Raw genomic sequence first — 54,627 nt, forward strand, 5'->3', positions numbered from 1 at the left:
TTCTGGTTGCGGGTGGCGAGAATCAGACGGGTGGACATGAACCCACCCTAACCGGACGTCAGCCGGTGCAGACCTGGGTGAGGTTGCCGGCGGCGTCGCCGAGCGGCTTGAGGTCGGGGACCTGCTTGTTGTTGACGGCCTGCTGGACCTTGTCGACCTGGGTGTTGAGGTCGGTGATGGCCTTCGACACGTCGGTGTTCTTGGAGTTCTTGCCGAGGTCGTCGAGGTCGTTCTTCAACTTCTGCAGGGCCTGGCCGGCGGCGGCCGAGTCGTTGCTCGCGTTGTTGAAGGCGGTGGTGACGTCGCTGATGTCGCCGGTGATGCGGACCGCGGTGTTGCCGCAGTCGAGCGCCTTCTGGGCGGCCGAGCAACTGACCGCGCTGAGCGGGAGGATGGCGATCAGGCCGGCCACGGCGAGGGTGGCGGGGCGGGCGATGCTCTGGGGCATCCGGTCCTCCTGGGTGCGCGGGTTCCGGAACAGGAGGACGCGCGCCGAGGGGTGCGCGGTTCCCGCAACGGGGGTGCTGCGGGAACCGTAAGGGCTCCGGGCCCGGCCTGTACAGCGGCGGCGCCGCGGTTCGGCCGTGCGCGGAGCCCTTCGGGCACCGACGGGGGGATCAGCCCTCCAGGGCCTTGCGCTGGATCTCGTCCAGCTCGGCGCAGCCGAGGGTGCCGAGGTCGAGGAGCTGGTCGAGCAGGGCGCGGTCGAAGGGGGCGCCTTCGGCGGTGCCCTGGACCTCGACGAAGCGGCCGTCGGAGGTGCAGACGATGTTCATGTCGGTCTCGGCGCGGACGTCCTCCTCGTAGCGGAGGTCGAGCATGGGGACGCCGTCGATGATGCCGACGCTGACGGCGCTGACGCCGCCGGTGATGGGCTGGCCCTTGGCGCGGAGGATCTTCTTCTCGCGGGCCCAGGCGACGGCGTCGACGAGGGCGACGTAGGCGCCGGTGATGGCGGCGGTGCGGGTGCCGCCGTCGGCCTGGAGGACGTCGCAGTCGAGGACGATGGTGTTCTCGGCGAGGGCGCGGTGGTCGATGACGGCGCGCAGCGAGCGGCCGATGAGGCGGCTGATCTCGTGGGTGCGCCCGCCGATGCGGCCCTTGACGGCCTCGCGGTCGCCGCGGGTGTTGGTGGCGCGGGGGAGCATGGAGTACTCGGCGGTGACCCAGCCTTCGCCGCTGCCCTTGCGCCAGCGCGGGACGCCTTCGGTGACGCTGGCGGTGCAGAGCACCTTGGTGTCGCCGTAGGAGATGAGGACGGAGCCTTCGGCGTGCTTGCTCCAGCCCCGCTCGATGGTGATGGGGCGGAGCTGGTCGGGGGTGCGGCCGTCGATGCGTGACATAGGCACCGAGCGTAGTCGGTTCGGTGGGGTGGTCCCGGTAGGCCCCGGCGGGTGTGCGGGGTGCGTGCGGTGGGTCGGTGGGTCTGCCCGGTCGGTCGCGTGCGGTGCCCGAAGGGGCGGGGTGGTGGGGTGGAACGGCGCCGGCCCGCCGTCCCGTGTGACGGGTCGGCGGGCCGGGCGGTGGTGGGCCTGGTGGGCTCAGCTCACATCATGTCTTCGATGTCGGCGGCGATCGGGTCGGCGTCGGTGCCGATGACGACCTGGATCGCGGTGCCCATCTTGACGACGCCGTGGGCGCCGGCGGCCTTCAGCGCGGCCTCGTCGACGAGGGAGGCGTCCTTGACCTCGGTGCGCAGGCGGGTGATGCAGCCTTCGACCTCTTCGATGTTGTCGATGCCGCCCAGACCGGCGACGATCTTCTCAGCCTTGCTGGCCATCTGTTCTCTCCCTCTGTCTCGGCCCGTCGGCTGCTCTGCCGGGTGCCGTCCTGCGCTGTGCCGGGTCCCCCGGCCGTCGGGCCGGGGAGGTCGGTGTCGGTGCTGACGCGGATTCAGTTGACGTCGTGCTGCGCGGCAGCGCGACCAGCATCACCCGGGTAGGACCGATCTGCCACGTTAGTCCACTTTTGGCCCATTCCGGCGCGCATGGTCTGGATCTTCGTCCGAGGATGACGATCAGCGGGGTCTCCGCCCCGGTGCGCGCGGCCTGCCTTCCAAAGTGGTCTACACCAATATATGTGTACTCCGATGAACGCAGGAAGCGCCCCGGGTGTTCCTGAGCCCCGTCCGAGGGTCCCGCAGGGGACCACCGGCCGGCAACTGCTCTCGGAGGGCGAAGGATGAGTTCGGCAGGCGCCACAGCCCCGCAGACCACGTGGTGGCACACCTTCTACGGCGGGCTCCAGAAGATGGGCCGCTCGCTCCAGCTGCCGGTCGCGGTGCTGCCGGCGGCGGGCATCCTCAACCGGCTCGGGCAGCCCGACGTGTTCGGCAAGGACGGGCTCGGCTGGGACGACGTCGCCAAGGTGTTCGCGGCGGCGGGCGGCGCACTGCTGGACTCCTCGCTGGGCCTGCCGATGCTGTTCTGCATCGGCGTCGCGATCGGCATGGCCAAGAAGGCGGACGGCTCCACGGCCCTGGCGGCCGTGGTGGGCTTCCTGGTCTTCTACGCCGTCCTGCACGCCTTCCCGGAGGACTGCAAGCTGCCGACCGTCCTGGTCGGCTCCCAGTGCGTGGACTTCACCTCGGCCAAGTCGGCCGCCGCGACCTACCAGAACCCGGGCGTGCTGGGGGGCATCCTGATCGGCCTGCTGTCGGCCTGGCTCTGGGTGCGCTTCCACCGCACCCGGCTGGTCGACTGGCTGGGCTTCTTCAACGGCCGCCGCCTGGTCCCGATGATCACCGCCGTGGTGGGCATGCTCCTGGCGGTCCTGGCGGTCTGGGCCTGGCCGCCGATCGGCCGGGCCTTCAACGACGTGAGCCAGCAGCTGGCCGACCTGGGCGCGGCCGGCGCCGGCATCTTCGGCGTCGCCAACCGCGTGCTGCTGCTGATCGGCATGCACCAGCTGCTGAACACCTTCGTCTGGTTCCAGTTCGGCGACTACACCAAGGCGGACGGCGTCGTCGTGCACGGCGACATCCCGCGCTTCCTGGCCGGCGACCCGACGGCGGGCCAGTTCACCTCCGGCTTCTTCCCGATCATGATGTTCGCGCTGCCCGCCGCCGCGCTGGCGATGGCGCACGCGGCCAAGCCGCACCGCCGCAAGGAGATCTACGGCCTGATGCTCTCGGTCGGCCTGACGTCCTTCGTGACCGGCGTCACCGAGCCGATCGAGTACTCCTTCGCCTACGTCGCCCCCGCGCTGTACGCGGTGCACGCGCTGCTGACCGGTGCGTCGATGGCGATCACCTGGGCGCTCGGGGTGCACGACGGCTTCAGCTTCTCGGCCGGCCTGATCGACTACGCGATCAACTGGAGCCTGGCCACCAAGCCCTGGATGATCATCCCGATCGGGCTCTGCTTCGCCGCCGTGTACTACGCGCTCTTCCGGTTCATCATCGTGAAATTCGACATGAAAACCCCCGGACGCGAGGACGACGACGAGGTCGAGGACGTGACCAAGGCATAAACCGAGCGTCACCGGACGCGCTCCGAAAAAGGCCCTCGGACCATTGGTCCGAGGGCTTTCGGCATATCCGCAACGGGACGATGGTCCCGATCGGAAATCACTTTCCCCGACCGGTCCGGGAAATTCGGCGGCCGGTCCGCCGGCTGCCCGGCTGCCGGGCCGGCGCCCGGGCCCCGGCGGCCGGGAGCCCTGCCAGGACAGGGCTGCGGCGGTCCGCGCCGCCCACCCGGCCCGGCGGACGGCGTCGAAGGCGGCACCCCGGGCGGGGGGAAGATCACCACCGCCGCGCGGCGCACGGTCCGACAATCCGCCGCCGCGGTCGCGCACCGGTTTCTCCGGGCGGACGGCAGCATCCGTCGAGTCCGGGCGCAATGCGCCGATGAATACCCGGCACCCGATCAGGGGGGTCCGGAACATCACGTCGGCCCGCCGCCGCGATCTCCGCGACCGCCGGGCGGCCCCGGCCGGGCACCCGTGACGGCCGGCGGCGCACCCGGGGCGGCGGCGCCGGGCCGCGCCCCGCACCCCGCCGACCGACCACCGGCCGCCCGCCGGCCGGGGTCGCCACCGACCGGCCGCCGACCCCCGACCGAGCGCCCACTGACCACTCGCCGACGCCCGCCCGGGGGCCGCCGGCCCCGCCGTCGGGCGCCCGGGCCTTTTTGTTGCGCAAATAGCCAAAATCCCAATCACGGCGGGTAATCATGATCGTCGATCCGCAAGTAGGTTTCGATTTCATAGCGCTTCTCACCAGCGGCGCTTTCAGGGGTTCCCCCCCTTCTCCACCCGTGCTACAAAACTGGTCTACACCACGTGTGGTGTAGACCAGTTCGCGGTTCGGCCCCTCTGTGCACCTACCCCCCGACCGACCCGCCCTGCCGTTAGGAACCCACCCCCATGAGTCAGTCTGCGCAGGCACCGGCGCCCGCTGCGGCTCCGGCCACGCCAAGCCCCACCAAGAAGTTCGGCCAGAACCTGCTGCAGGGTCTGCAGAAGATCGGCCGCAGCCTCCAGCTGCCCATCGCCGTTCTCCCGGCCGCCGGTCTGCTGCTGCGCCTCGGCCAGGACGATGTGTTCGGCAAGGACGGCCTCGGCTGGGACAAGGTCGCCGCGGTGTTCAACACCGCCGGCGGCGCCGTCTTCGACAACCTGCCGCTGCTGTTCGCGGTGGGCATCGCGATCGGCTTCGCCAAGAAGGCCGACGGCTCCACCGCGCTCGCGGCCCTCGTCGGCTTCCTGGTGTACAAGAACGTGCTGACCGCCTTCCCGGTCACCGACGCCGTCGTCGCCGACGGCAAGTACACCGCCGCCACCTACCAGAACCCGGGCGTGCTCGGCGGCATCGTGATCGGCCTGCTCTCCGCGGTGCTGTGGCAGAAGTACCACCGCACCCGGCTGGTCGACTGGCTCGGCTTCTTCAACGGCCGCCGCCTCGTCCCGATCATCATGGCCTTCGTCGGCACCGCCGTCGGTGTCGTCTTCGCCCTGACCTGGGGCCCGATCGGCGACGCCATCAAGAGCCTGAACGACACCCTGATCGGCGCGGGCGCGGTCGGCGCGGGCGCGTTCGGCCTGGTCAACCGTGGTCTGCTGCCGGTCGGCATGCACCAGTTCGTGAACTCCTACGCCTGGTTCCAGACCGGTGACTTCACCAAGCCCGACGGCACCGTCGTGCACGGCGACCTGACCCGCTTCTTCGCCGGCGACCCGACCGCCGGACAGTTCATGTCGGGCTTCTTCCCGATCATGATGTTCGCGCTGCCGGCCGCCGCGTTCGCCATCGCCCACACCGCCAAGCCGCACCGCCGCAAGGCCGTCACCGGCATGATGCTGTCGCTGGCGCTGACCTCCTTCGTCACCGGCGTGACCGAGCCGATCGAGTTCTCCTTCGTCTTCATCGCCCCGCTGCTGTACGTCATCCACGCACTGCTGACCGCCGTCTCGATGGCCCTCACCTGGGCCCTCGGCGTGCACGACGGATTCACGTTCTCCGGTGGTCTGATCGACTACCTGCTGGCGTGGAACAAGGCCACCGACCCGTGGATGATCATCCCGCTGGGTCTCGCCTTCGCCGCGCTGTACTACTTCCTCTTCCGCTTCGCGATCGTCAAGTTCGACCTCAAGACCCCCGGTCGCGAGGACGACGAGGAGATCGAGGACGTCACCAAGGCCTGACGCCGAGGTACGACCCCGCAGCACCCCCGGCCCCGCCCCGCCGCCCGCTCCCCCGAGCGGCGGGGCGGGGCCGTCGTGCGTCCCGGCGCGGTCCGCGATCATGGACCGCCCGCTGGGACGACGGTTGACGAACCGACGACATCGCTGGTCAACTGAAGCGGTGAACGCGCCGCGCATCCTGGTCAGCCGCTGCCACATCGACTTCGGTCGTGTGTGGTCGGCCGCGTGTTGCGCCTGAACCGTCCGTTCCCCCCGCCGCCGCCCGGCTGACCTCCCGCCGCGCCCCGGCCCCCGCTTCCCCGCCTCTCGTGTCAGCCCGCACCCGGGCCACCGCCACGTATCCAGCTGCGTTCCGCGCGCAGAACAGCCAAGAAAGCGCGCGCGCACGAGGAAAGTCAAGGCCACGCCATGCCGCGCCAGTTGCACCTGTCCGCCGCCCTCGACAGCCCCGGCCGTTTCGACGCCGGGCACTTCACCGCCCTCGCCCGCCTCGCCGAGCGGGCCTCGCTCGACTTCGTCACCCTCGACGACTCCTTCGCACCCGAGCCGCGCCGGCTCGACGCCCTCGCCACCTTCGCCCGGCTCGCGCCGCAGACCCGGGGGCTCGGCCTGGTCCCGACCGTCACCACCACGCACACCGAGCCGTTCCACACCTCGATCTCGGTCAACTCCCTGGACTGGGTGAGCGAGGGCAGGGCCGGCTGGCTGGTCGGCATCTCCGACACCGAGGCGCAGGCCCGGGCCTTCGGCCGCAAGGGCGTCGCCCCGGCCGACGAGCTCTGGGCCGAGGCCGCCGACGCCGCCGAGGTCGCCGCGCGGCTCTGGGACAGCTGGGAGGACGACGCGGAGATCCGCGACGTGGCCACCGGCCGGTTCATCGACCGGGACAAGCTCCACTACATCGACTTCGAGGGCCCGCACTTCTCGGTGCGCGGCCCCTCCATCACCCCGCGCCCACCGCAGGGCCGGCCGGTCGTCGCGGTGCCGGTCGCCGCCGCGGACCTCGCCCCGGACGCCCCCGCCGGCAGCCGGGCCCGGGTGGAGACGGCCGCCCGGTACGCGGACGTCGTCCTGCTGGACGCCCCCGGCCCGGCGGCCCGGCTGACCGCCGCCACCGCGCTGCGGCTGCGCGCGGGCGAGAGCCTGCGGATCCTCGCCCGGCTCACCGCGGACCTCCCCGACCGCGCCGCGATCACCGCGCTGACCACGGAGATCACCGAGGGCGGGGGCGGCGTCGACGGCTTCCACCTGGTGCCCGCCGACCCGGCCCGGGACCTCGCCGCGGTGGCCGACCACGTCGTCCCGGCGCTGCGCGAGCGCGGTCTGTTCCGCACCGGCTACACCGGCGCCACGCTGCGCGACCACCTCGGCCTGGCCCGCCCGGCCAACCGCTACACCCTCGCCGCCGCCACCACCGCCGGCCCCGGCGCCACCACCGCCGTTCCCGCCGCTCCCGCCGCCCACGCCGAGGTGACCCGATGACGGACCGACCGCTGAAGCAGATCCACCTCGCCGCGCACTTCCCGGGCGTCAACAACACCACGGTCTGGACCGACCCGGCCTCCCGCAGCCAGGTCGAGTTCGCCTCCTTCCGCCACCTCGCGGAAACCGCCGAACGCGGCCGGTTCGACTTCTTCTTCCTCGCCGAGGGCCTGCGGCTGCGCGAGGTCAACGGCCTGATCCACGACCTGGACGTGGTCGGCCGGCCCGAGTCGATCACCGTGCTCGGCGCACTGGCCGCCGTCACCACCCACCTCGGGCTGGCCGCCACCGTCAACGCCACCTTCAACGAACCGTACGAGCTGGCCCGGCGGTTCGCGTCGCTCGACCACCTCTCCGGCGGCCGGTCGGCCTGGAACGTGGTCACCTCCTCGGACGCCTTCACCGGCGAGAACTTCCGCCGCGGCGGCTACCTCGACCGCGCCGACCGGTACACCCGCGCCGCCGAATTCGTCCAGCTGGCCCGGGAGTTCTGGGACGGCGAGCACGTCCGGCACAGCGGCCCGCAGTTCGACGTCGAGGGCCGGCTCTCGCTGCCGCGACCGCCGCAGGGCCACCCGGTGGTGATCCAGGCCGGGGACTCCGACGAGGGCCGGGAGTTCGCCGCCGCCACCGCCGACATCATCTTCAGCCGGCACTCGACCCTCGCCGCCGGCCAGACCTTCCACGCCGACGTCAAGCGCCGGCTGGCCGCGTACGGGCGCAAGCCGGACGAGCTGAAGATCATGCCGGGCGTCACCTACGTGCTGGGCGACACCGAGGACGAGGCGATCGAGCGCGCCGCGGAGATCCGCCGCGCCCAGGTCGGACCGCAGACCACCATCGCCTTCCTGGAGCAGATCTGGGGCATCGACCTGTCCGACCACGACCCGGACGGTCCGCTGCCCACCGTCGACCCGGTGGTCGACAGCACCCTCGTGCAGGGCCGGACCAGGCTCGGGGATCCGCTGGAGATCGCCGCCCGGTGGCGCGCGGTGGCCGCCGAGAAGCAGCTCAGCAGCCGCGAACTGGTGATCGAGGCGACCGGCCGGCAGTCCTTCATCGGCACTCCGGCGACGATCGCCGCGCAGCTCGACGCGTACGTGCAGAACGACGCCGCGGACGGGTTCATCCTCGTCCCGCACCTCACCCCGGGCGGCCTGGACGACTTCGTCGACCAGGTGGTGCCGCTGCTCCAGGAGCGCGGGGTGTTCCGCACCGAGTACACCGGGACGACGCTGCGCGACCACCTCGGCCTGCCCGTCCCCGGGCGGCGCTGAGCCCCGTACCGGGCGGCGCCGCGCCGTACCGACCGGCCCCGGGCGGCCCGCCCGGGGCCGGTGTCAGATCCGGCCGAGGCGGGCCGCGTGGACGCCGGCCTGGAAGCGGCTCTCCGCGCCCAGGTCGGCGGTCAGCTCGGCGACCAGCCGGCGCACCGTCCGCTCGGAGACCTCCAGCTTCCGGGCGATCGCCGCATCGGTCAGCCCGGCCGCGAGCAGCCGCAGCACGACGATGTGACGATCCGTCATCGCCTCTGTGCCGGCGAGGAGTTCCGGGGGCGTCCAGGCCGCCGACCAGAAGTACTCGAACAGCTCCGCCACCAGGGCGACCAGGGCCGGCTCACGAATCACCACCGCCGCGTCGGCGACCGGGGCGTCCCCGCCGGGGCCGGCGCCCGGGGCGGGCAGGATCGCCAGCCGGGCGTCGACCACGATCAGCCAGAGCGGCAGCGAGTGCGCGGCCCTGATCCGGGCACCGGCCCCGGTCAGTTCGCGGACGTGCGCGAGCACGGCGGGGCGGCGCAGCGCGGCGGCCGGGTAGATGGTGCGCAGGGTGGCGCCGTGGGCGAGGGCGAGCCGTTCGCGGGCGAGCTTGCCGGCCAGGGCGGGGCCGGAGAGGTCCTGGCCGGGCCGCAGGGAGAGGGCTTCGGTGCGGGCGCCGCGGGCGGCGTCCTCCAGCAGGGCGGCGATCCGGTCGGCGCCGCGGACGAGTTCGAGCGCGGTGCCGCTGTGGTGGCGGTGCTGGATCGGCAGGTAGCCGGTGTGCAGGCGGTCGACGGTGTCGCGGGCGCGTTCCAGGGCGGCGACGAGGTCGGTGACGTGGGTGTCCGTGTCGAGCAGGAGTTGGCGGACGGCGGTGTCGACGGAGACGGCGGCGTGCCCGCCGGCCCGGGCGGCGGTGGGCTGGAGCAGGCCGAGGGTGCGGAGTTCGGCGGTGGCGGCGGCCAGGCGGCGCTCGTCCCAGTCGGGGCCGAGGGCGGCGGGCGGGTGCCCGGGTTCGGCGAGCAGGCGGGCGTAGAGGCGGGTGGCGTCGCTCTCGGCGGGGCTCCCCGCGTTCTCGGTGGGCTCCATCGGCGCAGCGTAGTGAGGCCGGGCGCGGGCGGGGCGGGGTTTCCGAGGAGCGAGACGGCCGTTCGGTTCCGGTCCCGGTCATGTCCGGTTCCGGCCGGGCCGGGGTGGCTGACCTGCGGCGCGGCGGTGGTCAGGATGGGCCGCATGGCTCTTCCCGAGGCTTCGACGATCTGGTTGGACGGCGCGCTGGTGCCCTGGCAGCAGGCGCGGACGCATGTGCTGACGCACGGCCTGCACTACGGCACGGGGGTGTTGGAGGGTACCCGGGTGTTCGCGACGGCGGACGGCCCGGCGGTGTTCCGGCTGCCCGAGCACCTGCGCCGGCTGGAGCGCAGTGCGCGCATGCTGCGGATGGAACTCCCGTACGGTGTGGAGGATCTGGCCAGGGCGACGGTCGAGCTGGTGCGGGTGAACGGGCACCGGTCGTGCTATCTGCGGCACTTCGCGTTCCTGGGGTACGGCTCGATGGGCCTGGACATGCGCTCCTCCCCCACCACGACGGCGATCGCGAGTTGGGAGTGGCACTCGCAGCTGCCGGACGGGGGTGGCGGGATCAGGGTGAAGACGAGCAGTTGGCGGCGGAACGACCCGAACGCGGTGCCGCCGGCGGCGAAGGCGACGGGGCCGTACCTGAACTCGGTGCTGGCCCGCCGGGAGGCGACCGACGCCGGGTACGACGAGGCGCTGCTGCTGGGGTCGGACGGTTCGGTGAGCGAGTGCACCGGCGAGAACGTGTTCGTGGTGCGCGACGGGGTGCTGCGGACGCCGCCGGCGAGTGCGGGGGCGCTGGAGGGGATCACCCAGGACACGGTGCTGGAGCTGGCCGCCGGGCTGGGGGTGCCGGCCCGGGTGGAGGGTCTGCTGCGCTCGGACCTGTACGCGGCGGACGAGGTGTTCCTGTGCGGGACGGCGGCCGGGGTGGTGCCGGTGCGCTCGCTGGACGACCGGGAGCTGCCCGCCGCGCCCGGTCCGGTCACCGGGCGGTTGCGGGCGGCGTACGAGGCGGCGGTCTCGGGTGCCGATCCGCGCTACCGGCACTGGCTGACGCCGGTGGGCTGAGCGTTCAGAGCTCGTAGACGGCGCCGGCCCGGGCGACGTCGACGGGGCCGGTGAAGGCGGCGGCGGCGTCCCGGCGGTTGTGTTCGGCGTCGGTCCACGGCGGGATGTGGGTGAGGACGAGGCGGCGGGCGCGGGCGGCGGTGGCGTGTTCGCCGGCCTCGCGGCCGTTGAGGTGGACGGCCCGGTAGGTGTCGCGGCCGTCGATGTAGGCGGCTTCGCAGAGGAAGAGGTCGCTGTCGCGGGCGAGTTCGACGAGTGCGGCGCTCTCCCCGGTGTCGCCGGAGTAGACGAGGCTGCGGCCGGCGTGTTCGAGCCGGAAGGCGAAGGCATCGACGGGGTGGTTGACCTGGGCGACCTCGATCCGGAACGGGCCGAGGTCGAAGGCTCCGGGGGTGAGGGTGCGGAAGTCGAAGACCTCCTTCATGCCGGGGTTCTCGGGCATGTCGTAGGCGCGGGCCATCCGCTCGGCGGTGCCGGCCGGTCCGTAGACGGGCATCGGGTCGGGGCAGCCCTCGGCCCGGTAGTTGCGGGCGACCCAGTAGGCGCAGAGGTCGACGCAGTGGTCGGCGTGCAGGTGGCTGAGCAGGACGGCGTCGACCTCGTAGAGGCTGACGTACTTCTGCAGGGCGCCGAGGGCGCCGTTGCCGAGGTCGAGCACCACGCGGTAGCCGTCGGCCTCCACGAGGTAGCTGGAGCACGGCGAGTCGGCGGACGGGAAGCTCCCCGAGCACCCCACCACGGTCAGTTTCATCCGAGCCCCTCCGCCCCGACACGTCCTGGCTGCTGCTGGTCAATGGCAGTACCCGCCGGTGAACCGGCGGGTAGCACTGCGTTCGCGTGTCGAGAGTAAGGGCGGAGGGGCACTTTGCCCCCGTCTCCGTGCCGCGCTGTGGCTGGAATCACCAGAACGCCGGGGGGCGGGGGCGGTGCGGTGGTTCAGCGGTGGCCGGGGCGCCGGCGGGCCCAGGCCTTGATCGTGTCGGGGTGCCAGCGGGGGTGTCCGCCGCCGTCGATGACGTCGGGGTCGGGGAGCAGGCCGTGTCGGCGGTAGTTGCGGACGGTCTCCGGCTGGACGTTGATGTGGCGGGCGATCTCGGCGTAGGACCACAGGTCGGTGCTGCGGCTCACGGGTCACCTCCGGATGCAGGGGGACGTGCGTGATCAGCTTTCCGGGCGCGGGGGCGGGCTCGAGCGCAGAACGGACTCCGTGGTCATTCCGTGACGAACCGGGAGCAGGGAACGGACAAATGCCCGACTGTCACAGCCGTCACGGTGGTGGGGGCGGGCGCGTGCCGGGTACGGTCTGGCGCATGACTGGCTTCTGGGTGCTCCTGGCCGTGGCGGGTGTCGCCGTCCTGGCCTTCGTCGTGTCGGTGCTGGTCCGGCGGGCGCGCGGCGCGTCGGCTCCGGCCCGGCCGGAGCCGGGGCGGCGTCCGGCGAAGGGCCGCCCGGGCCCGGCGCCGCAGGAGATCTGGTGGGCCGAGGTGCCGTTCGAGGACGGCCCCGGGGCGAAGGACCGCCCCTGCCTGGTGCTGCGGGTGAGCGGGCGTACCGCGACCGTCGCGAAGATCACCAGCAAGCACCACGCGGAGCGGCCGGGCGTGCTGCCGCTGCCGCCCGGCTCGGTGGGCGACCGTCAGGGGCGGACCAGCTGGCTGGAGACCGACGAGCTGCGCGAGGTGCCGCTCTCGGCGTTCCGCCGCCGGGCCGGCGTGGTGGACCGGCAGATCTGGGCCCGCGCGCAGCGCGCCCTCTCCTCCTGAGCGGCCGGGGCCGTCAGGCCCAGAGCTGGCCCTGGAGCGCCTCGACCGCGGCCTCGGTCGACTCGGCGGTGTAGATGCCGGTGGAGAGGTACTTCCAGCCTCCGTCGGCGACGACGAAGACGATGTCGGCCCGCTCGGCGGCCAGGGCGGCCTTGCGGCCGACGCCGATGGCGGCGTGCAGGATGGCGCCGGTGGAGACGCCGGCGAAGATGCCCTCCTGCTGGAGGAGTTCGCGGGTGCGGCGGACGGCGTCGGCGGAGCCGACCGAGAAGCGGGTGGTGAGCACCTCGGCGTCGTACAGCTCGGGGACGAAGCCCTCGTCGAGGTTGCGCAGGCCGTAGACCAGGTCGTCGTAGCGGGGTTCGGCGGCGACGATCCGCACGCCGGGCACCTTCTCGCGCAGGAACCGGCCGACGCCCATCAGGGTGCCGGTGGTGCCGAGGCCGGCCACGAAGTGGGTGACGGAGGGCAGGTCGGCGAGGATCTCGGGGCCGGTGGTGGTGTAGTGGGCGCCGGCGTTGTCGGGGTTGCCGTACTGGTAGAGCATCACCCAGTCGGGGTGCTCGGCGGCGATCTCCTTGGCGATCCGCACCGCGGTGTTGGAGCCGCCGGCGGCCGGTGAGGGGATGATCTCGGCGCCCCACATGCGCAGCAGTTCGCGGCGTTCCTCGCTGGTGTTCTCGGGCATCACGCAGACCATCCGGTAGCCCTTGAGCTTGGCGGCCATGGCGAGCGAGATGCCGGTGTTGCCGCTGGTGGGCTCCAGGATGGTGCAGCCGGGGGTGAGCAGCCCGGCGGCCTCGGCGCGCTCGATCATGTGCAGCGCCGGGCGGTCCTTGATGGAGCCGGTGGGGTTGCGGTCCTCCAGCTTGGCCCAGAGGGTGACCAGGCCGTCGGTGTTGCCGGGGACGGCGGCGGAGAGTCGGGGCAGGCGGACCAGCGGGGTGTTGCCGACGGCTTCGAGCGGGCTGTCGTAACGCAAGGGGTGCCTCCGGCAACGGCGGTGAGGGTCGGGTGCGGCGGCCCTCCCGCCCGCGCGGCCGGCGGGCGGGAGGGCCGGAGGTCAGCGGGCGCCGCCGGCCACGGCGGGCAGGATGGTGACGCTGTCGCCGTCGGCGAGGGCGGTGGAGATGCCCTCCAGGAAGCGGACGTCCTCGTCGTTGAGGTAGACGTTGACGAAGCGGCGCAGCTCGCCGCCGTCCAGCAGGCGGGCGGCGATGCCCGGGTGGCGGGCGTCGAGGTCCTGGAAGAGTTCCCCGAGGTTGCTGCCGGTGCCCTCGACGGCCTTGGCGCCGTCGGTGTAGGTGCGGAGGATGGTCGGGATGCGGACCTCGATGGCCATGGGTGCGCTCCTGTGCGGGTCGTGAGGTGGGTGGGCCGCAGCGGTCGCGGCAGGGCGGGTCGGGCCCGGTGCGCAGGGCGTGCGGCGGGCCCGGTCGGGCGGCTCAGCGCGAGCGCGCCGGCGTGCCGGGACAGATCGCACTGGCGAGCCGGCACAGGTCGACGTGCAGGCGCGCCACGAGGCGGGTGCCCGGGGCCTGGGTGCTCACATCGACGGAACGCATGGGCTCATCGTATAGATTCCCGGGCTCGCTCCGACATGCCCGTCTCGGGATCCGGATGTTTCCGTTTCTGCTGCTGAGACGACACGGGCCCGCCGCCGTCTCCCGGACGGTGGCGGGCCGCGCCCAGGGGGGTGCGGGTCAGGGCTGGTAGGCCTCGACGACCTGGACGTCTTCTTCTGTGATCGCGCCGTCCACGATGCGGAACGAGCGGAACTGGTACGGGTCGTCCGGGCCGTTGCCGTCGGCGGTGGAGACCAGGACGTAGTGGGCGAACGGCTCGGAGGCGTAGCTCACGTCGGTGCGCGACGGGTAGGCCTCGGTCGCGGTGTGCGAGTGGTAGACGATCACGGGCTCCTCGTCCCGGTCGTCCATCTCGCGGTAGAGCTTCAGCAGGTCGCCCGAGTCGAACTCGTAGAAGGTGGGCGAGCGGGCGGCGTTGAGCATCGGGACGAACCGCTCGGGCCGTCCGCTGCCGGCCGGTCCGGCGACCACGCCACAGGCCTCGTCCGGGTGGTCGGCGCGGGCGTGGGCGACGATGGCGTCGCGCAGTTCTCGGGTGATGGTCAGCATGCGGTCAGGATAGCCACGCCCCGGCGGGTGTCCGCCGGGGCGTCCACGGCGCGGCCGGCGGGCGTCTCAGTGGGTGTCGCCCGCGCCGTTGCGGGCGTGCAGGTGGTCGTGGGCGACGGCGTGGACGGCCTGCGGGCTGCGGCGCTTGAGCACCTGGTAGCCGACGACGAGCAGGACGGCCCAGCCGGGGAAGACGTACAGCGAGATCCGGCTGTCCTTGTCGATCGCGATCAGCACGACCACCAGGGCGAGGAAGGCGAGCGCGGCCCAGCTGCTCCAGAGGCCGCCGGGGGCCTTGAAGCTCGGCGGCGGCAGGTGCCCGCCCCTCCAGGCCTTCCGGTAGCGGATCTGGCAGATCAGGATCATCGCCCAGGTCCAGAGGCCGCAGACGGTGGCCACCGAGGTGATGTACTCGAACGCCTTGGCCGGGACGAGGTAGTTGAGCACCACGCCGACGCCCATCAGCATGCTGGAGAGGGTGATCGCGACGGCGGGGCTGCGGTGGGAGTTGAGCTTGGTGAGCCGCCCGGGGGCCTGACCGCGCAGGGCGAGGTCGCGCAGCATCCGGCCGGTGGAGTACATGCCGGAGTTGCAGGAGGAGAGCGCGGCGGTGAGCACCACGAAGTTGATGATGCCGGCCGCGGCGGGGATGCCGATCTTGCCGAAGGCGGCGACGAACGGGCTGACGCCGGGCTGGAATTCGGTCCACGGCACGAGCGAGAGGATGATCACCAGGGCGCCGATGTAGAAGAGCGCGATCCGCCAGGGCAGCGTGTTGATGGCGCGCGGCAGGGTCTTCTGCGGGTTCTCGCTCTCGCCGGCGGTGACGCCGACCAGTTCGACGCCGAGGTAGGCGAACATGACGATCTGCAGCGTCATCACGGTGGCGCCGATCCCCTTGGGGAAGAAGCCGCCGTCGTCCCACAGGTTGGTGATCGACGCGGTGTCACCGGCGTCGCTGAAGCCGAGGGTGAGCACGCCGATGCCGATCAGGATCATGCCGATGATGGCGGTGACCTTGACCATCGAGAACCAGAACTCGATCTCGCCGAACAGCTTCACCGAGATCAGGTTGGCCCCGTAGAGGATGACCAGGAAGGTGAGCGCGCTGAGCCACTGCGGGATGTCGGGCGCCCAGAACTTCACGTAGACGGCCGCGGCGGTGGTCTCCGCCATGCCGGTGACCACCCAGAACAGCCAGTACGTCCAGCCGGTCACGAAGCCGGCGAAGGGGCCGAGGAACTCCCGGGCGTACTCGGCGAAGCTGCCGGAGACCGGGCGGTAGGTGAGCAGTTCGCCGAGGGCCCGCATGATCACGAAGATCGCCACGCCGGCGACGGCGTAGGAGAGGATCAGGCTCGGTCCGGACTTGGAGATCGCGGTGCCGGCGCCGAGGAAGAGCCCGGTGCCGATGGCGCCGCCGATGGCGATCATCTGGATCTGTCGACTGCCCAGACCCCGCTCGTAGCCCTCCTCGTCCGGTTTGGTGTCGACCACTTCGTCGTAGATCTGCTCGGCCATGGTGCACCGTCCTGGGTGGGTCTCGTGGGGTGGAGCAGTCGTACCACGCAGGTTCCGGATAGCGGTGTTCATCTGAGCGATATTTGAGCATGTCCTCATATGATTTCGCCCGTTTTGAACGGAAAAGCCGTGACCCCCCGTCCGCATGCTGGACGGGGGGTCACGGCGGCCCGGGAGCGGGGCAGGATTCAGTCCGCGATCGCCTCCAGCAGCGACTCCTGCAGGGCGCCCAGCCACAGGTAGGCCATCACCAGCGGCTTGCGCTCGTCGGTGTCCGGCAGGTCGTACAGGCCCTGCTCGTCCTCCTCCGCGACCTCCAGCCGCACGCCCAGGGTCAGCCGCAGGTCGTTGAGCGCGCCCAGCCAGCGCAGGCCGTCGGCGGCGGCCAGCTTGAGCACGCCGCCCTCGCCGCCGAGCCCGTCCAGCGCGCGGACCACCTGCAGCGCGTCCTCGCGCTTGCGGGCGCGCAGGTCCAGCTCGGTGTAGCGGCGGAACTCCCGGGCGGCCTCCCTGGTCTCGGCGTCGTCCGGCTTCTCCGGGTCGCCGTAGGCATCGGGGAAGAGCCGGGCCAGCGCCGGGTCGGCGGGGGCCTCGCTCGGGCCCTCGGCGAACAGCGCGGCGAGCGGGTCGCTCGTGTCCCCGCCCGGGCCCGGTCCGATCAGCTCCAGCATCTGCACCTCCAGGGAGCGCAGGATGGAGGCCTCCAGCTCGTCCAGCGCGATCGCCGCGCTCCCGCCGCCGGCACTCTCGAACAACCCAGCCATCTGTATCGGTCAGCCCGTCTTCGTCGTCTTCGGTGGGGTGCGGGGCGCGGTTCGCGGGTCAGTCGTGCTGCAGCGTGGCCCAGAGGCCGTAGCCGTGCATCGCCTGCACATCGCGCTCCATCTCCTCGCGGGATCCGCTGGAGACCACCGCCCGGCCCTTGCTGTGCACCTCCATCATGAGCTTCCGGGCCTTGTCCTTCGGGTAGCCGAAGTAGGCCTGGAACACGTACTGGACGTAGCTCATCAGGTTGACCGGGTCGTTGTGCACGATGGTCACCCAGGGCGTGTCCGGCTCCGCCACCGGTAGGCCTTCGACCTCCGGGCGCTCGATCTCCACGGGCGCGACACTCAACGCTGGGTCCTCCTCGCCGTTCTTCCCGCACATACCCCTTCAGCCCCCATGCTGCCATCCGGGGGACCTCCGGGCGATTCCGGCCCGGGGCGCCGCGACGCCTCCGACGAGAAATCGTCAAACTGACGCTAAGTGGTAGTAGCATCATCCCCATGGACGCCACTTCAGTGCGCGCGGCCGGTTCGACCGCGCTCCTCACCGACCGCTACGAGCTCACCATGTTGCAGGCCGCCCTGCGCAGCGGAGCCGCGCACCGCCGCTCCGTCTTCGAGGTGTTCACCCGCCGCCTGCCGAGCGGCCGCCGCTACGGCGTGATGGCCGGCACCGGGCGGGTCCTGGACGCCGTCGAGAACTTCCGCTTCACCAGCGCGCAGCTCGACTGGCTGGCCGGCCAGGGCGTGGTCGAGGACGACACCCTGCGCTTCCTGGCCGACTACCGGTTCACCGGCGACATCCACGGCTACCCGGAGGGCGAGGTCTACTTCCCCGGTTCGCCGCTGCTCACCGTCGAGGGCAGCTTCGCCGAGGGGGTGATCCTGGAGACGGTGATCCTCTCGATCCTCAACCACGACTCGGCGATCGCCGCCGCCGCCTCCCGGATGACCGCCGCCGCCGGCGGGCGCCCGTGCATCGAGATGGGCGCCCGGCGCGCCCACGAGCAGGCCGCCGTGGCCGCCGCCCGCGCCGCGTACGTGGCCGGCTTCGCCGCCACCTCCGACCTGGAGGCCGGCTTCACCTACGACATCCCGACCACCGGCACCGCCGCCCACGCCTTCACCCTGGTGCACGACAGCGAGCGGGACGCGTTCCAGGCGCAGATCGCCTCGATGGGCCGGGGCACCACCCTGCTGGTCGACACCTTCGACCTGCGCGAGGCCGTCCGCACCGCTGTCGAGGTGGCCGGCCCCGAGCTCGGCGCGGTGCGGATCGACTCCGGCGACCTCACGCTGCTGGCCCACCGGGTCCGCCGCCAGCTGGACGAGCTCGGCGCCCACAAGACAAGGATCATCGTCACCTCGGACCTGGACGAGTACGCGATCGCCGCGCTGGCCGCCGCCCCGGTGGACGGCTACGGCGTCGGCACCAGTCTGGTCACCGGCAGCGGCCACCCGACCTGCGCGATGGTCTACAAGCTGGTCGCCCGCGCCGAGGTGCCGCAGGGCCCGCTGGTGCCGGTCGCCAAGCGCGCGGCGGGCGGCAAGACCAGCGTCGGCGGCCGCAAGTGGGCGGCCCGCCGGCCCGACCAGGACGGCGTCGCGGAGGCCGAGGTGGTCGGCACCGGGCCGATCCCGGCCGAGCTGGAGCCGCACCTCCTGCACGTGCCGCTGGTGCGGGCCGGCGAGGTGGTCGGCCGGGAGCCGCTGACCGCGGCGCGCGAGCGGCACGTCCGGGCCCGGGCGGGGCTGCCGCTGTCGGCCACCCAACTGTCCAAGGGCGACCCGGTCCTGCCGACCGAACTGATCGTCTGACCGCCGGAGGCGGGGGCCCGCCGGGCCGGGGGCGCGGGGCCCGGGTGCTCCCCGGGCCTTCCGCCCCCGGGTGCCACTGCCTACAGTCGACCGTAGAGTTCCCAACGGACGCGCGGAGAACCAGCGCACCGCCCCCACCACACAACCGAGGATGCAAGCCATGCACCGGGCACTGATCGTCGTCGACGTGCAGAACGACTTCTGCGAGGGCGGCAGCCTGGCCGTCGCCGGCGGGGCCGAGGTGGCCGCCGCGATCACCGACCTGATCGCCGAGTCACCCGCCGGCTACCAGCACGTGCTCGCCACCCGCGACAACCACATCGATCCGGGCGACCACTTCTCCGACCACCCGGACTACGTCAACAGCTGGCCGGTGCACTGCGTGGCGGGCACCGAGGGCGTCGGCTTCCACCCCAACTTCGCGCCCTCCGTCACCTCCGGCGCGATCGAGGCGGTCTTCGACAAGGGCGCCTACGCGGCGGCGTACAGCGGTTTCGAGGGCGTCGACGAGAACAACCGCGGCCCGATCGAGTGGCTGCGCGAGCGCCAGGTCACCGAGGTCGACGTGGTCGGGCTGGCCACCGACCACTGCGTCAGGGCCACCGCGCTGGACGCCGTCCGGGCGGGCTTCGCCACCCGCGTCCTGCTGGACCTGACGGCCGGTGTGGCGCCGGGGACCACCGCCGCCGCGCTGGAGGAGCTGCGGGCGGCCGGGGTCGAACTGATCGGGGCGCCGATGGTGCGGGGCTGAGCCCCGGGCCGGCGCCGGCTCAGCGCTCGGTGACCAGCAGCTCCACCACGTCGGTGCCGCCGAGCCGGAAGGCCTCGCGCAGCTCGGCGCCGACCGCGTCCGGCTCGGCGGCCAGCCGCACCCCGGAGACGTGGACCAGCCGGACCCCGAGGTACTCCATCCGGTGCTGGCCGCCGCGCACCCAGGCGGCCTCCCCCTCGCTGACGCAGCGCAGGTCCGAGTCGACCTCCACCGCCACCCCCGCCTTCGGCCAGTAGAGGTCCGGGACGGCGATGTAGGTGCCGCCGCGCATCCGCAGCTCGGGGCCGGTCAGCGGGGCGGGCAGCAGCCACTCGTCCACCAGGGCGCCGAGCCGCTCCAGCACCGCGTCCCGCTCGGCGGCCAGCAGCTCGTCCAGCGCGGCCCGCACCCGCAGGTCGGCGGCCAGCCCGGACTCGGTCAGCTCGGCGGCCAGCTCCCGGACGGTGCACCGGATGTCGGGGCGCTCCACGGCCTCCCGCAGCACCGCGCGGACCGGTAGCGCGACGCCCTCGCCGAACTCCGGCGCGGCGCCCTCGGCCGTCCACTCGCGCAGCGCGTCGGCGACCGCCCGGGCGACCGGGGCACAGGCCAGGCCGTGCACCGAACTGGCCACCAACTCCCGTTCGGTGCGCCGGATCCGGACCTCACCGGCGTCCTTCAGCCGGCGCTGGCGGGGCACCAGGACGTCCACCCCGGTGACGGCGGGCAGCCGCGGCACGGCGGCGAAGCCGTAGAGCGCGAGCGCGGCCGTGCCGGTGATCACGGCGCCCTCCCGGCGGCCCTCCTCCCGCCCGTTCTGCGCGGCGTAGAGCAGGGCCGCCCACATCCGCTGCTCCGGGGTCGGCTCGCCGGACTGCAGGAGGTAGACCCTGGGCAGCAGCCGCTGCCAGGGGCCGCCGCGGCGGCAGTGCTCGGTGACCACCCGGGCCGGCACGCCCCGGGCGCGCAACTGGCTGGCGGTGATGACGTTCTGCTGACGCTTCGCCAGTTCCTCCAGGGAAGGTGGCGGCGAGGGAATCCGGTAGCTCATGCCGACACCATCCCCAACAGCCCGGACCGACCATCGGCCACCTGACGCACTGTTACCCAACCGTCGCGAAACCGGGACCAGTCCGCACTAAAGTCCTCATACCCTCACTCATTCGGCGTAATGGGTGATCATATGCTTGTCATCATTGATCGAAGTCGAGCGGCGACCAGGGTGTCTGACCGTGAGTGACCAAGGGCATACGCCGAAGCGCCTCCGGAAGTCACTCCCGCCCGCCGGATTGCCTACCCTTGGTGCATGTCACGTGACGAGACCGCCGGCCTCCGCGCGGCCCAGCTCCGCCTTGGCCGCCTGCCCGGATACGTCCGCCGGCCGGACCCGGCCCGCCGCAGCGGCGAACAGGGCCATACGTACAAAAAAGGCTGGGAGGTTCGCTTCACCGCCCGCAGCGAGGCGGAGATAGCCGAGATCCGCGACCTCGTGGTCGCGGCCGGGTTCGCCCCGGCCAGGCCCTTCTTCAAGGGGCACCAGCTGATCCAGCCCGTGTACGGGATGGCCGCCGTCCAGGCCTACCTCGCCGCGAGACAGGCGGCCGAGGACCAGGCCGCCCGCACCGCCGTCGGCCGCGAACGACGGATCGACGGCACCACCGGGCCGGACGGGACCGCCGTCGTGCACGCCGCGGGGGCTGCCGCGGCAGCAGCGGCAGCGGCGGCCGAGCTGGCCCGGCGGCGGGCCGTCGACGCCTTCCCCGCCCAGCTCGAACGGGCCACCGCGGCCGACGACCGGATCACTTCCGCGGAAGCCCGGCAGATCGGCTGACGCTCCACCAGACGGGACACCCCGCGCCGCGCAGTCGCCCACCCACCGGGCGGCCGGGCGCGACCGACACGGACCGGGGCGGCCGGAGGGGGCCGGACCGCCCGCCCTGCCGTCTCGACCACTCCGCCGCGGGCCCGACCCCGGCCCGCACGGACCCGGCCCACCCGGCCGACCCCCGCGCCGACCCCGCCCGGCCCACCGGCCCACCGGCCCGGCTCCCGCCCGGCGGCGGCCCCGGCGGCGACCCCGGCGGCGCGGGCGCACCGGCCGCTCCGCGGACCCACCCCCGGGACCGTCCGAACACCTGCTCCGACCCTCCGCGCGCGCGACCGGTAGCGCGGGCGCGGCTTCACGCCGAGGGCGTGGACGTGAGCCGCCGAACCGCCTACGGTGGCTCATCAACTGCCCCGCGAACCCGCGGTCCCACTCCGCTGACCGGCCACGACGCCCTCACATCCGCGCCTGCGGAACCGCTGTGCCCCACTCCACCACCGGCCCCGCGCCACCCCGCCGCCCACCCGCCCACCTCCGGCCACCGCCGGAACCGGCCGAGCGACGGTGCCTTCCGGGCATTCAATCCGATTGGTAACCCAGCGCACCGAGCGCCTACCGTAGAGTGAGCACAGATGATCGACCGTCAGAAGCCCATCTCACTTGCCGAGAAGCCGAGATGACCAACCGTCATGACAGCACCGCCGAGCCTCCCCCGGGGCCCGGCGAACCGCCTGCCGTACCGCTGGAGTTCGCGGCGTTCTGCGAGCTGCACCGACCGCGGTACCTCAGCTACGCCCGGGTGTGGCTGCCGGACCAGACCGCGGCGGCCGGCGCCGTCCAACAGGCCTTCGCCGAAATCGCCGTCCACTGGCGCGAGTTGCTGGGCAGCTCCAACCCCACCGCGCACGCCTGGCAGATCCTGCGCGGCACCGTCAGCGACCACACCCGACAGGCGGGACCGCCGGCCCGGCCCCACCACCCCGCCGACGACGACCTGGCGATCCTGCACTACGTCGTCGGCCTCGCCGCACCCGAGATCGCCGATGTCATCGGCACCGACACCGCCAGCGTGGCCGGCCGACTCCGCCGCACCATGCTGCGCGAGGCCTCCGGCTGGTGACCCCGGCGAAGCCCTCGCGCCACCCCGGCGCCCCCGCGCGCCCGGCCCGCACCCGGTGGATCAGACCCGTTCGCCCGTCACGTCGTACAGGTGGTGGACCGGGTCGTGGACCAGGTAGCGGGAGAACGACTCCACCGTGAAGCGCGCACCGTCGCTGCGGTTGCCGGTGCGCTGCCACTGCTCGCCCTCGACCCGCTCGAAGGCGTCCGCCAGGATCCGCCCGGCCCCGGCCAGATCCGCCGCGACGGCCGACGGCCGCTGCTCCCCGTAGCGCTCGGCGACGGCCGTCTCGTCCTGGTCCCAGTTCGGGAAGTCCGGGCCGTCCTGGTCGAGCATGAGGTTCAGCCGGACGTGGAACAGCCGGAAGACGTCCCGCACGTGGCAGGCGTACTCCAGGTCCGACCAGATCTCCGGCCGGGGCCGGCGGCGCAGGGCGTCCTCGTCGCCCGCCAGGACGGCCACCCAGGCGTCCGCGTTGGCCCGGATCAGCCCGGGGACGGACGCGCGGTCCACGGCCGCGGAGTCCAGGCCGCAGTCCGGGCAGGCCCGTTCCAGCACCCAGGTCCAGTCCTTGGTGTCGGGGACGATGCCGTCGGCGGGGTCGGTGAGGCCGGTGAGGTCGGTGAGGTCGGCGGGGTCGGCGGGGTCGGCGGGGTCGGCGGGGTGGACGGCGGTGTTCGGGGTGGGGACGGCGGCGGCGTTCTCAGGACTGGTCATGCGTCCAGGATGGCCGCGGCCCGGCCGCTCCCACCAGCGGTCCGAACGCCAGCGGCCGCCGAAATACTGCCAGGCCCGGCGTCGGCGCGCGGGCCGGTCCGCCGTGCCCGGCTCAGCGGGAGCGGCCCGCCCGCGCGTCCTCGTCCCGCTCGTAGGCCTCCCGCGCCTCCAGCAGGTTCGCCAGGTTCTGGCGGCTCCAGGCGCAGACCGCGTCCATCGGCCCCAGCAGCGTGTGGCCGAGCGGCGTCAGCGCGTACTCCACCCGCGGCGGGTTCTCGTCGTACTCGGTGCGGCTCACCACGCCGTCGTACTCCATCGCGCGCAGCGACTCGGCCAGCACCTTCGAGGTGATGCCGACCAGCGGCACCCGCAACTCGGAGAAGCGGCGCGGGCCGCCCTCCAGACAGCGCATGATCTTCCAGGTCCACTTCTTGCCGCCCAGCACCGGAACCGTCCGCACCGGGCAGTCCGGGTCGAAGAAGTCCGGTGGCAGCGGTTCGGTCGCGGTCGGCGTCATGGCCCCGACGGTAGCCGACGAGGCGTCCGACCGGGCCCCCGCCGGTACCGTTGAAGTAACCGGCACCCCCCGGTCTACCGTCACGGCGACGGCGGGCGACAGCGCCCCCGACGAGCGGACGGAGACCGCCATGAGCAGCACCGGCAAGCAGGACGGCACGGACCTGATCGTGTTCGGCGCGGGCGGGCAGGTCGGCCGCGCCGTGGTCGCCGAGGCCCGGCGGCGCGGGCTGACCGTCACCGCCGCCGTCCGCGACCCCGAGCGCCACCGCGACCTCGCGGACACCGGCGCCGCCCTGGTCCGCTGCGACATCACCGACGAGGCCGCCGTCGCCGCCGCGGCCCTCGGGCACACCGCCGCCGTCAGCACCGTCTACACCCCCGACGTGCCCTCCGCCCGGTTCTACCGGGAGGCCACCGACGCCCTGGTGGCCGGCCTCGCCGCGGCCGAGGTCCACCGGCTGGTCCACGTCGGCGTCGCGACCACGCTGGAGACCGCGCCCGGCATCGCCGTCCACGACGACCCCGCCTTCCCCGAGGCCTACCGCGCCTTCTCGCTCGGCCACTACACCGCGCTCGACCTGCTGCGGGAGTCCGCCGCCGCGCTGGACTGGGTCGTCGTCACCCCGCCCCTCGACCTCGACCGCACCGCGCCCGGCACCGGCCACTACCGGGTCGGCGGCCCGCAGGTCCTCGGCGAGCGGATCGCCCAGGCCGACCTCGCGGTGGCCGTGGTCGACGAGGCCGCCGCACCGGCACACCACCGCGAGCAGATCGCCGTCGCCGCGTAGCCGGGGGCCGGGGGCGCGTTGCCGGGGCCCTTGCCGACCGAAAGTCCCTGGCCGGAGCGGGGCGCTCCGGTCCATGCTGGGCACCATGCTCATCCGCGAAGCCACCCCCGCCGACTGGCCGGCCATCTGGCCCTTCCTCCGTGAGATCGTCGCCGCCGGCGAGACCTACAGCTGGGACCGCGACACCGGCGAGGACCGGGCCCGCGCGCTCTGGTTCAAGCCCGCCCCCGGCCGCACCTTCGTCGCCGTCGACGAGGACGGCACCGTCCTGGGCACCGCCGAGAGCCACCCCAACCAGTCCGGCGGCGGCGCCCACGTCGCCAACGCGGGCTTCATGGTCGACCCCCGCCACTCCGGCCGGGGCGTCGCCCGCGCCCTCTGCACCCACGTGCTCGACCAGGCCCGCGCCGACGGCTACCGCGCGATGCAGTTCAACGCCGTCGTGGAGACCAACCACCGCGCGGTGGCCCTCTGGGAATCCCTCGGCTTCGACATCCTCACCACCGTCCCCGAAGCCTTCCACCACCCGCGGAAGGGCTACGTCGGCCTGCACATCATGCACCGCCGGCTCTGAGGACCGCCCGTGCGCGGGCGGCTCGACCGGCTCGGGCGGCTCACCGGTAGGGCGGCTGCTGCGGCGGAGGGCCGTACCCCGGCGGGTACGGGTACGCACCCGCCGCGGCGGCCCGCCGCCGCTTCCGCGCCCGCACCGCCAGCCCCGCCCCCACCCCGGCGACCACCAGCACCAGCAGACCCCCGGCCCCGAGCAGGGTGTACGTGATCCCCGCGTTCCCGCCCTCCCCGGCCACCGGCGCCGCCATCGGCGGCGCGGAGGCGTCGTCGGTGGGCTCCGCCGCGGAGCCCGGCGGAGCCCCCTGCGACTCCGCCCGACCGAGCAACGGGTTCGCCGTCGGCCCGCCGTCCACCGCGGCGTTCGGCGCCAGCGCCTTGGCCGGGTCGACGATCCCGTACCCGTAGTGGGCATCGGGCACCGCCGAACCGTCCGCCGGCGGAGTCGCGCTCTTGATCATCCGATTGATGACCTGCCCGGCGGAAAGCGCGGGGTACTTGGAGCGGATCAACGCAGCGGTGGCGGAGACGTAGGCGGTGGCTCCGGACGTACCCTGGCCGATCCCGTACGCCGATGTCGACTTGGCCGCAGCGTGGTAGACCTCCACACCTGGCGCGGCCAGCGTGGTCTCAGGGCCGAACGTCGACTTCTCCCACACCTTGCCCTGTTCATCGACCGCCGCCACCGCGACCACCCCTGGGAAGGCTGCCGGGTACTCGACCGGTGTGGCCTTGTCCCCGCTGTTCCCAGTGGCCGCCACGAGGACGACGTCCTTGGAAACGGCGTAGCTGATCGCGGAACGCGCCTGAGCGTCGAGTCGTGCAAACCCGACCGACATGTTGATGACCTTCGCCCCGTGATCCACCGCGAATCCGATGGCCAGCGCGATGTCCGACTGCTGGAGCTCCGGCGACTCCCCATCACTTCTGATCTTGACCGGAAGGATCTTCGCCTTCGGCGCCAGACCCTCGATCCCCGCCTGGGAGCCGTGCCCGACGCCGGCGATCAGACTCGCCATACCGGTCCCATGGCCATTGGTGTCCACTCGGCCGTCCGTCTTCCCGCCCGAGAAGTCGGCGCCGGGCAGCACCTGCCCGGTGAGATCCTGGTGGTCATCCTTGACACCACTGTCGACGACCGCGACGACGATGCCGTCACCCTGGCTTATGGGCCAGATCTTCGCCTCTGCCTGGTACTTCTTCAGCGGCCATTGTGCGTCCCGGATCTGATCCGCGGCCGCCGGGGCGGCCGCTGTCCCCCACACAAGGGCTCCAGCAGCAAGCACGGCCGCCCCACGCCCTACTCGACTGCTCGTCAAGCCTGGTCACCCCACTCAGCGAAGCGTCCCGCAGGCCATCGACCTGCGGGACGACCGGTCATCCAGCTTGTCCCCGCGGACAGGGCTCATTCCACCACGTTCGGATTGCTCGGCTTGTCCGACGCCCAGGTTTCCTCGTCCTCGACGAGGTAGTCGGGGCGCTTGCCGCCCTTGTCCTTGTCGTTCTTGCGTCGTTGGGTGTCGCCGAGCGGAATCCCCGGCCTTATGCCCCCCGCTGAACTCCCGACCGGTTCGCCCCTGGCCGCCCTGTTTCGGGCGCCGATCCCGGACCCGCCTTCGGTGAAGGACTGCTTCGCCCCCGGTCCGCCAACCGATCGTGCACCTTCGCCGATGATGGCTCCGGCCCGCCCCGGCAGGCTGCCTCCGGGGCGGGATCCTGCGGCAGCCCGGCCTCCTGTGCCGAAACCGCCCTCGTGCACCTCACCGGTTCCGAATGCCCGGCCACCACGGGCCACAGCCTCGCCGGGCGCGTTCGTCCTACCGAACGGGCCCTTGCCCGGAGTCCCGTCCTTGCCCTGCGCCCCGACTTTGCCTTGCGCCTCGCCCTTGCCCGGACTGTTGACCGGGCGTCCGTCCGTTCCGCCCCCCAGTGGTCCACCACCGGTGGTGGTGAGAGGCCCACCACCGTGACCGACACCGGTGGGACTGCTCGGCGTTGCGGGGTTGGGGGACTGTGTACTCCCCGAGATCGCGGGAAGAGTGGTCGGCCCGCCGTCGATCCCGGTACCCGGACCGAAGTGACCGACGGACGGGGGCTTGGGAGCCGGCTGCGCGCTGCCCCCCTTGATTCCTGGATCGGTCGGTGCCGCCGGTGCCGCCTTCGTCACCACGGGCTTCGTCGGGGCCTGACTACCGGGCTTCTGGACCCTCGGCGCCGGGCCGTTGCCGGAAGTCGGGCTTGCCCCCGCGCCGACAAAACCAGCACCGGTCGTGACCGCACTCAGCACCGGCGCACCCGCAGAGTCGTCGGACGAGGGGACATCGCGGGTGTCCTCGCGAAGTGGCCCCTTCTGCAACGGCGGTGGCGGCTTCAGCATCGGGGCGGCGACGCGGTAGTGCATGGCGAGGGTCTGCATGACGGCGGCGGCTTCGAGTTTGCGCTGTTCGGCGACGGCCGTCTTGGTGTCCTCGTCGTCGCCGCCGAACAGGGAGGAGACGGTGTCGCCGACGCCGTCCTTGAGCTGGTCCCAGCCGCTGGGCTCCTCGGGCATGTCGTGCTTGGCCTTGGCGATGGCCTCGGACATGGCCTTGAGGGTGTTGGCGGCGTCGTTGGCGTAGGAGGCCGCGTTGTTGATGGTGGCGGCGAGGTTGAGCATGCGGCCGTGGAAGGCGTCGCTGGTGCTGCCCTCCCAGCTGACGGCGGCCTCGGTGCTGGCCCGGGTGAGGGTGGCGCGGATGGCCTTGAGGGTGTCGGCGGCGCGGCGCCAGGGGTCGCTGGCGGCCATCACCTCGCCGGGATTCAGGGCCTGGGCCATCTTCCGGAGTTCGGCGTGGCTGTAGTCGTGGAAGTTGGTGTACGTCATCGGCGGCCGCCTCCGTTTCCGTGGGGCTGTTCCGGGTGGGTGCTCATCGTTCGGACTTCCCGCCGTCGTGCCGGGGCGGGGCCACCGTCCGGGTGTACGCGGCGGTGCTGGTGGCCGACGGGGCGGCCACCGACCAGCCGTCGTCGCCGAGCTTCAGCTTGCCCGCGGTGCGGTGTTCCTGCTCCTGGTAGTTGGTGGCGGTGAGCTCGGCCTTCTTCTGGGCCTCGTCCACGGCGTCCTGGAGCTGGTTGAGCACGTCGCGCAGCCCGTCGCGCATCGTCTGGTACCGGCCGTGCAGTTCGGTGGCCTCGGCGAAGGTGCCGAAGGAGGTCTTGCCGACGGCGCTCTGTCCGTGCGTCCGGGTGCCGTCGGCGTGGCGTTCGAACTCGGCCAGCAGGAGCCGTACCTGGGCCGCGAAGGCCCGCAGTTGTTCGACTTCGACGCGGTAGCCGCCGCCGGCTCCGCCCGTCGATCCGGTCCCCGTTGCCACGTCCGGCGCCTCCCCCGTGCGTCCGCCCCGGGCTGCCGTGCACAGCCCCGGGAGACACATGTCTAACACATGGGCCGGGCCGACAGAACGGCGCTCGCGGCGAACCGTCGACGAGCTGCCGGACCGTCAGTTCGCGGGTGCTCCGCGCTGCAGCGCGGTGAGGGCGCGGCGGCAGAGCGAGTCGGCGTGGCGGGTGGTCTCGGGCAGCCGGTAGTGACGGGCGAGGGCGAGGGTGGTGTCGACCGCCTCGGACAGGCCGATGCGGTGGCCGACGGAGACGAACACCGGCTTGACGCCGGGCCGGGTGCGGAGGGCGCGGCCGACCTCCTCCCCGGTGGCGGGGTCGGTGAGCGGGGTCCAGGCGCCGCGGGCCGCGTCGGGCTCGCGGTGGTCGAAGACGAACGGGGTCTTGGCGACGCCGAGCGTGCGCAGGCCGGTGAGGACGCCGAGGTGGCTGGCGAGGCCGAGGCGGCGCGGGTGGGCAAGGCCGTAGCCGTCGCAGACCACGGTGCCGGGGGTGCGGGTGAGCGCGGCCAGGGCGTCGAGGACGGCGGGGAGTTCGCGGAAGGCGAGCAGCCCGGGTACGTAGGGGAAGGCGATCCGGCCGACGGCGGTCGACTCCTCGACGACGGCCAGGGTGTCCCGGTCCAGGACCACGGCGGCGGCGACCACGAGGTCCCGCTCGTCGTCGTAGGCGACGTCCACACCGGCGATCAGCGTGTCGTCGGCCTCGATGTCGCCGGTGGTGCCGGCGTCGGCGCCCGGGCCCGGGCCGTGGGGCCGGACGAGCGGGCGCAGCCGTTCCTGTTCGGCGAGTGCCTCGGCCTCGGTGGCGGGCCAGTCGGCGGGGATGGGCACGGAGGGTCCCCCTGGGGCGTCGGGCGTCAGTGGATGAGTCCCGATCACCGTACCGAGTCGGGCGGACGACCCCGCAGTGAGCCTGTGCGCCCCCCGTGCCCCGGGACCGACAGCTTAGGCTGCACTTACCGAACTCCCGTACTGGGTAGGAGTCCTGGACAGGGATCCCAGCACCGGCTCCGCCCCGCCCAGCCCCCGCCCGTTCCCCCCGACGCGCGAAGGACCGATCGCCATGCCGCGCCCGACCACCGCTCAGTTCTGCCTCGGCACCTGCACCGTCGTCGCCGCCGCTGTGGCGCTGCTGGCCGTCTCGGGCGCCACGGGCGTCCTGGAGATCGCCGTGCTGGTGTCCTTCGCGCTCGCCCTCGGGACGCTGGTGACGCTGCTGTCGCTGTCCACCGCCGCCCAGCGCCGCGCCGCCGCCACGGCCGCCGCGCCGAGCCCGGCGGCTGCCCCGGCCGACCCACCGACCCCCGCCGCCGCCCCCGCCGCCGCACCCGCACCCGCACCCGCACCCGCACCCGCACCCGCACCCGCCGGGCACGCGTACGCCCGGCAGCGCTGACGCACCACCGGGCGGTACCGGACCGGACACGCGGACGGGATCAGACCGTGGAGACCACCACGGTCTTCACGGCCTTGTCGTGGATGCACTGGCGGTACGGCTTGTCGAAGACGCCGAACAGACCGTCGATCAGCCACCAGAGCGCCGCGCAGCAGATGACCGCCGGAAGGATGAAGACGGCGGACCTCGTCCAGGCGGCGGCCGGCGTCGGCGTGCTGCCGTCGATCAGCATCGCGACCCTGACCTTCATGGCCTTCTTGCCGAGGGTCTGGCCGTCCCGGCTGAGCATCACGCCGTCGTAGATCAGCAGCAGGCCGCAGGCCAGCCAGAACGCGCCGGCGGAGCCCGAACGGTCGCCGAGACTGGCGAAGGGCAGCACCACGATGATCGCCACGATCTGCGCGAGCACGTAGTCGATCACCTGCGCGAGGATCCGGTTCGGCCAACTGCCGAGCGGCGGCATCCCGGGGATCGTCCCGGCACCGGGCGCGCCGTGCCCCGCGGGTCCGTATCCCGGCGGTGGCTGGTCGGACGGCGGCGGCCCGCCGTAGGGGCTCTGGCCGTACGGCGGTTGCCCGTAGGGCGAACCGCCGGGGGTGCCGCCGTAGGTGCCGCCGTACGCGCCGGGCCGGTCGTCGTAGGGGCTGCCGGCCGGTGGCGGGGTCGACGGCGGCGGGTTGCCGGACGGGTCCGACGGCGCACCTTCCGGCGTGCCGCCACCCGGGTGCGGGGGCTGCTTGTCGAAGGAGGGCTGGCCGCCCCCCTCCGGCTCGGAGCCTGAGGGGTTGTGGGTGCTCATTCCCCGAGTAGAACATCACACATTCGCTAAGTTTCGGATATTTAGTCCGTTTCGCCCGGCAACCTCCGCGTGCCCGCGGTCAGTCCCGGACGACCCTGGTGCCCGCCACCCGGTCGTGCCAGCCGCGCCGGGCGGGGCGGTCGAACAGCGGCCAGACCAGGCCGAGCAGCAGGACCGCCGAGACGTTCCGGACCAGCCAGCGGGCCAGTGAGCGGGCGAAGCTCAGCCGGAGGCGGGCGGCCGACGGCGCCGCGTCCACCACCCGGATCCGGGCCAGGCGCTTGCCGAAGGTCTGGCCGGTACGGGCGGTCGGCAGGACTTCGTAGAGCACGCCGACGAAGGCGAGGACGGCGACCAGGACGGCGGCCTTGCCCACCACGACGCCGTCCACCAGCAGGACGTCCACCTGACGGTGGGCCAAGGCGCTGGCCATCCGGGCCTGGGCGAGCTTCTGCTGGAGGTGGGACAGCGCGGAGTTGCCGAGCGGGATGGCGGCCGCCGTGGCGACCACGGCGAGGACGGCGGTGTCCACCAGCCGGGCGACCAGCCGGCGCCCGAGCCCGGCGGTCACCGGCGCGGGGAGACGTCGGCGGACGGCCTGTCGCGGCCCGGGCCCGGCCTTCGCCGGGGCGGCGGGTACGGGCGCCCCAGCGGGGACGGGCGCTGCGGCGGGGACGGTGGTGGCGGCAGGCGCGGCAGCGGCGACCGGCTCCGGCGCGGGGTCCGGTTCCGGTTCCGGCTCCGAGGCGGGCGCAGGCGCAGGCGCAGGCAGCGAAACCGGCACCGGACCGGGAGCGCGCACGACCACCGGCGCCACCGGCGCCACGGCTGCCGCCGGCGCCACGGACACCGCGGAGGCCACGACCGGCTCCGCCCGGTCCGCGGGCACCCGCCCCACCGCCACCGGCCGGACGTCCGCCGGCTCGGCCGCTCCCGGGAGCGGCTCCGCCCCCGGGAGCACGCCCCAGGAGACCCAGCGCGGCGCCCCGCCCGTCTCCATCAGGCCGCGCTGCGCCCGCGGATCGACCTGCCAGCCGGAGGCCTCCGGCTCGTCCTCGGCCTCCGCCCCGCCCGCCCGCTCCCGTCCGGCCCCCTCGGTGCCGAAGTCCACCTGCGCCCCGGTCGGACGGAACGCCGGCCCGGCCGCCAGGTGCGGCCCGATGCTGAACGACGCCCCGCCCGCCGTCTGGTCCAGGTACACCGGCCCGGTCTCCCCGGACGCCGCGCCGGGCGACGGCACAACGGGCGACGGCACGGCGGCCGACGGCGCAGCGGCCTCCGGCGCCGTCGGCGGCGGGACGAAGCGCGCACCGGCCCCCGGCCCGGACCCCGCGCCGCCGGCCACCCCGCCGCGGCGGGCCACGAACCGGGGCGGCTCCAGCACCTCGCCCTCCGCCGGCGCCGGGCGGCTGGTGCCGGGCACCCAGGCGGTGCCGCCCCAGTAGCGGACGAAGCCGGGCACCGAGGGGTCGGGGTAGTACCCCGGGGTGGGGCCGACGGCCGTCTCCGCGCCGCCGGCGAAGGGCCGGTCCGTCATGGGGTCTTCTTTCCTGGCAGGGCCGATGCGGCGCACCCGGCGGGCAGACCACGCGCCGGCGACTCGGGCGGCAGAGGTGGCTTCGCCGTCGGCGCGCGCGAGGACACCGCCTCATTGGCGGACAGTCGCGGGGCAGTCACAAAGGGTAGTACCTCGGCGGACCGAACGAGGCAAGTTGGGCAATCACCGGACAGCCCGGGTCCGCCCGGGATAAGGAGGACGGCGCGCATGCGTCGGCACGCGCCCGCTCCCCCCGCGTTCACCACTCCCGGTCCCCGTCTGCGGGAACTGCGCCAAGAAATCTCGGAAACGTGTGTAAGAGCGCCCGCGACCCGCGCTCTCCAAGGTCACAGGGCCCGAAACCGGGCACGAACCGGAGTCAGAGAGGAACCCGATCATGGAGCGCGCGACGAGCGTGGTCGAGCACGAGCTGGAGCTCAACCTGGTGCTCTCCCCCGAGCACAGCGTCCCCGTCCCGGCCCGGCTGTCCTACGGCAGCCACGACCCGTACGCGGTGCACATCACCTTCCACCTGGACACCGGCTCGCCGGTCACCTGGGTGTTCGCCCGCGAGCTGCTGGTGGAGGGCACCTTCCGGCCGTGCGGCCAGGGGGACGTGCGGATCTGGCCGACCCTCGCCCGGCCTTCGGCCGGGGGCGCCCCCGTGGGCCGGCGCAGCGTGCTCTGCATGGCGCTGAGCTCGCCCGCCGGGGACGCGCTGCTGGAGGCTCCGCTGCCGGTGGTGGCCGCCTGGCTGGAGCGGGCGCACCGGCTGGTGCCGCCGGGCAGCGAAATGGCGGCGCTGGACATGGACGGTTCGCTCGCCGAGCTGCTCGCGTGAGCGACCGCGCCGCACGGCGGCGCCCCCCACCGAACACACCCGCACGCCCCGGTCCCGGACGCCCCGGCCCGGGACGCGACGGCCTTGAGCGGGCCACTCCCGAGCAGGCGGCTCCGCAGGCGGCTCCCGAACACGGCGCCCCCGGGCAGACCGCTCCCGGGTGCGGCACCCCCGGGCCCGCCGGCCCGGGAGCCCCCGGCGACTCAGCGGGCCGCGGGGGCCTGCTGACGGTCGCGCGCGGGGCCGGGGCGGCCGCCGCCGCTGCGCTGCCCGGGCAGCGGGACGAGCGGGGCGCCGGCGGCCCGCCGCCGCGCCCTTATCCGTAGCGCCGCGGCCAGCAGGAAGCAGATCCCGACGAGCGGGTAGACCGCGGCCGGGACCTGGCTGACCGCCGAGAGGTGCAGGTCGAGGTCGCCGTGGTGCGGCACGACCCACATTCCGAACGAGAAGAAGGCGATCAGGGTGGCCCCGAAGGCGGCGCGCCAGCGCAGCCGGCGGACGGCGGCCGGACGGGCCTGCTCGACCGCCGCCTCGCAGGCGAGCAGGGCGAGCACGGGCACGCACCAGACCCAGTGGTGGGTCCAGCTGATCGGCGAGATCAGCACCGCGGTGACGGCGGCGCAGCAGACGCCCCACGCCTCGGCGCGCGGCAGCCAGCGGGAGCTGGAGGCCGCCCAGGCGGCGATGGCGAGGCCGGCCAGCGCGACCAGTCCGGCGGCCAGGGTCGCGACGAGCCCGGGGTCGGCGGTGTGCAGCAGCCGGGCGACGGCGCCGCGCACCGACTGGTTGTCGACGATCTCGGTCTTGCCGACCCGCGAGGAGTCGTAGAGGTACTTGGTCCAGAAGCCCCAGGTGGCGTCGGGCAGGACGAGCGCGCCGAGCAGGAAGGTCCCGAGGAAGGTGAACCCGGCCACGAAGGCGGCCCGGATCCGGCCGGTGAGCAGCAGGTAGACGGCGAAGAGCCCGGGGGTCAGCTTGATGCCCGCGGCGATGCCGATCGCGACGCCCTTGCTGCGGCGGCCGTCGGGGCGGGTGAGGTCCCAGAGGATCAGGCAGGCCAGGGCGAGGTTGATCTGCCCGTAGCGCAGCGTGGTGAAGACCGGTTCGAGCCAGACGCCGCCGCCGGTGACCAGGATCACCCCGAGCGGGCGCAGTTCGCGGCGCGGCCAGCCGACCAGCTTGAACGACAGGTGGGTGAAGAGCGCGAGCAGCCCGAGGTTGCCGAGCGTGATCGCCACCCGGAGGAACGGCACCGGGAACCAGGTCGTCGGCACGAACAGCATCGCGGCGAACGGCGGATAGGTGGCGGGCAGGTTCCACTCGGTGACCCGCAGGGCGTAGAGGTCGGTGCCGTCGGCGACGGCGCCGCCCTCCGCCCGGTAGACGATCATGTCGACCATCGAGGTGTGGACGAAGTGCCGCACCACGGCGTAGACCACCAGGGACAGCAGCGCCACCGCGGAGACCGCCAGCAGCGGGCGGCGCGGCGCCTCGCGCAGGGCCCGGACGGGCGCGCCGAGGGCGTCCTTGAGGCGGTGGGACAGGGGCCCGGGCGCCGGGTCCGGTGCGGTTGGCACCGCGCTGCGCTCGTCTTGCACCGCTGTCACTGTTCGCTCCGTCCACCGTTCGACCAACCAGCGACGATACCGGATGCCCGCCCGCCGGGCCCGGTCAAGGCGGTCACTCAGCGTGACCGGCCGGATCGGAGAACACCCCGGCCGGCCGTACTCCGTTGCGGGCGGAGCACGGACGGCCGGGGTCCCGGGGAGGGGTCGCGGGGGCTCAGCCGGCGTAGGCGCCGAGGGCCCGGGTGAAGTCCAGCGGCTGCTGGACGATGCTGCTGCAACTGGCGTCGGCGTAGGCCTTGGCGCCGCCCTCGCACGCCTTGTCGCGGGTGCCGGACCACATCGCCAGCCAGGCCAGGTGCTTGGTGCCGGCGAACTCGGCGAGCTGCTTGGCGTCGGCGACGGTGAAGATCTCGCTGGCCACGTCGTTGACCCCGATCATCGGGGTGACCGCGACCTTGCGCCAGGCGGCGGCGTCGTCCAGGCCGAGCACGCTCTTGACCTGGGCCTGGGTGGCGGTGGCCGCGGCGATGGCGTACTTGCCCATCTGGCCCTGCGGGTTCGGGGCGACGCCGTCACCGAAGTCCATCGCCATGATGTTGACCGCGCCGATCGCGACGCCGTTGCTCTTGGCGTTCGCGACCAGGTTGACGCCCTCCTGGGTCAGGCCGGAGGGCAGCGCGGGGAGGGTGAAGGAGACGTCCAGGGCCTTGCCCTTCGCGGCCGCGTTCTTCTGCAGCTGGGCGACGGCCTGGGCGCGGCGGGTGTTGGCGGCGGTGTCGGCGATCGCGCCGCCCTCGACGTCGAAGTCGACCTTGGTCAGCCCGAAGGCGTCGACGGTCTTCTGGTAGACGGCGGTCAGGTCGGCCGTCGTGGTGCAGGCGAGGGCGAGCTCGCTGCCGTTGGCGCCGCCGAAGGAGACCCGGACGTCGCCGCCGATCGCCCGCAGCGCGCCGATCTGGGCGGCCACCGCGTCGGCGGCGAGGTCGCTGACCCCGCCCCACTTCGGGGTGCAGCCGCCGCCGGAGACCACGAACGCGAGGTTGAAGTTCTTGACGCCGGTCGCCTTCGCGGTGGCGACCAGGTCGTACGGCGGGTAGAGCGAGGTGTCCACGTACGGCGCGAAGCCGGCACCGGTGACCGGGACGGGAGTGCCGGTCGCGGTGGCGGTGGGCGTGGGGGTGGCGCTCGTGGTCGGCGCCGGGGTGGTCGGCCTGGTCGTGGCGGTGGGGCTGGGCGACGCGGTGGTGGGCCCGGCGGTCGCGGTGGCCGTGGCGGTCGGCGTCGCGGTGGGCGCCGTGGTCGCGGTCGGCGAGACCGTGGGGGTGGTGGTCGGGCGGCCCGAGGGGGTCGGCACGGTGCCGTCGCCGGCCTTGCAGGAGGCGTTGTTGATCAGGCAGTTGCCGGGCTCGGCCTGGGCGGCGCCGGAGCCCTGGGCGACGAAGCCGACCACCAGGCTGCGGCCGGGCTCCAGCCGCTTGCTCCAGGCCTCGGGCTTGACGGTGACGTGCTGCCCGTCGGCGCTGAAGGTGGCGTTCCAGAGCGAGTCGATCTTCGCGCCGGCCGGCAGGTCGAAGCTCAGCGTCCAGTCCTCGATCGCGCTGCTGTCCGGGTTGGTGACCAGGTACTGGCCGGTGTAGCCGGAGTCCCAGGTGCTGGTGCGGGTGTAGACGGCGCCGAGCGAGGCGGCGCTGGCCGAGGAGGCGAGGACGACGACTCCGCCCGCGACCAGCGCGGCGGCGACGGCCGAGGCCCCGAGGAGGACTCCCTTGCGGCTGCGCCGGCGGCGGCCCGGGCGGCGGTCGGGCTGGGTCGTCATGGGCGTACCTCCGTTGGGGGCGCCACCGGCCCGAACGGTACGGGAGGCGGCTGGGCCGGACGGGGTCGCGGCGGCCGGGCGCGGGTCCGTGGACCTGTCGCGGGCGGCGTGACCCGGCTCGGTCGGGTGACCGGCGCGGATGACGCTAGTGGTGCCGGACGGCCGAAACCGGCCTGCTGAGCGAGGGGTACAGCTCCCTTAGGGCCCGCTTAAGAAAGAGGGGGGACACCTGTGGCGCGGGCCCGGTCCGCCGCCGCGCGGCAGCGCCGCCGCTCAGCGCTGGAACAGCGTGTTGCGGGTCCGCCGGCGGCTGACGCGGGCGGCGGTGGCGGCGGGTCTGGCCTGCAGGCGCAGCCGGATCTCGGCGCCGCCGAGCACCGCCGAGCGGCCGAGCGCGAGGTCGCCGCCGGTGACCTCGGCGAGCTTGCGGGCGATGTCCAGGCCGAGGCCGGTGGAGCCCTCGCCGCCGTGGCCCTGCCCGCGCTTCAGGGCGGCCTCGGGGTCGGTGAAGCCCGGTCCGGCGTCGCCGACCAGCACGATGACCGAGCTCTCGGTGGCGAGCACGTCGACCGAGAACGCGGTGCCGACGGCGGTGTGGCGGAAGACGTTGCCGAGCAGCGCGTCGACGGCGGCGGCGAGGTCGCCGCGCTGGACGGACACCGGCACCGGCCGGTCGGCGCCGGCCAACTGCCAGCGGCGGCCCTCGTCCTCGGCGAGCGCGGACCAGAAGCCGACCCGCTCCTGGATCACCTCGGCGGCGTCGCAGCCGACGGTGACCGCGGGCGCGTCCTCGGGCGCCCGGCGGGCGGAGCGGATGATCTGGTCGACCTCGCGCTCCAGTTGGGAGACGGCGTGCCGGGTGGCGTCGGCGGCGTCGCCCTCGCCGAGCGAGGCGGCGTTGAGCCGCAGCACGGTGAGCGGGGTGCGCAGCCGGTGCGACAGGTCGGCGGCCAACTCCCGTTCGGCGGCCAGCAGGTGGACGACCCGGTCGGCCATCGCGTTGAACGCGTGGGAGGCTTCGCGCAGTTCCTCCGGGCTCCCGGCGCTCTGCCGGTCGTCGACGGGCACCCGGACGGCGAGGTTGCCGCCGCCGAGCGAGCGGGCCGCGGCGGCCAGCCGGCGGGCGGAGGCGACGATCCGGGTGCCCATCCGGTCGGCGACCAGCACCGAGATGGCCACCAGCGCGAGCGCGACCGCCGACAGCACCAGCCAGGCGGTGGAGACCCCCCGGGTGAGGTCGCCGTCGGCCACGAACACCTCGACCACGGCCGTCCGGCCGGTGTCCACGGCGACGGGCTGCAGCAGGGCGAAGCCGCCGGGCACCTCGACGGTGAACGAGCGGCCCTGGCCGCCGGCGGTGCCCACGTCGGCGGCCAGCGCGCGGGCCTCCCCGATGGTCGCCCCGCCGTCCGGCCCGACCGGGGCCGCCGCGGGGGCGGCGGCGGACGGCGCGGACGAAAGCACGGAGGGAAGCGCCGAGGGAAGCACCGAGGGAAGCACGGACGGCAGCGCGGCCGGCCCGGTGGGAGCGCCCGCCGGGGGCACCGGCGCCCCGCTCGCCGGCGCCCCGGTCGTTCCCCCGCCCGCCGCCGCGCCCGGTACCGGCAGGTGGACCGCCATCCGCCCCTGCGCGCCCGCGTCGGTACTGGCCACCGCGCGGGCGATGGCGCCCTGGTCCGTGGTGATCGCGAGCGCCGGGCCGAGCGCCGCCGCCTGGCGCTCGGCCGCGGTGAACGCCCGGTCCCGCGCGGTCTGTTGGACCATCAGCCCGAGCGGGATGAGGAAGGCCAGCGCGACCATGGTGGTCCCGGCCACGGCGGCCTTGATCAGGGCCCAGCGCAGCGAGTGCCCGAACCGCCTCATGTCCGGCGCTCCGTGGGGGCGGGTCCGGGCTCCGTCGGGTACCCGGTCGCCTCCAGCCGGACCCCGACGCCGCGCACGGTGTGCAGGTAGCGGGGGTTGGAGGCGGTCTCGCCGAGCTTGCGGCGCAGCCAGGAGAGGTGGACGTCGATGGTCTGGTCGCCGCCGTAGGTCTGGCGCCACACCTCGGCCAGGATCTCCTTGCGCGGTACGACCACGCCGGGGCGGGCGGCGAGGAAGGCCAGCAGGTCGAACTCGCGGCGGGTCAGGTCGAGCGCCCGGCCGTCCAGCGCGGCCTCGCGGCGCTGGAGGTCGATGGCGAGCCCGCCGACCCGGAGCACCTGGGTGACCGGGGCCGTTCCGCCGCCGAGCCGGCGCAGCACGGCGGCCATCCGGGCACTGAGGTGTTCCCCGGAGAAAGGTTTCACCAAGTAGTCGTCGGCGCCGTCGTTGAGCAGCCGGACGATCTCGGCCTCGTCGTCCCGGGCGGTGGAGATGATGACCGGCACATTGGTCAGGCCGCGAATCATCTTGAGCGCCTCGCTGCCGTCCAGATCGGGCAGGCCGAGATCGAGGATCACCAGGTCGCAGCCGACCTGGGCCACCTCGCGCAACGCCTCAAGTGCCGTGCCCACACTGCGGACCGCGTGACCGGTGTCGGCCAGATGCCGGATGAGGGCGGAGCGTACGAAGGGGTCGTCCTCGACCACGAGCACTGTTGCCATGGGGCTGCACGGTACGCCATCGGCGTGCGGTGGTCTGTACCTCGGGGTGGTCTCGGGGCGGGTCCGGGACCGCCCGCCGGACAGCTCCGGACCGATCGGCACCGCCCCCCTGGTGTTTTGTGCAACTTGCCTGCTGAATAGCAGGGCTGCCCACCTGCGGCGGCCCCGAATACGGCAGGATGTGCGCACGATGCGGAACGGACTGGTACAGCTCGGCGCCTGGGCGGCGGCCACCGGGGCGGCGGTGGCGCTGTCCTGGTTCGGCGTGCACGCGGTGCTGACCGGCGCCGCGTTCGAGCAGCCCACGGCGCTGCCCCTGCCGTCCCCGGCGTCCAGCGGCGCACGGCCCTCGTCGGCGCCGGCACCGACGCCGACCCAGGAACAGTCCGCGCCCCGGCCGGAGTCCTCCGGCCCGACGCCCGCGCCGGCCTCGTCGACCACCCAGCGCAGCGCGGCGGCGCCCGGCGCCCCGCCCTCCTCGCGCCGTCCCACGCCTACCACCACCGCCGCCGCCACCACCGCCACATCCTCCGTGCGCAGTTACCCGGTTCCCGGCGGCAAGGTCGCGCTGGACATCCGGCCGGACAGCGCCTCCCTGGTCTCCGCCACCCCGGATCCGGGCTGGCAGATGCAGGTCTGGAACGGCCCGCAGTGGATGCGGGTGGACTTCAGCAAGGGCGACCAGGCCAATTCGGTGTTCGTCGCCTGGAACGGCCACCCGCCGACGGTGGAGACGGTCGTCCGCTGACCGTCGGCCGGCCGCCGGTCACCAGCGGTCGAACGGCACGTACCCGGGCAGGTAGGGGCCGCGGTAGCGGGACCGGTCGACCAGGGTGTGCCTGGTCCCGCCGGGCACCCCGATCGCGGCGAGCACCACCACCCCGTACCGGTCGTGCACCTCGTAGGGCTCGGCGAGCGGGCCGGCCCCCCGGTCCACGGCGTAGTCGTACGCGTAGTGGACGTCCGGCACACCGACGGCGAGGTCCACCACGCCGTCGCCGTGCCGGGCCAGGTGGTCGGCCAGCTCCCGGCCGCGCGGCCCGATCACCTGGACCAGCGAGGTCAGCACGAACCACGTGCCGGGCGCGCGCAGGACGTACGAGACGGTCTCCGGCTCGCCGGTGTCGGGCCCCGCGTAGGCGGTACAGCGCAGGCCGAGCGCGGTGGCGTAGCGGCGTGCCGCGCGCTCGGCGTCGCCGACCGCGAAGACCACCGCGTCGGCGTGCCCCATCGGGACGAGGTCGGGCTCCTCCAGGCCCGCGGTGAGCAGCACGGGTTCGGCGGCGGTGTCGGTCATGACGGCCCTCCCGGTGGGCGTACGGGACCACGGTCGACCCCGTGGGCCGGTGTGGGGCCCGGCTCACGGGGTTGTGGCTGGAGGGTGGCGCCGGGCCGACCGGCGCGCAACTGTTCCGTTTCCTCCTGGTCAAGGTGTGCGCCGGGGCGGGAGAATCGGCCGCACCGCTGTACAGAATGCCCACCGGAGGACGGAGCCCCGCGATGCCCCCCGCCCAGTCCCCGAGTTCCCCGAACTCCACCGATGCGCCCAACTCCGCTGCCGGGCCCGGCCCTTCGGCCCCGACCGCCGGTACCGGCAACGACGCGATCGACGTGCTGGACGGCCGGCTGATCCGGCTGCTGGCGGAGGAGCCGCGGATCGGGGTGCTGGAGTGCTCGCGCCGCCTCCAGGTGGCCCGGGGCACCGTCCAGGCGAGGCTGGACCGGCTCCAGGCCAAGGGCGTGATCGGCGGCTTCGGGCCCGAGGTGGACCCGGCGGCGCTGGGCTACCCGGTGACGGCCTTCGCCACGCTGGAGATCTCCCAGGGCCAGGGCTCCGACGTGCGGGCCCACCTGGCGGCGGTGCCGGAGGTGCTGGAGCTGCACACGATCACCGGACGCGGGGACATGATGGTGCGGATCGTGGCCCGGTCCAACGCCGACCTGCAGCGCGTGATCGACCGGGTGGTGGGGTTCGACGGGATCGTCCGGTCCTCGACGGCGATCGCGCTGGAGAACCCGGTGCCGTACCGGATCCTGCCGCTGGTGGACCAGGCCGCCGCCGAGTAGGGCGGCACCGGGAGGGGCGGCGACTCCGAGGACGGCGCTCCGGGAACGGCGACTCCGGGCACGGCGCTCCGGGCACGGCGGGCAGCGCCCGGAGGACGCGGCCCGATCGATGCGCATATGCCAGCGGACCGTGCCCAGGGTGCGCGAAAAGATCACTCATATGACCATCCATTCATCGATCCGCTCTCCCCTGCCCCCGGCCCCACCCACCCTGATCGCCTCCGCCCAGCGCGCCCTGCGGCTGCTGGAGGCGGTCGCCCGCTACCCCAACGGGGCCACCGCCAAGCAGCTCGCCCGCGACACCGGGCTCGCCCTCGGCACCGCCTACCACCTGCTGCGCACCCTGGTGCACGACCGCTACCTGGAGCGCCGCAGCGGCCACTACCTGACCGGCCCGGCGGTGGCCGGGCTCACCCGGGAGGAGAGCCCGGCGGCCGGGCACCACCGGCTCAACCGGCTGCTCACCCTGCTCGCCGGCGAGCTCTCCGCGGCGGTCTACTTCAGCTGGTACCGCCAGGGCGAGGTCGAGCTGGTCGACGCGGTGGCCGCCCCCGGCGCGCCGCTGATCGACCGGCGCCACTTCCGGGCCGCCGCACACGCCCACTCGGCCGGCAAGACCCTGCTCGCCCTGATGTCCGCCGAGGAGCGCCGGGCCCACCTGGCCCGCTACCCGATGGTGCCGCTCACCCCGTACACCCTGAAGGAGCCCGCGCACCTGCCGATGCTGCCCCGCCAGGGGCCGCAGCGGGCCGCGCCGATCACGCAGTACCAGGAGTACGCGATCGGCACGGCCGGAGCGGCGGTCCCGATCGTCGCGGGCAACGGCATCGCCGCGGTCTCGGTGTCACTGCCGATGGCACAGGCCCACCGTTTAGCCGCCATCGCCGCGCAGCTGCGCACCCGGCTGAGCAACGACTTCGCCTCGGTGGCCTTCGGGCTCTGACCACCCTCCCGGGCCGGGGCACGCGGCCTGGACCGGGCCGGGCGGACAGGGCTCGCCCGGCCCCACGCACGCCGCACCGACGCGCCCGCCGCACCCGCGGCACCCGGCGGACCCGCTCCCGCCCACACCGAGCACAGGGCTCAGCAGGCGGGGACGGCACCGCCGTTCCTCAGCGCGTCCAGCGCGGAGATCGACTCGCTCAGCGTGCCCACCGGCACCAGCCGCAGCCCCTCGGGCAGGTTGACCTTGGCGTCCGAGCACTCGTCCTTGGGCAGCAGGAACACCGTCGCGCCGTCCCGGGCCGCCGCCTGGGTCTTCAGCGGCACGCCACCGACCGGGCCGATGACGCCCTGGTCGTCGATGGTGCCGGTACCCGCGACCGTCACGCCGCCGGTGAGGTCGCCGCCCTTGCCGTCACCGGCGAGCTTGTCGACGATGCCCAGCGCCAGCATCTGGCCCGCACTCGGACCGCCGATGTCACCGAGGTCGACCTTCACCTTCACCTGGGCCGGCGAGAGGTGCAGGTAGGAGAGCGCGGCCGTGGTGGCACTGTCCTGCGACTCGGTCATCTGCTGGGCGGTGACCTCCTCGGCCTTGGCCGGATCGCCCTGCGGGTAGACCGTCTCGGTCGGCCGGACGGCCTCGTCCTGGTCGAACCAGGCCCGCAGCGACCGCCAGAAGGTGGTCTTCTCCCCCGGGTTGGTCGCCGAGATGGTCACCATCCGCAGCTCGCCGTCGGTGGTCCGCACCGGCGCACCGGTGATGGTCAGCACCGGCTTGTCCTGGTAGCTGCCCAGGGTGTCCGCGGTGACCCCCGGCCAGGTGAGCGTGTACGGCAGCGGGACGAAGGCCGCCACGCCGAACAGCGCGGCGACCAGCACCCCGCACAGCGCCAGCGCGCGGGTGCGGGGGGCGGTCAGGGCCTTGGGCAGCTTGGTGTCGGACACAGAGGCATCCAAACACACCCGGCGCTATCGCAGGGCGTCGGCGACCTCCGTCGCCGCCTCCACCACCCGGGGTCCGACCCGCTCGGGGACGAGCCCGTTCAGCATCACCACGCCGACGCTGCCCTCGATCCCGCTCAGCCCGACCAGCGCGGCGGCCGCGCCGCTCGCGCCCGACTGCTCCTCCGCACGGGTGATGACGAAACCCTGCTCCGGACGGCGCTGGCTGGGGAAGCCGCGCGCCTCCAGGATCGCCCGCCCGGCGGCGCTCTCCCCCAGCGGGTGGCGCAGCCCCGTCCGGTACGCCACGTGGAAGTCCGTCCAGCTGGGCTCGACCACGGCGACGGCCAGCGCCTCGTTGCCGTCGACCAGGGTGAGGTGGGCGGTGGCGCCGAGGTCCTCGGCCAGGCTGCGCAGGGCCGGCAGGGCCGCCTCGCGCAGCAGCGGGTGCACCCGGTGGGCCAGTCGCAGCACGCCCAGGCCCACCCGGGCCCGGCCGCCGATGTCCCGGCGGACCAGGCCGTGCTGTTCCAGCGTGGCCAGCAGCCGGTAGACGACGGTCCGGTTGACGGCGAGCCGGGCGGCGAGCTCGGTGACGGTGAGCCCGCGTTCGGAGTCGGCGAGGAGTTTGAGGACCCGGACACCACGGTCCAGGGTCTGGGAGGTCTCTGCAGTCACGACGCGCAATTCCTTTCCGCGGCGGTCGCCGGAGCGGCGGCGCCGGTCCGGGACTCAGGTGTCGCGCGCAGGTGGGTGGCCGCGCTCGGGCCGCGGTGTGTCGTCCTTGACGTCCTGGCGGTCCTGCGGCGCCCGTCCGCGGGGGTTACCCGGCGGGAGAGCGTGTGGGAAAGGTAGTGAAGGAATTGTCGCGGCGGAAGTGGTTGTCCAAAATTCGGGCATGATCGATTTCGTCGCACATGACAAATACGGGCAAATGCCACCATTGTGCGGCCGCTGGCTGTGCGCAAGTTCGAACACAGTCCGAAGTTCGGACAGCCCCCGCCGAGCAGGGCACCGCCCGCCACCCACCCGGCAGCCCGCCGGGGCGACGGGTCAGAGCAGGTTGCGCAGCACCGTCCAGGCCACCGCGGTGCCGAGCACCGCCGCCGTGCCGGCCCGCCCGAGGGTCGGCCGCCAGCTCCGGCCGGCCAGGCCGTGCCGCAGCCAGGTGAGGTAGAGCAGCGCGACCAGCGGCAGCGAGAGCAGCAGCGCCGCGTTGTCGTGCCAGGCCGCCGCGAAGTCGCCGTGCAGCAGGTCGTACGTCATCCGGGTGCCGCCGCAGCCGGGGCAGTCCAGCCCGGTGACCTTCCGCCAGGGGCAGAACGGCAGCATCTGCCCGGGCAGGTGCGGGTTGCGCGACCACAGGTAGGCCGAGCCGGCCAGGCCGCCGGCGAGCACCGCCAGCGGCGGCCCCGCGGTGCGCAGCCGGGCGGGGAGGGGCAGCCGGGCGAGGAGGCCGCCGGCTCCGGGCACGGCGAAGCCGCCCCGGCCGGAGCCGGGGCGGCGCGCCGTGAACGTCCTGCGCAAGGTCAGCTGCGCAGCAGACGGCCCTGGGCGTCCGTGCGGTCGTCGCTGGTGAGGAAGAGGATGCCGTCGATCAGCGACCAGACGCCGAGACCGCCGCAGGTCAGCAGCTGGGCGATGCCCAGGCCGATGTGGCCGGTGTAGAAGCGGCCGACGCCCAGGCTGCCGAGCAGGATCGTCAGGATGCCGGCGACGATCTTCGACTTGTCGGACAGCTCGGGCTGGGCGTGGGGCGGGTACGACACGTTCGGTGTGCTCCTTGTGACGGCATGTTCGAGGGCGCGACGGGACGGTCGCTTCCTCGACTGGTGAGGTCGCCGGCCCGGCTCACCGGGGTCGCGGCGACCGCCCGGACGGGGCGGAGCGCAGCTGTGACAACCCGGAGGCGGCGCGGCACGCGGAACACTAGCCGATCATCACACCGGCTGTCTCTACAAATCCTTCGCGTATGCCTTACCGTCACATGACCTTAAGAAGATGCCGGACAATTCCCCGACGTCCCGCTACTTCGCCCATTCCCGGATTCGCTCGATCCGCGCCTTCAACTGATTGACCGTCGCCTGCGCCGTGAGCGGGCCACCGCACTGGCGCCGCAGCTCGTTGTGAATGGTGCCGTGCGGCTGACTCGTCCGGTGGTGCCAGGCCGCCACCAGCGCGTTCAACTCCTTGCGCAGCTCACGCAGTTCCTGATGGGTCACCACCGGCCGCTGCTCGGCCGGCAGCTCCAGCAGGTCGGCCTCCTCGGCGGGCTTGGCCTTGCTGCGCTGGATCTGCCGGTGCTGGCGCTTCTGCAGCAGCATCTGCACCTGGTCCGGCTCCAACAGGCCCGGGATGCCGAGGTACTCCTCCTCCTCCTCGCTGCCCGGGTGCGCCTGCATGCCGAACTCCATGGCGTTGTACAGCACCCGGTCGAAGACCGCGTCGGAGCCGATCGCCTCGTAGGAGAACTCCTCGCCGCCCGCGCCGTCCGGCCCGTCGTTGGCCCGCTCGGCCTCGGCCAGCAGCCGGTCCTCCTCGTCGAAGAGGCCCTCGCCCTCCTTCTTCGGCCGGTCCAGCACGTGGTCGCGCTGGAGCTCCATCTCGTTGGCGAAGCCCAGCAGCGTCGGGATGGTCGGCAGGAAGACGGACGCGGTCTCGCCGCGCTTGCGGGCACGCACGAAACGGCCGACGGCCTGCGCGAAGAACAGCGGAGTGGAGATCGAGGTGGCGTACACCCCGACGGCCAGGCGCGGCACGTCGACGCCCTCGGACACCATCCGGACCGCGACCATCCAGCGCGAGTCGCCCGCCGCGTAGTCGGAGATCCGCTTGGACGCCTCCGCCTCGTCGGAGAGCACCACGGTGGCCTTCTCGCCGCTGATCTCCCGCAGGATCTTGGCGTAGGCGCGCGCGGTGTTCTGGTCGGTGGCGATCACCAGGCCGCCGGCGTCCGGGATCGCCTTGCGGACCTCGCTCAGCCGGCGGTCGGCGGCCTGCAGCACGCTGGGGATCCACTCGCCCTGCGGGGCCAGCGCGGTGCGCCAGGCCTGGGCGATCAGGTCCTTGGTCATCGGCTCGCCGAGCCGCGCCTCCAGCTCGTCGCCGGACTTGGTGCGCCAGCGCATGTTGCCGCTGTAGCTCAGGAAGATCACCGGCCGCACGACGTGGTCGGCCAGCGCGTGCCCGTAGCCGTAGGTGTAGTCGGCGACCGACTTGCGGATGCCGTCGCCGCCCGCCTCGTACTGCACGAACGGGATCGGGTTGGTGTCCGAGCGGAACGGCGTACCGGTCAGCGCCAGCCGCCGGGAGGCCGGCTCGAAGGCCTCGAAGCAGGCCTCGCCCCAGGACTTCGAGTCACCCGCGTGGTGGATCTCGTCCATGATGACCAGCGTCTTGCGGGCCTCGGTGCGGTTGCGGTGCAGCATCGGGTTGACCCCGACGCCCGCGTAGGTGACCACGATGCCGTGGTACTCGCGGGAGAGCGGGCCGGAGGAGTAGGCCGGATCGAGCTTGATGCCTATCCGGGCGGCGGCCTCGGCCCACTGCTTCTTCAGGTGCTCGGTCGGCGCGACCACGGTGATCTGCTGCACCAGGTGGTTGTGGAGCAGGTACGAGGCCAGGGTCAGGGCGAAGGTGGTCTTGCCCGCGCCCGGGGTCGCGACCGCGAGGAAGTCGCGCGGCTGGTTCTCGATGTACCGGTCCAGCGCACCCTGCTGCCAGGCCCGGAGCTTGCCGGCGGTGCCCCAGGGGGCCCGGCCGGGGAAGGCCGGCGACAGGTGGTGCGAAGCGGCCGACGCGCCCTGGCCGGCGGCCCGGGCGGGCGCGTGCGGCTCCTGCGCGTCGGAGAAGAGGGGCATCGAGGAGGCGGCGGCAGTACTCACGGTCTCCGAGGGGGATCATCGCAGGTCAGAGGCTGTTTTGCGGCCCCTGCCCGCGGTCGGGCGGCAATCGGACAACCGGTCCAGCGTACCGGCCCGGCGCGGTTCGGGCGGCCAGGCTCGGCCTCCGCGACGCCCGGACGGCCGGAAACCGATGTGAGCCGGATCACGGAAATCCGCCCGCGAAACCGCGTAAGCACGACCGCCCCGTCCGACTCTCACCTGTGAGACCGCCCCACCCTCCACAGCCGTCACCGCGGCCTCACCCCCAGAAGGCCCCACCCCACCGAGAAGGGACGCGCCGTGCACGCCGTCGAAGAGACCGTCCAGGCCCGCTTGATCCTCTCCACCCACCGCTCGGCCCGGTTGCGGGTCACCCTCGCCTACCGCCCGGAGGATCCGCTCGCCGTCCGAATGGGCTTCCCCGCCGAGTTCTCGCTGGACGAGCCGGCCGAGGGCCCCGGCCGGAACGACGGCCGGGACGACAGCCGGGACGCCGGCGGCCCGGAGGCCGGCCCGGACATCGAGTGGGTCTTCGCCCGCCAGCTGCTGACGGCCGGCCTGGAGCTGGCCGCCGGCGTCGGCGACGTCCACATCCGGCCCGCGGCGGGCCGGCGCACCATGGTCGAGCTGCGCGCGCCCGAGGGCACCGCGCTGGTCCAGTTCGACACCTCCGACCTGCGGCGCTTCCTCTGGCGCAGCCGGCTGGCCGTCCCCGAGGGCGAGGAGCACCTGTACCTGGACGCCGACCGCGCCCTCGCCGAGCTCCTGGGCTGACGCGCGCCGGCGCCCGGCCGCACCCCCGCGGCCACCGGCCGTCGGCGCCGCCCGGGGCCGAGCCCGGGCGGGCGCCTCAGGAGGACAGCCGGCGCATCAGCCGGACGCCCTGCGCCGCCGTGAGGTGCGGCAGGTACGCCTTGCCTATCGCCCGGGTGATGCTGGGCAGCGCCGCCGGGTCGGGGTAGGCCATGTACATCGGCCGGTACTCCGGCTGGAACTTCGCCTTGAAGGCCAGCAGCGAGCGGAACCCGTACACCGGCTCCAGCACCCGGCCCATCCAGTCGAGCGTGCGCTGCAGCCCGGTGGGCGGCGCGTCCTGCCCGGAGCGGGCCAGCGGCGCGCCGGAGAGCGAGAGGAAGCGCGCGCCCTCCTCCTTGAAGCCGAGCGCGGCCGAGGCGATCAGGAACTCCGTCACGCCGCGGAAGCCGTCCGAGCGCCGGCGCATGAAGTCCAGCGTCCAGCCGACCGGCACCCCGTCCTCGTAGACCGGCATCCAGCTGGTCAGCCCGTGCACGGTGCGGTCGCCGTCGACGGCGATCAGCAGCCGGACCGCCGGGTCGTCCAGCTCCTCCAGCCCGCCGAGGGTGAAGCCCATCTCCGGCAGGCCCTTCTCGGAGACCCACTCCTCCGAGATCGAGCGGATCTGGTCCCGCAGCGCGAGCGGCGCGTCGTGGTAGGCCCACCACTCGGCGGTGATGCCCTGCTTGCCGGCCTTGTTGAGCGCCGTCCGGATGTCCTGCCACTTGCGGCCGGTGAAGGCCAGCTCGGGCAGGGCGACCACGGTGTCCTCCGCCACCTGGAGCGAGCGCCAGCCGAGCTGCCCGGCGGCGGCCCGGGTCTCCGGGGTGACGCTGTAGAAGCACGGCGTCCAGCCGCGGGTGTCGCAGTACCGGGCGAAGCCGGCCACCGCCCGGCGGCGGGCCTCCGGCTCGCCGAACGGGTCGCCGGTGGTCAGCGCCACGGTGGAGAGCACCCGGTAGGCGACGGCGGCCCGGCCCTCCTCGTCGAACCAGTAGTGGTTGCCGTCCCAGGTGGTGATGAAGGAGAGCGTGCCGCCGCCGTGCGCGGTGAGCAGGGCCCGGGCGCGGGCGGCGTCCTCGGCCTCCGCGTGCACCACCGGCCGGCGGAAGGCCACCAGCAGCGCGGTCAGCGCGACCACCCAGAACGCCAGACCGCAGTACGTCTCCAGGAAGCGGGCCAGCGGGCCGACGGCGATCGGGTAGTCGGGCAGCAGGTCGTTGTAGGCGGGCGGCAGGAACTGCGCCGGCAGCCCGGCGGCCAGGCTGCGCAGGCCCGCGCCCGGGTCGAACTGTCCGGCCGCCACCCGGCCGAACCCGACGTACGCGGCCGCGGCGGCCAGTGCCGCCCCGCCGAGCACGAGGGCGAGCCGGCGCAGCACCGCGCCCGGCAGCCGCAGGCCGAACCGCTGGCGGGTGGCCAGCAGCAGGCCGGTGGTGAGCAGCGGCAGCAGCAGCGCCTCGACGAAGTACTGCACCACGTCCCCGGTGCCGGTGCCGGTCTCGGTGAACAGCCAGAGCAGCAGCGCGACCCAGAGCAGCTCGGTGGCGACGGTGATCCGCCAGGCCAGCCGCAGGCCCCTGCGCAGGCCCTCGGCGAGGACCAGCAGCAGGGCCGGGAAGAGCGCGGCCATCAGCCGGGCCGGGGTGTCGAAGATCCGCTGGACGGCGTGCGCGCGGGCGCAGTCGTGGGCGGAGAGGGCACAGAAGTCGGCGACCTCGTCCGGGGTGAGCCGGTGCGAGAAGTAGAGCTCGGAGAAGGTGTTGAACGGCCCGGCGGCGTTGTCGTACAGCGAGGCGATCAGCGGCCCGAGGGCGGCGGCCACCAGGCAGAGCGCGACCAGCACCCGGGTCTCGGTGTGCGAGGAGCGGTGCGGGCGCAGCTGCCACCGGCCCCGGGCGAGCAGCGCGCCGATGCCGAGCCCGAGCAGCGCGCCGGCGCACCGCTGGACGCTCTGCAGATGGCCGACGTACAGCGTCATCACCAGCGGGACGAGCACCACCAGCAGGTGCAGCCGGCGCCGCCAGAGCACGCTGAGCCGGTAGCCGAGCACCCCGGCCAGTGCGAACAGGCCGACGACCGGACCGGCGGCGGTCTGGTCGGCGACGGCGGCCGTCCACTGCTCGCCGGCCCGTGAGCCGAAGGCGACCAGTCCGGTGCCGAGCAGGGTGCCCAGGACCTGCCCGCCGACCAGCACCAGCAGGGTCCGCCGCCGCCCGAGCCGGCTCTCGGCGGCCGGGCCGACCAGGAGCAGCAGCAGGCTGGTGAGGACGTACGAGCCCGCGCTGGAGCACCAGAACAGCGAGGTGAGCGGTGTCCACCAGCGGCCTTCGCCGAGGGTGGGCAGGCCGACGCCGACCTGGGCCAGCAGGTCCCGGGACGGGCCCCGGGCCAGGCTGCCGGTGGCGGCGCCGACCGCCCAGAGCAGGCCGAGCAGCACGAGGGTCAGCGGCGCGGCGCGCAGCCGGGCGGCGAGCCCGGTGGCGGCCGGCCGGCCCGGCCGCGGGGACGGCTCGGGGGCGGTCACCACCGGGACGGGGTCGAGGCCGAGGTCGCGTTCGCGGGCGGCGACGAGGACCGGGGCGGTGCCCAGCCGGATCACCGGATCAACCCCGTCTGCTGGGCCAGCCAGGGCAGCTGGTCGACGATGCCGGGCCGGAACACCACCCAACCGTGCCCACCTGGCATCAGATCGAACCTCGCCTTCATCCCGGCGTCCAGCGCCGCCTGGTAGACCTTCTCCTGCTGCGGGCGGAACTCGCCGTCGGTGCGGCCGACGACGATCGCCGCGGCGGTGTCGGGGAACCGCTTGCGGCTCATCACCTGCAGCGGGTCGACGGCGTCGAACTTGGCCCGGTCGCCGCCGAAGGCCGCGGCGACGGTCTGATCGCGGGTGCCCAGGGTGGGCTCCTCCTGCCCCGACATGTCGAGGAAGGAGCCGAAGACGTCGGGCGCGTTGACGGCGAGCTGGAGCGCGCAGGTGCCGCCCATCGAGGCCCCGCCGATCGACCAGGAGCCCCGGCCCTTGGCGGTCTGGAGGTTCTGGTGGACCCAGTTCGGGACGTCCTCGGCCAGGTAGGTCTGCACGTTGCCGAGCTTGGAGTCCATGCAGAGCGTGTTGTTCCAGATCGACCCGAGCTGGTCGGGCATCACCACGATCGGGGCCAGGCCCTGGTGCTCGGCGGCGAAGGCGTCCAGCGCCTCGTTCACCTGGCCGCCGAGCACCCAGTCGCCCGGGTTGCCGGGCTGGCCGGTGACGAGGACCACGACCGGCAGCAGCGGGCGCGGGCTGGCCTGGTAGGCCGGCGGCAGGTAGACGTACGCGTCACGGGCCTTGAAACCGGACTTGGTGCCCGGGATCGGCTTGATGGAGACGGTGCCCTTGGCGGGCAGCCCGGGGGGTGCCTGCCAGACCTCCTCCAGGACCTTGCCGGGCGGCGGGCTCACCGTCCGGGCGTCCTTGCCGGTGGTCAGCTCCTGGGTCTCGGAGAGCCAGGGCGCGAGCATGACCCGGCCGCTGGGGTACTGGCCGAACCCGCGGTTGACCTGCGAGGAGGCCATCAGCAGCACCAGGGCGCCGGCGAGGACCGCCAGCAGCTTGCCCTTCCGGCCGAGCCGCGGCATCCGGTAGCCGGCCAGGCAGAGCCCGAGCAGCGCGACGGCGATCCACCAGGTGACGTAGCGGGGCAGCCCCTCGGGGAAGGGGTGCCACCAGTCGTCCACGACGACGTCCAGCACCAGGCTGAGCGCGGCGGCGCTGAACAGCGCGGCGGGCAGCCGGCGGTTCCACCACGTCCGGCCGCGGGCCAGGGCGAGCAGGAGCAGGGAGCCCCAGCCGGCGGCGAGCACGGCGAGCGGGATCGGGCCGTGCGTCAGCGGCCAGTCGATGGGGTTCCAGCTGACGGCGAGCGTAGCGGTGGTCATGTACGTGTCCCCGGCCGGGTGGTGTCGGCCAGGAATCCGTAGGCGACCACGTTTCCCTGGTAGCCGTGTTCCTCGCTGTACCCGCCACCGCACGTGATCACCCGGAGCTGGGCGTCGGCGGCCTGGCGGTACACCCGGTCGTCCGGGAAGTCCTTTCGGTCGTGCACTTCGATGGCGTAGAGCTGGTAGACGGCGGTGGCGCCGTCCTCGCGGGCGATCTCGATCCGGTCGCCGCGGTGCAGCGCGCCCAGATGATAGAAGACGGCGGGCCCGCTCTTGTTGTCGACGTGTCCCGCGATGATCGCGGTGCCGCGCTGCCCGGGGGTGGCGCCGCCGCGGTACCAGCCGGCCAGGTTGCGGTCGGCCGCCGGGGGCGTCTGGAGGTGGCCGTCGCCGTCCAGACCGAGGCCGGTGACGGGGGCGTCGAGTTTGACGGCGGGGATCCTGATCCGGGTCGGGGCGGAGGGGCCGAGCGGAGGAACGACGGAGACCGGGGCGAAGCCGGAGAGGTACTGGCCCGAACCGGGTGCCGGGGGCAGTGCGGCGTGGCCCCCGTCGTGCAGCAGCCAGGCCCCGAGGACGACTGCGGCGCCGACCGCCAGGGTGCCCGGCCACGGGCTCCTGCTCTGTTGGGCGCCCACCCGGCGCTCCCCTCTGCTGACAACGTGCTCGTTCCTGGGAGATTCCTGGGAACAATTCAACCGGATTGGACCCTAAGGCACGTCCATACGATGGTCCTATCGACACCCCCCGATCGGCAGGGTTACCGGCCCGGTGCGCGCTCCGAGTAGGCGGGCGACCACCCGGAGAGACCGGAACCCGCCGGTAGGACCGCTTCCGAGTCGTCTCGCATGACCATCGACAACTTCGGACGCCTGTCCGGTTGCACCAATCGGGCGATCAGTTGCGACCGTTCGTGGTGGATCACCGACCGATCGTGTCCACATGCCATGCTGACCCCGTTCACAGGCCTATCACCGCACTTGTCCGACCGGACTGTCTCCCGCCTGCCGCATGTCCCATGAACGGAGTGACCATGGACGCTCTCTCCCGCCGCACCCTACTGGCCGCCGGTGCCGCGACCGCAGCCACCCTCGCGGCCGGCTGCGGCGCCAACGGCGGGGCCGGCGGAGAGCAGGCGGCGGCTCCGGTCCCGGTGCCGGCGAGCCCGGCGGCGGACCACGCCGGCCCGGGCTCCGCGCCCCCCAAGCCCCCCGCCACCCTGATCGGCGACGGCTCCACCTCGGACACCGGTCCGCAGCCGAACCAGCCCACCGCCGAGCCGCTGAAGCTCGGCGAGCGCCCGCCGCAGTTCGTGGTCTTCTCCTGGGACGGCGCCGGCGAGCTGGACAACGGCCTGTTCGGCCGGTTCCGCCGGCTGGCCCGGGAGCACAACGCGTCGATGACCTTCTTCCTGAGCGGCAGCTACCTGCTGCCCGAGGCCAAGAAGGACCTCTACCGCCCGCCGCAGCACAAGGTCGGCGCCTCCGACATCGGCTACCTGTCGGACCAGCACATCCACGACACCCTGGAGAACCTGCACGCGGCCTGGCTGGAGGGGCACGAGATCGGCACCCACTTCAACGGGCACTTCTGCGGCGCCACCGGCGTCGGCAAGTGGTCGCCGGAGGACTGGGACAGCGAGATCCAGCAGGCGATGGACTTCGTCACCAACTGGAGGACCACCACCGGCTTCACCGACCTGCCGGCGCTGCCGTTCGACTACCGCAAGGAGCTGATCGGCAGCCGCACCCCCTGCCTGGAGGGCCAGCGCAACCTGCTGCCGACCGCCGTCAAGCGCGGCTGGCGCTACGACAGCAGCGGCAACGGGACGCAGATCTGGCCGCAGAAGATCCAGGGCGGGGCGCTCTGGGACCTCCCGCTGCAGTCCATCCCCTTCCCCGGGCACACCTTCCAGGTGCTGTCGATGGACTACAACATCATGTTCAACCAGTCCGGCAGCAACACCAAGGCCGACCCCGCCCTGCACGCGGCGTACCAGACCCAGGCCAGGGACTCCTACCTGATGGGCTTCGAGCGCGCGTACACCACCAACCGGGCGCCGTTCATCATCGGCAACCACTTCGAGGAGTGGAACGGCGGCATCTACATGAACGCCGTCGAGGACGTGCTCAAGGCCGTCGCCGGCCGGCCCGAGGTGCGGCTGGTCTCCTTCCGCCAGCTGGTCGACTGGCTGGACGCGCAGGACCCGGCGGTGCTGCGCAAGCTGCAGGGCCTCGCCGTCGGCCAGGCACCGGCCGGGGGCTGGGAGACCTTCCTCGGCTCCCCCGCACCGGCCGGCGCCGCCGCCGGCTGACCCCGGACCGGCGCGGCCGGCCCTACGCCCTCCGGACCCGGCCGCCGAGCACGGCGCCCACCAGCGCCACGCCCGCCATGGTCAGGAAGATCACCGTGAACGCGCCGGCCGAGCCGGTGCCCCCGCCGCCCCCGCGGGCGGCGGCCACCGAGCCGCCGCCCAGCGCCGAGAAGAGCACCCCGGACAGGCCCACCAGCAGCACGTTGCCGAGCGCGTCGCTCATCTGCAGCGAGGCCGAGTTGGCCCCGGCGTCCTCCGGCGCGGACAGCTTCATCATCAGCACGCTGACACTCGCCACCGTCAGGCCCATGCCGATCCCGCCGACGCCCCAGGCCGCCGCCGCCACCCAGGCCGGCACCGCCGGGACGAGCACCAGCGCCGCCCCCGCGATCGCCACCGCCGTCAGCAGGAAGCCCCAGCGGATCATCGCCTCCCGGTACCGCTCCGCACCCGGCCGGCCCTGCAACCAGGAGCCCAGCGCCCAGGAGAGGCCACCGCTGGTCAGGGTCAGGCCGGCCAGCGTCGGCGACAGGCCGCGCTGGGTGACCATCATCAGCGGGATGAACGCCTCCGCCGCGAAGAACGCCCCGGCGGCCACCCCGCGCAGCAGGATCACCGTCGGCAGGCCGCGCGCGGCGCGCAGCGTCCCGGCCGGCAGCAGCCCCAGGACGGCGGGCACCAGCAGCGCCGCCCCGGCGAGCGCCGGGAGGAGCCCGATCAGGTCCAGCCGCTGACCGGCGTACTGCAGCAGACCGGCGCCGAGCGCGGCCATCGCGGCCAGCCGGGTGCGACGGCGGTCGAAGTCCGCGCCCTTCGCCACCGGCTGCTCCCTCTCGGAGCGGCGCAGCGCCGGTCCCATCACCGCGAGCGGCAGCAGGATCAGCACCGGGACGGCGAGGAACACCCAGCGCCAGCCCAGGTGGTCGGTGACGGCGCCGGAGACCACCGGGCCGACGATCGAGGGCAGCACCCAGGCCGAGGAGAAGGCCGCGAACACGGCCG

Annotated in this window: 55 protein-coding genes (1 of these 55 only partly in view); 19 read left to right on the forward strand and 36 right to left on the reverse strand. The window is 73.7% G+C overall.

The genetic code is table 11. The features are described 5' to 3' along the window. Window positions 1–58: 58 nt before the first annotated feature. From ACWDRR_RS33940 to ACWDRR_RS33950, 3 genes are all read right to left on the reverse strand, one after another. On the reverse strand, window positions 59–448 hold the full coding sequence (locus tag ACWDRR_RS33940) for a hypothetical protein (RefSeq protein ID WP_380575732.1): 390 nt from the start codon (window positions 446–448) through the stop codon (window positions 59–61). Between the two features lie 169 nt (window positions 449–617). Next, window positions 618–1,343, reverse strand: a complete 726-nt coding sequence (rph, locus tag ACWDRR_RS33945) for a ribonuclease PH (protein WP_449776107.1) — start codon at window positions 1,341–1,343, stop codon at window positions 618–620. 203 nt (window positions 1,344–1,546) lie between these two features. Beyond that, window positions 1,547–1,780, reverse strand: coding sequence for a glucose PTS transporter subunit EIIB (locus ACWDRR_RS33950; RefSeq protein WP_030060521.1), 234 nt, complete (start codon window positions 1,778–1,780; stop codon window positions 1,547–1,549). A gap of 401 nt (window positions 1,781–2,181) precedes the next feature. On the opposite strand from ACWDRR_RS33950, the gene ACWDRR_RS33955 reads away from it, so the two are divergent. The 4 genes from ACWDRR_RS33955 to ACWDRR_RS33970 all read left to right on the forward strand — a co-directional run bounded on the left by ACWDRR_RS33955 (window position 2,182) and on the right by ACWDRR_RS33970 (window position 8,405). Then, entirely contained in the window at window positions 2,182–3,471 is a 1,290-nt protein-coding gene (locus tag ACWDRR_RS33955) for a PTS transporter subunit EIIC (protein WP_449776108.1), read from the forward strand. Window positions 3,472–4,368: 897 nt separating this feature from the next. Further along, window positions 4,369–5,646: a PTS transporter subunit EIIC gene (locus ACWDRR_RS33960; protein WP_449776109.1), complete on the forward strand. Its 1,278-nt coding sequence runs from the start codon at window positions 4,369–4,371 to the stop codon at window positions 5,644–5,646. A gap of 408 nt (window positions 5,647–6,054) precedes the next feature. Then, window positions 6,055–7,128, forward strand: coding sequence for an LLM class flavin-dependent oxidoreductase (locus ACWDRR_RS33965; RefSeq protein WP_449776110.1), 1,074 nt, complete (start codon window positions 6,055–6,057; stop codon window positions 7,126–7,128). After that, window positions 7,125–8,405 carry an LLM class flavin-dependent oxidoreductase gene (locus ACWDRR_RS33970; RefSeq protein ID WP_449776111.1) on the forward strand — a complete coding sequence of 427 codons (1,281 nt, stop codon included), beginning with the start codon at window positions 7,125–7,127 and terminating at the stop codon, window positions 8,403–8,405. Before ACWDRR_RS33965 ends, ACWDRR_RS33970 begins: the two co-directional genes overlap by 4 nt. Before the next feature lie 63 nt (window positions 8,406–8,468). On the opposite strand, the gene ACWDRR_RS33975 is transcribed toward ACWDRR_RS33970, so the two are convergent. After that, window positions 8,469–9,476, reverse strand: a complete 1,008-nt coding sequence (locus tag ACWDRR_RS33975) for a LuxR C-terminal-related transcriptional regulator (RefSeq protein ID WP_449776112.1) — start codon at window positions 9,474–9,476, stop codon at window positions 8,469–8,471. Between the two features lie 144 nt (window positions 9,477–9,620). On the opposite strand from ACWDRR_RS33975, the gene ACWDRR_RS33980 reads away from it, so the two are divergent. Next, on the forward strand, window positions 9,621–10,535 hold the full coding sequence (locus ACWDRR_RS33980; RefSeq protein WP_449776113.1) for a branched-chain amino acid transaminase: 915 nt from the start codon (window positions 9,621–9,623) through the stop codon (window positions 10,533–10,535). Window positions 10,536–10,539: 4 nt separating this feature from the next. Here ACWDRR_RS33980 and ACWDRR_RS33985 read toward each other — a convergent pair whose 3' ends face one another. Together ACWDRR_RS33985 and ACWDRR_RS33990 are read right to left on the reverse strand one after the other, a co-directional pair. After that, window positions 10,540–11,286, reverse strand: coding sequence for an MBL fold metallo-hydrolase (locus tag ACWDRR_RS33985; protein ID WP_449776114.1), 747 nt, complete (start codon window positions 11,284–11,286; stop codon window positions 10,540–10,542). A gap of 185 nt (window positions 11,287–11,471) precedes the next feature. Beyond that, on the reverse strand, window positions 11,472–11,663 hold the full coding sequence (locus tag ACWDRR_RS33990) for a helix-turn-helix transcriptional regulator (protein WP_449776115.1): 192 nt from the start codon (window positions 11,661–11,663) through the stop codon (window positions 11,472–11,474). Window positions 11,664–11,845: 182 nt separating this feature from the next. Between ACWDRR_RS33990 and ACWDRR_RS33995 the strand changes: the two genes are divergently transcribed. Then, window positions 11,846–12,298: a type II toxin-antitoxin system PemK/MazF family toxin gene (locus ACWDRR_RS33995; RefSeq protein ID WP_449776116.1), complete on the forward strand. Its 453-nt coding sequence runs from the start codon at window positions 11,846–11,848 to the stop codon at window positions 12,296–12,298. Window positions 12,299–12,311: 13 nt separating this feature from the next. Here ACWDRR_RS33995 and ACWDRR_RS34000 read toward each other — a convergent pair whose 3' ends face one another. The 7 genes from ACWDRR_RS34000 to clpS all read right to left on the reverse strand — a co-directional run bounded on the left by ACWDRR_RS34000 (window position 12,312) and on the right by clpS (window position 17,070). Beyond that, window positions 12,312–13,280 carry a PLP-dependent cysteine synthase family protein gene (locus ACWDRR_RS34000; protein ID WP_449776117.1) on the reverse strand — a complete coding sequence of 323 codons (969 nt, stop codon included), beginning with the start codon at window positions 13,278–13,280 and terminating at the stop codon, window positions 12,312–12,314. Between the two features lie 81 nt (window positions 13,281–13,361). Further along, window positions 13,362–13,640 (reverse strand): MoaD/ThiS family protein, encoded by a 279-nt coding sequence (locus ACWDRR_RS34005; RefSeq protein ID WP_030394231.1) that lies wholly within the window; start codon window positions 13,638–13,640, stop codon window positions 13,362–13,364. Window positions 13,641–13,743: 103 nt separating this feature from the next. Then, window positions 13,744–13,863, reverse strand: a complete 120-nt coding sequence (locus ACWDRR_RS34010) for a putative leader peptide (protein ID WP_327677307.1) — start codon at window positions 13,861–13,863, stop codon at window positions 13,744–13,746. 138 nt (window positions 13,864–14,001) lie between these two features. Continuing rightward, window positions 14,002–14,433 (reverse strand): M67 family metallopeptidase, encoded by a 432-nt coding sequence (locus tag ACWDRR_RS34015; protein WP_329487837.1) that lies wholly within the window; start codon window positions 14,431–14,433, stop codon window positions 14,002–14,004. Between the two features lie 66 nt (window positions 14,434–14,499). Next, complete coding sequence (locus ACWDRR_RS34020) at window positions 14,500–15,954, reverse strand: amino acid permease (RefSeq protein WP_449776118.1); 1,455 nt, start codon at window positions 15,952–15,954, stop codon at window positions 14,500–14,502. Window positions 15,955–16,142: 188 nt separating this feature from the next. After that, window positions 16,143–16,718 carry a DUF2017 domain-containing protein gene (locus tag ACWDRR_RS34025; protein ID WP_449776119.1) on the reverse strand — a complete coding sequence of 192 codons (576 nt, stop codon included), beginning with the start codon at window positions 16,716–16,718 and terminating at the stop codon, window positions 16,143–16,145. Window positions 16,719–16,776: 58 nt separating this feature from the next. After that, window positions 16,777–17,070: an ATP-dependent Clp protease adapter ClpS gene (clpS, locus tag ACWDRR_RS34030; protein ID WP_329487840.1), complete on the reverse strand. Its 294-nt coding sequence runs from the start codon at window positions 17,068–17,070 to the stop codon at window positions 16,777–16,779. Between the two features lie 152 nt (window positions 17,071–17,222). On the opposite strand from clpS, the gene ACWDRR_RS34035 reads away from it, so the two are divergent. Together ACWDRR_RS34035 and ACWDRR_RS34040 are read left to right on the forward strand one after the other, a co-directional pair. Further along, window positions 17,223–18,539: a nicotinate phosphoribosyltransferase gene (locus ACWDRR_RS34035; RefSeq protein ID WP_449776120.1), complete on the forward strand. Its 1,317-nt coding sequence runs from the start codon at window positions 17,223–17,225 to the stop codon at window positions 18,537–18,539. Between the two features lie 160 nt (window positions 18,540–18,699). Next, complete coding sequence (locus ACWDRR_RS34040) at window positions 18,700–19,290, forward strand: isochorismatase family protein (protein WP_449776121.1); 591 nt, start codon at window positions 18,700–18,702, stop codon at window positions 19,288–19,290. Between the two features lie 19 nt (window positions 19,291–19,309). Here the strand turns inward: ACWDRR_RS34040 and ACWDRR_RS34045 are convergent, their stop codons facing one another. Further along, window positions 19,310–20,341 carry a hypothetical protein gene (locus ACWDRR_RS34045; RefSeq protein ID WP_449776122.1) on the reverse strand — a complete coding sequence of 344 codons (1,032 nt, stop codon included), beginning with the start codon at window positions 20,339–20,341 and terminating at the stop codon, window positions 19,310–19,312. Between the two features lie 255 nt (window positions 20,342–20,596). Between ACWDRR_RS34045 and ACWDRR_RS34050 the strand changes: the two genes are divergently transcribed. Together ACWDRR_RS34050 and ACWDRR_RS34055 are read left to right on the forward strand one after the other, a co-directional pair. Beyond that, entirely contained in the window at window positions 20,597–21,121 is a 525-nt protein-coding gene (locus ACWDRR_RS34050) for a hypothetical protein (RefSeq protein WP_449776123.1), read from the forward strand. A 670-nt stretch (window positions 21,122–21,791) separates the two neighbouring features. Beyond that, window positions 21,792–22,235, forward strand: a complete 444-nt coding sequence (locus ACWDRR_RS34055) for an RNA polymerase sigma factor (protein ID WP_449776124.1) — start codon at window positions 21,792–21,794, stop codon at window positions 22,233–22,235. 60 nt (window positions 22,236–22,295) lie between these two features. Here ACWDRR_RS34055 and ACWDRR_RS34060 read toward each other — a convergent pair whose 3' ends face one another. Then, complete coding sequence (locus tag ACWDRR_RS34060; protein WP_449776125.1) at window positions 22,296–22,952, reverse strand: DinB family protein; 657 nt, start codon at window positions 22,950–22,952, stop codon at window positions 22,296–22,298. 112 nt (window positions 22,953–23,064) lie between these two features. Next, a complete protein-coding gene (locus tag ACWDRR_RS34065; RefSeq protein WP_449776126.1) occupies window positions 23,065–23,469 on the reverse strand; it encodes a winged helix-turn-helix transcriptional regulator in 405 nt (134 codons plus the stop codon). Window positions 23,470–23,599: 130 nt separating this feature from the next. Between ACWDRR_RS34065 and ACWDRR_RS34070 the strand changes: the two genes are divergently transcribed. Together ACWDRR_RS34070 and ACWDRR_RS34075 are read left to right on the forward strand one after the other, a co-directional pair. Next, window positions 23,600–24,259 carry an NAD(P)-dependent oxidoreductase gene (locus ACWDRR_RS34070; protein ID WP_449776127.1) on the forward strand — a complete coding sequence of 220 codons (660 nt, stop codon included), beginning with the start codon at window positions 23,600–23,602 and terminating at the stop codon, window positions 24,257–24,259. Window positions 24,260–24,344: 85 nt separating this feature from the next. Then, on the forward strand, window positions 24,345–24,833 hold the full coding sequence (locus ACWDRR_RS34075) for an N-acetyltransferase family protein (protein WP_449776128.1): 489 nt from the start codon (window positions 24,345–24,347) through the stop codon (window positions 24,831–24,833). A gap of 40 nt (window positions 24,834–24,873) precedes the next feature. On the opposite strand, the gene ACWDRR_RS34080 is transcribed toward ACWDRR_RS34075, so the two are convergent. From ACWDRR_RS34080 to ACWDRR_RS34095, 4 genes are all read right to left on the reverse strand, one after another. After that, complete coding sequence (locus ACWDRR_RS34080; protein ID WP_449776129.1) at window positions 24,874–26,094, reverse strand: S8 family serine peptidase; 1,221 nt, start codon at window positions 26,092–26,094, stop codon at window positions 24,874–24,876. Between the two features lie 140 nt (window positions 26,095–26,234). Further along, window positions 26,235–27,692, reverse strand: coding sequence for a PPE domain-containing protein (locus tag ACWDRR_RS34085; RefSeq protein ID WP_449776130.1), 1,458 nt, complete (start codon window positions 27,690–27,692; stop codon window positions 26,235–26,237). A 43-nt stretch (window positions 27,693–27,735) separates the two neighbouring features. Further along, complete coding sequence (locus ACWDRR_RS34090; protein ID WP_449776131.1) at window positions 27,736–28,182, reverse strand: hypothetical protein; 447 nt, start codon at window positions 28,180–28,182, stop codon at window positions 27,736–27,738. A gap of 126 nt (window positions 28,183–28,308) precedes the next feature. Further along, window positions 28,309–29,040, reverse strand: a complete 732-nt coding sequence (locus tag ACWDRR_RS34095) for an endonuclease V (protein ID WP_449776132.1) — start codon at window positions 29,038–29,040, stop codon at window positions 28,309–28,311. A 232-nt stretch (window positions 29,041–29,272) separates the two neighbouring features. Between ACWDRR_RS34095 and ACWDRR_RS34100 the strand changes: the two genes are divergently transcribed. Then, on the forward strand, window positions 29,273–29,605 hold the full coding sequence (locus ACWDRR_RS34100) for a hypothetical protein (RefSeq protein WP_449776133.1): 333 nt from the start codon (window positions 29,273–29,275) through the stop codon (window positions 29,603–29,605). A gap of 40 nt (window positions 29,606–29,645) precedes the next feature. Here the strand turns inward: ACWDRR_RS34100 and ACWDRR_RS34105 are convergent, their stop codons facing one another. Beyond that, window positions 29,646–30,404 (reverse strand): RDD family protein, encoded by a 759-nt coding sequence (locus ACWDRR_RS34105; protein WP_449776134.1) that lies wholly within the window; start codon window positions 30,402–30,404, stop codon window positions 29,646–29,648. Between the two features lie 79 nt (window positions 30,405–30,483). Next, the gene (locus tag ACWDRR_RS34110) at window positions 30,484–31,941 is read right to left on the reverse strand and encodes an RDD family protein (RefSeq protein ID WP_449776135.1); all 1,458 of its coding nucleotides are present in this window, start codon (window positions 31,939–31,941) and stop codon (window positions 30,484–30,486) included. 397 nt (window positions 31,942–32,338) lie between these two features. Between ACWDRR_RS34110 and ACWDRR_RS34115 the strand changes: the two genes are divergently transcribed. Then, entirely contained in the window at window positions 32,339–32,782 is a 444-nt protein-coding gene (locus ACWDRR_RS34115; protein ID WP_449776136.1) for an SsgA family sporulation/cell division regulator, read from the forward strand. Window positions 32,783–32,985: 203 nt separating this feature from the next. Here the strand turns inward: ACWDRR_RS34115 and ACWDRR_RS34120 are convergent, their stop codons facing one another. The 4 genes from ACWDRR_RS34120 to ACWDRR_RS34135 form a co-directional block, all read right to left on the reverse strand. Beyond that, complete coding sequence (locus tag ACWDRR_RS34120; protein ID WP_449776137.1) at window positions 32,986–34,389, reverse strand: glycosyltransferase 87 family protein; 1,404 nt, start codon at window positions 34,387–34,389, stop codon at window positions 32,986–32,988. 175 nt (window positions 34,390–34,564) lie between these two features. After that, window positions 34,565–36,166 carry a glycoside hydrolase family 18 protein gene (locus ACWDRR_RS34125; protein ID WP_449776138.1) on the reverse strand — a complete coding sequence of 534 codons (1,602 nt, stop codon included), beginning with the start codon at window positions 36,164–36,166 and terminating at the stop codon, window positions 34,565–34,567. A 273-nt stretch (window positions 36,167–36,439) separates the two neighbouring features. Further along, the gene (locus tag ACWDRR_RS34130) at window positions 36,440–38,029 is read right to left on the reverse strand and encodes a sensor histidine kinase (protein ID WP_449776139.1); all 1,590 of its coding nucleotides are present in this window, start codon (window positions 38,027–38,029) and stop codon (window positions 36,440–36,442) included. Continuing rightward, window positions 38,026–38,751: a response regulator transcription factor gene (locus ACWDRR_RS34135; RefSeq protein WP_449776140.1), complete on the reverse strand. Its 726-nt coding sequence runs from the start codon at window positions 38,749–38,751 to the stop codon at window positions 38,026–38,028. Before ACWDRR_RS34135 ends, ACWDRR_RS34130 begins: the two co-directional genes overlap by 4 nt. Window positions 38,752–38,941: 190 nt before the next feature. On the opposite strand from ACWDRR_RS34135, the gene ACWDRR_RS34140 reads away from it, so the two are divergent. Then, window positions 38,942–39,499, forward strand: coding sequence for a hypothetical protein (locus ACWDRR_RS34140; protein WP_449776141.1), 558 nt, complete (start codon window positions 38,942–38,944; stop codon window positions 39,497–39,499). 18 nt (window positions 39,500–39,517) lie between these two features. On the opposite strand, the gene ACWDRR_RS34145 is transcribed toward ACWDRR_RS34140, so the two are convergent. Beyond that, on the reverse strand, window positions 39,518–40,048 hold the full coding sequence (locus ACWDRR_RS34145) for a VOC family protein (protein WP_449776142.1): 531 nt from the start codon (window positions 40,046–40,048) through the stop codon (window positions 39,518–39,520). A gap of 203 nt (window positions 40,049–40,251) precedes the next feature. On the opposite strand from ACWDRR_RS34145, the gene ACWDRR_RS34150 reads away from it, so the two are divergent. Further along, window positions 40,252–40,818, forward strand: a complete 567-nt coding sequence (locus ACWDRR_RS34150; RefSeq protein WP_449776143.1) for an Lrp/AsnC family transcriptional regulator — start codon at window positions 40,252–40,254, stop codon at window positions 40,816–40,818. A gap of 160 nt (window positions 40,819–40,978) precedes the next feature. Then, window positions 40,979–41,761, forward strand: coding sequence for an IclR family transcriptional regulator (locus ACWDRR_RS34155; protein WP_449776144.1), 783 nt, complete (start codon window positions 40,979–40,981; stop codon window positions 41,759–41,761). A 140-nt stretch (window positions 41,762–41,901) separates the two neighbouring features. Here ACWDRR_RS34155 and ACWDRR_RS34160 read toward each other — a convergent pair whose 3' ends face one another. From ACWDRR_RS34160 to ACWDRR_RS34180, 5 genes are all read right to left on the reverse strand, one after another. Beyond that, window positions 41,902–42,708 (reverse strand): S16 family serine protease, encoded by an 807-nt coding sequence (locus ACWDRR_RS34160; protein WP_449776145.1) that lies wholly within the window; start codon window positions 42,706–42,708, stop codon window positions 41,902–41,904. 24 nt (window positions 42,709–42,732) lie between these two features. Beyond that, complete coding sequence (locus tag ACWDRR_RS34165) at window positions 42,733–43,383, reverse strand: IclR family transcriptional regulator (RefSeq protein ID WP_209416099.1); 651 nt, start codon at window positions 43,381–43,383, stop codon at window positions 42,733–42,735. Window positions 43,384–43,758: 375 nt separating this feature from the next. Further along, complete coding sequence (locus ACWDRR_RS34170) at window positions 43,759–44,232, reverse strand: DUF2752 domain-containing protein (protein WP_449776146.1); 474 nt, start codon at window positions 44,230–44,232, stop codon at window positions 43,759–43,761. A gap of 2 nt (window positions 44,233–44,234) precedes the next feature. Further along, window positions 44,235–44,474, reverse strand: a complete 240-nt coding sequence (locus ACWDRR_RS34175; RefSeq protein WP_387881335.1) for a TM2 domain-containing protein — start codon at window positions 44,472–44,474, stop codon at window positions 44,235–44,237. Window positions 44,475–44,732: 258 nt separating this feature from the next. Further along, on the reverse strand, window positions 44,733–46,565 hold the full coding sequence (locus ACWDRR_RS34180) for a DEAD/DEAH box helicase (protein WP_449776158.1): 1,833 nt from the start codon (window positions 46,563–46,565) through the stop codon (window positions 44,733–44,735). 324 nt (window positions 46,566–46,889) lie between these two features. Here ACWDRR_RS34180 and ACWDRR_RS34185 point away from each other — a divergent pair, with 324 nt between their 5' ends. Continuing rightward, complete coding sequence (locus ACWDRR_RS34185) at window positions 46,890–47,363, forward strand: SsgA family sporulation/cell division regulator (RefSeq protein ID WP_449776147.1); 474 nt, start codon at window positions 46,890–46,892, stop codon at window positions 47,361–47,363. A gap of 76 nt (window positions 47,364–47,439) precedes the next feature. Here the strand turns inward: ACWDRR_RS34185 and ACWDRR_RS34190 are convergent, their stop codons facing one another. The 3 genes from ACWDRR_RS34190 to ACWDRR_RS34200 are packed head-to-tail and all read right to left on the reverse strand — an operon-like array spanning window position 47,440 to window position 51,949. After that, window positions 47,440–49,986 (reverse strand): bifunctional lysylphosphatidylglycerol flippase/synthetase MprF, encoded by a 2,547-nt coding sequence (locus tag ACWDRR_RS34190; RefSeq protein ID WP_449776148.1) that lies wholly within the window; start codon window positions 49,984–49,986, stop codon window positions 47,440–47,442. Next, the gene (locus ACWDRR_RS34195) at window positions 49,983–51,308 is read right to left on the reverse strand and encodes an alpha/beta hydrolase (RefSeq protein WP_449776149.1); all 1,326 of its coding nucleotides are present in this window, start codon (window positions 51,306–51,308) and stop codon (window positions 49,983–49,985) included. The genes ACWDRR_RS34190 and ACWDRR_RS34195 overlap by 4 nt, the downstream gene beginning before the upstream one ends. Next, the gene (locus ACWDRR_RS34200; protein WP_449776150.1) at window positions 51,305–51,949 is read right to left on the reverse strand and encodes a class F sortase; all 645 of its coding nucleotides are present in this window, start codon (window positions 51,947–51,949) and stop codon (window positions 51,305–51,307) included. The genes ACWDRR_RS34195 and ACWDRR_RS34200 overlap by 4 nt, the downstream gene beginning before the upstream one ends. A 395-nt stretch (window positions 51,950–52,344) precedes the next feature. Here ACWDRR_RS34200 and ACWDRR_RS34205 point away from each other — a divergent pair, with 395 nt between their 5' ends. Then, window positions 52,345–53,625 carry a hypothetical protein gene (locus ACWDRR_RS34205; protein WP_449776151.1) on the forward strand — a complete coding sequence of 427 codons (1,281 nt, stop codon included), beginning with the start codon at window positions 52,345–52,347 and terminating at the stop codon, window positions 53,623–53,625. 22 nt (window positions 53,626–53,647) lie between these two features. Here ACWDRR_RS34205 and ACWDRR_RS34210 read toward each other — a convergent pair whose 3' ends face one another. Further along, window positions 53,648–54,627, reverse strand: partial view of an MFS transporter gene (locus tag ACWDRR_RS34210; RefSeq protein ID WP_449776152.1) — the 3' portion only. The gene runs 460 nt beyond the window's last position; 980 of the gene's 1,440 nt are visible here — the last part of the coding sequence; its start codon lies off the right edge, out of view; it ends in the stop codon at window positions 53,648–53,650.

The organism is Kitasatospora sp. NPDC003701, from assembly GCF_053587085.1.

Excerpts from the sequence above, each read along its gene's own strand:
- ACWDRR_RS33940 (WP_380575732.1), bottom strand. The coding sequence starts at position 448 with ATGCCCCAGAGCATCGCCCGCCCCGCCACCCTCGCCGTGGCCGGCCTG.
- rph (WP_449776107.1), bottom strand. The coding sequence starts at position 1,343 with ATGTCACGCATCGACGGCCGCACCCCCGACCAGCTCCGCCCCATCACC.
- ACWDRR_RS33950 (WP_030060521.1), bottom strand. The coding sequence starts at position 1,780 with ATGGCCAGCAAGGCTGAGAAGATCGTCGCCGGTCTGGGCGGCATCGAC.
- ACWDRR_RS33955 (WP_449776108.1), top strand. The coding sequence starts at position 2,182 with ATGAGTTCGGCAGGCGCCACAGCCCCGCAGACCACGTGGTGGCACACC.
- ACWDRR_RS33960 (WP_449776109.1), top strand. The coding sequence starts at position 4,369 with ATGAGTCAGTCTGCGCAGGCACCGGCGCCCGCTGCGGCTCCGGCCACG.
- ACWDRR_RS33965 (WP_449776110.1), top strand. The coding sequence starts at position 6,055 with ATGCCGCGCCAGTTGCACCTGTCCGCCGCCCTCGACAGCCCCGGCCGT.
- ACWDRR_RS33970 (WP_449776111.1), top strand. The coding sequence starts at position 7,125 with ATGACGGACCGACCGCTGAAGCAGATCCACCTCGCCGCGCACTTCCCG.
- ACWDRR_RS33975 (WP_449776112.1), bottom strand. The coding sequence starts at position 9,476 with ATGGAGCCCACCGAGAACGCGGGGAGCCCCGCCGAGAGCGACGCCACC.
- ACWDRR_RS33980 (WP_449776113.1), top strand. The coding sequence starts at position 9,621 with ATGGCTCTTCCCGAGGCTTCGACGATCTGGTTGGACGGCGCGCTGGTG.
- ACWDRR_RS33985 (WP_449776114.1), bottom strand. The coding sequence starts at position 11,286 with ATGAAACTGACCGTGGTGGGGTGCTCGGGGAGCTTCCCGTCCGCCGAC.
- ACWDRR_RS33995 (WP_449776116.1), top strand. The coding sequence starts at position 11,846 with ATGACTGGCTTCTGGGTGCTCCTGGCCGTGGCGGGTGTCGCCGTCCTG.
- ACWDRR_RS34005 (WP_030394231.1), bottom strand. The coding sequence starts at position 13,640 with ATGGCCATCGAGGTCCGCATCCCGACCATCCTCCGCACCTACACCGAC.
- ACWDRR_RS34010 (WP_327677307.1), bottom strand. The coding sequence starts at position 13,863 with ATGCGTTCCGTCGATGTGAGCACCCAGGCCCCGGGCACCCGCCTCGTG.
- ACWDRR_RS34015 (WP_329487837.1), bottom strand. The coding sequence starts at position 14,433 with ATGCTGACCATCACCCGAGAACTGCGCGACGCCATCGTCGCCCACGCC.
- ACWDRR_RS34020 (WP_449776118.1), bottom strand. The coding sequence starts at position 15,954 with ATGGCCGAGCAGATCTACGACGAAGTGGTCGACACCAAACCGGACGAG.
- ACWDRR_RS34025 (WP_449776119.1), bottom strand. The coding sequence starts at position 16,718 with ATGGCTGGGTTGTTCGAGAGTGCCGGCGGCGGGAGCGCGGCGATCGCG.
- ACWDRR_RS34035 (WP_449776120.1), top strand. The coding sequence starts at position 17,223 with ATGGACGCCACTTCAGTGCGCGCGGCCGGTTCGACCGCGCTCCTCACC.
- ACWDRR_RS34040 (WP_449776121.1), top strand. The coding sequence starts at position 18,700 with ATGCACCGGGCACTGATCGTCGTCGACGTGCAGAACGACTTCTGCGAG.
- ACWDRR_RS34045 (WP_449776122.1), bottom strand. The coding sequence starts at position 20,341 with ATGAGCTACCGGATTCCCTCGCCGCCACCTTCCCTGGAGGAACTGGCG.
- ACWDRR_RS34050 (WP_449776123.1), top strand. The coding sequence starts at position 20,597 with ATGTCACGTGACGAGACCGCCGGCCTCCGCGCGGCCCAGCTCCGCCTT.
- ACWDRR_RS34055 (WP_449776124.1), top strand. The coding sequence starts at position 21,792 with ATGACCAACCGTCATGACAGCACCGCCGAGCCTCCCCCGGGGCCCGGC.
- ACWDRR_RS34060 (WP_449776125.1), bottom strand. The coding sequence starts at position 22,952 with ATGACCAGTCCTGAGAACGCCGCCGCCGTCCCCACCCCGAACACCGCC.
- ACWDRR_RS34065 (WP_449776126.1), bottom strand. The coding sequence starts at position 23,469 with ATGACGCCGACCGCGACCGAACCGCTGCCACCGGACTTCTTCGACCCG.
- ACWDRR_RS34070 (WP_449776127.1), top strand. The coding sequence starts at position 23,600 with ATGAGCAGCACCGGCAAGCAGGACGGCACGGACCTGATCGTGTTCGGC.
- ACWDRR_RS34075 (WP_449776128.1), top strand. The coding sequence starts at position 24,345 with ATGCTCATCCGCGAAGCCACCCCCGCCGACTGGCCGGCCATCTGGCCC.
- ACWDRR_RS34085 (WP_449776130.1), bottom strand. The coding sequence starts at position 27,692 with ATGACGTACACCAACTTCCACGACTACAGCCACGCCGAACTCCGGAAG.
- ACWDRR_RS34100 (WP_449776133.1), top strand. The coding sequence starts at position 29,273 with ATGCCGCGCCCGACCACCGCTCAGTTCTGCCTCGGCACCTGCACCGTC.
- ACWDRR_RS34105 (WP_449776134.1), bottom strand. The coding sequence starts at position 30,404 with ATGAGCACCCACAACCCCTCAGGCTCCGAGCCGGAGGGGGGCGGCCAG.
- ACWDRR_RS34110 (WP_449776135.1), bottom strand. The coding sequence starts at position 31,941 with ATGACGGACCGGCCCTTCGCCGGCGGCGCGGAGACGGCCGTCGGCCCC.
- ACWDRR_RS34115 (WP_449776136.1), top strand. The coding sequence starts at position 32,339 with ATGGAGCGCGCGACGAGCGTGGTCGAGCACGAGCTGGAGCTCAACCTG.
- ACWDRR_RS34125 (WP_449776138.1), bottom strand. The coding sequence starts at position 36,166 with ATGACGACCCAGCCCGACCGCCGCCCGGGCCGCCGCCGGCGCAGCCGC.
- ACWDRR_RS34130 (WP_449776139.1), bottom strand. The coding sequence starts at position 38,029 with ATGAGGCGGTTCGGGCACTCGCTGCGCTGGGCCCTGATCAAGGCCGCC.
- ACWDRR_RS34135 (WP_449776140.1), bottom strand. The coding sequence starts at position 38,751 with ATGGCAACAGTGCTCGTGGTCGAGGACGACCCCTTCGTACGCTCCGCC.
- ACWDRR_RS34140 (WP_449776141.1), top strand. The coding sequence starts at position 38,942 with ATGCGGAACGGACTGGTACAGCTCGGCGCCTGGGCGGCGGCCACCGGG.
- ACWDRR_RS34145 (WP_449776142.1), bottom strand. The coding sequence starts at position 40,048 with ATGACCGACACCGCCGCCGAACCCGTGCTGCTCACCGCGGGCCTGGAG.
- ACWDRR_RS34150 (WP_449776143.1), top strand. The coding sequence starts at position 40,252 with ATGCCCCCCGCCCAGTCCCCGAGTTCCCCGAACTCCACCGATGCGCCC.
- ACWDRR_RS34155 (WP_449776144.1), top strand. The coding sequence starts at position 40,979 with ATGACCATCCATTCATCGATCCGCTCTCCCCTGCCCCCGGCCCCACCC.
- ACWDRR_RS34180 (WP_449776158.1), bottom strand. The coding sequence starts at position 46,565 with ATGCCCCTCTTCTCCGACGCGCAGGAGCCGCACGCGCCCGCCCGGGCC.
- ACWDRR_RS34195 (WP_449776149.1), bottom strand. The coding sequence starts at position 51,308 with ATGACCACCGCTACGCTCGCCGTCAGCTGGAACCCCATCGACTGGCCG.
- ACWDRR_RS34205 (WP_449776151.1), top strand. The coding sequence starts at position 52,345 with ATGGACGCTCTCTCCCGCCGCACCCTACTGGCCGCCGGTGCCGCGACC.